This is a genomic window from Aeromonas sp. 600276 (assembly GCF_049175815.1).
GTDB lineage: Bacteria > Pseudomonadota > Gammaproteobacteria > Enterobacterales > Aeromonadaceae > Aeromonas > Aeromonas dhakensis.
The window spans coordinates 1-56,409 of record NZ_JAAKVU010000023.1 but is presented as its reverse complement, the minus strand read 5'-3'; the positions used below and the strand labels follow the sequence as shown (position 1 = coordinate 56,409).

Sequence of the window (56,409 nt, the reverse complement as noted above, 5' to 3'; positions counted from 1 at the left end):
TCGATGGCCGGCAGGTTGAAGGCATAGTCTTCACAGGCCAGGCTGATGGAGTGACCGCTCTTGCCGGCACGACCGGTACGACCGATACGGTGTACGTAGTCCTCGGCGTCGTCGGGCAGGTCGTAGTTGAAGACGTGGGTCACGTCAGGGATGTGCAGACCGCGGGCGGCCACGTCGGTGGCAACCAGAATGTCTACCGCACCCTTGGTGAAGTCTTCCAGGATCTTCATCCGCTTCTTCTGTGGCACGTCGCCGGTCAGCAGACCGACCCGGTGGCCGTCATTCTCCAGCCAGGCGTGAACGTCTTCACAGACGTGCTTGGTGTTGGCGAAGACGATGGCTTTCTCCGGCCACTCCTCTTCCATCAGGGAGAGCAGCAGCAACATCTTGTCTTCGTTGGAAGGGTAGAAGAGCTCTTCTTTGATTCGTACGCCGGTCATCTGCTCCGGCTCGACCTGCACATGTTCCGGGTGGTTCATGTGTTCGTAGGCCAGCTCCTGCACCCGCAGGGAGAGGGTGGCGGAGAACAGCATGCTCAGACGCTCGGTGGCGGGCGGCATACGGCGGAACAGGAAACGGATGTCCTTGATGAAGCCGAGATCGAACATGCGATCCGCTTCGTCCAGCACCACGACCTGGATGTTGCTCAGATCGATGACCTTGGACTTGAAGTAGTCGATGATGCGGCCTGTGGTGCCGATCAGGATGTCGACACCCTGCTCCAGCACGGCCAGCTGCTTGTCGTACCCTTCACCGCCGTAGGCGAGGCCGAGCTTGAGGCCGGTCGAGGCGGCCATGCTGTCGGCATCGTTGTAAATCTGTACTGCCAGTTCCCGGGTCGGGGCCATGATGATGGCGCGCGGCTGATTGATGAGGCGCGGCTTGGTCAGCGGGTGGGTCAGCAGATAGTTGAAGGTGGCAGCCAGGAAGGCGATGGTTTTGCCGGTACCCGTCTGGGCCTGACCGGCGAGGTCATGGCCTTCTACCAGCAGCGGCAGAGAGAGTGCCTGGATGGGGGTGCAATAGTGAAATCCCTTTGATTCCAGGCCAGCCAGAACTTCGGGTTCGAGGCCCATTTGGGCGAATTTGTCGGTCGTTAAGTGTGTTTTGCTCATGGCGGTAGGTTATCAGGTTAGGCTTGCAATAATAAACAGGATCATTTCAAATAGGGCAACTATTGCCTTTGTTGATACGTCAATAAAGCCTTAATTACTGACTGGAGTTGGAGATGAGTGACAAGATTGTTCAGCTGAGCGATGCCAGCTTCGAGGCAGATGTAATCAAAGCCGATGGCGCCGTTCTGGTCGACTTCTGGGCCGAATGGTGTGGTCCGTGCAAGATGATTGCCCCGATCCTGAACGAAGTCGCCCAAGAGTATGCCGGTCGTGTGACCGTGGCGAAATTGAACATCGACCATAACGCCGACACTCCGCCCAAATATGGCATTCGTGGTATTCCGACCCTCTTGCTGTTCAAGAATGGCGAAGTGGCAGCGACCAAGGTCGGTGCCCTGTCCAAGACTCAGCTGAAAGAGTTCCTGGACGGCAACCTGTAATAATCATCGAGGAGCGCATTGCAATAATGCGCTCCTTCTGTTTTATCACCTAGACGCTCACCCCGATTGGTGCTAATTTATCGCTCGTTTGCTAACCTTTTTGCCTGACTCTTTGCTCACACATCAGCCCGGCAAATCAAATCCGATCAGCATCAATCCAGCAGACTGTCTCCTCATTTCAATCCTTGCTTACAGACTTTCACCACTATGAATCTGACTGAATTAAAGAACACTCCTGTGTCCGAGCTGGTACAGCTTGGCGAATCCATGGGGTTGGAAAATCTGGCTCGGGCGCACAAGAAAGACATTATTTTCGCGATCCTCAAGGCGCACGCCAAGGGTGGCGAGGATATCTTCGGCGACGGTGTGCTGGAAATCCTGACCGATGGTTTCGGCTTCCTGCGTAGTGCAGACGGCTCCTACCTGGCCGGCCCGGACGACATCTACGTCTCCCCGAGCCAGATCCGCCGCTTCAACCTGCGCACCGGCGATACCATCTCCGGCAAGATCCGGCCGCCGAAAGAGGGCGAACGCTACTTCGCGCTGCTCAAGGTCAACGAGGTCAACTACGACCGTCCGGAAAACTCCCGCAACAAGATCCTGTTTGAAAACCTCACTCCGCTGCACGCCAACGAGCGTCTGCGCATGGAGCGTGGCAACGGTTCCACCGAAGACATCACCGCCCGCGTACTGGATCTGGCATCCCCGATCGGTAAAGGCCAGCGCGGCCTCATCGTCGCACCGCCCAAGGCCGGTAAGACCATGCTGCTGCAGAACATCGCCCAGAGCATCGCCTACAACCACCCCGACTGCGAACTGATCGTCCTGCTGATCGACGAGCGTCCGGAAGAAGTGACCGAGATGCAGCGGATGGTGAAGGGCGAAGTGATCGCCTCCACCTTCGACGAGCCGGCTTCCCGTCACGTCCAGGTCGCCGAAATGGTGATCGAGAAGGCCAAGCGTCTGGTCGAGCACAAGAAGGACGTGGTGATCCTGCTGGACTCCATCACCCGTCTGGCCCGTGCCTACAACACTGTCATCCCGTCATCCGGCAAGGTACTGACCGGTGGTGTGGACGCCAACGCCCTGCACCGTCCGAAGCGCTTCTTCGGTGCCGCGCGCAATGTAGAAGAGGGCGGCAGCCTGACCATCATCGCCACCGCGCTGATCGATACCGGCTCCAAGATGGATGAAGTCATCTACGAAGAGTTCAAGGGCACCGGCAACATGGAACTGCACCTCTCGCGCAAGATCGCCGAGAAGCGCGTCTACCCGGCCATCGACATCACCCGTTCCGGTACCCGCAAGGAAGAGCTGCTGACCACCGGCGACGAGCTGCAGAAGATGTGGATCCTGCGCAAGATTGTCCACCCGATGGGCGAGATCGACGGCATCGAGTTCCTCATCGACAAGCTGGCGATGACCAAGACCAACGACGAGTTCTTCGACGCCATGCGGCGCCAGCAGAAGTAACCGACTCGAAAAATGATGAAACCGCGGCCCAGGTCGCGGTTTTTGTTTATCTATTTTGCGGTCGCCTGAGTAGTATGAAACCTCGATGTCACAAGGATAGGGACGTCATGAAGCATGTACTCCTGATAATGCTGAGCTGGCTGCTGGTGCCGCCGGCTTTGGCGGGCCAGACTCCGTCCACCGGCACGGCGCCCCGCATCGCGCTGGTGGCCGACGAGGGGCTGCAGGGCCACCTCGACTACCTGACCGGCCGCTTGCAGCAGGGACAGTTTGCCGCCATCGATTCCCTGCTGGACTCCCTGGCCGTGGGGCAGCGGGAGTATCTGCTGTGCCAGCTGCTTGCCACCCTCGATAGTCAGCCCAGGGCTGACAGCCCGCAACTGCTGGTCTGGGTGCGCGCCCAGTCGTTCAAGGCCCCCAGCTGGCTGGTGGAAAAAGAGGTGGACGGCTTTCTGGTGCAGCAACCCGCCTACGACTTTGCCGCTGCGGCGCGGCAGGTGCTGAGCCGCTGGCAGCAGCAGGCCTGGCAGGACAACTACCGCCAGCTGCTGGAGGCGAACCGCTTCGAGTTCAAGCAGATTTACAACAGCCGCAACCCGGATCTGGCCCAGCAACAGCAGGCGCTGCTGAACGTACTCGCCGGGCAGCCTGTCGCCGTGCTGCAGCGCGAGGCGCACAAGCTGGCCGGCCTGAACATCTTCCTGCCCGACAACCGCTTGCTGCGGCTGCTGGCCGAGCGTACCGGCGACAGCGCCCTCTATCAGAAGCTGTGGCGCCAACCGGCGGATCACGACAGCGTGGCGGCCCTGGCCAGCGTGGGGCGCTTTCATCAGGGTCAGACGGCGAGCGATCTGCTGATCGCCGCCAGCCGCAACGCCTCCCTCAAACAGACCGCCCTGCACCAGCTCAGTCAGCTTTCGCCGCTGCCCGACACGGCCCAGCAGTTCCTGCTGGCGGAGCTGGGCAACCGCCAGTACAGCGGTCAGGTGGCCAGCCTGCTGTTGCAGGTGGACGAGCCGAGGCTGCTGGCCCAGCTTGCCGATCGGCTGACCCGGCAGGAAAAGCGTCATGCAAGTCCGATGGTGCAACCCGAACCGGGTACACCCGCCGGCTCCCCGGAGTTATAATGCGGCATCGCCTGCACACAGGGTACCTGCATGAAATACAAGGATTTGCGTGATTTCATCGCGCAGCTGGAACAAAGCGGACAACTCAAGCGCATCACGAGCGAGATAGACCCCTATCTGGAGATGACCGAGATCAGCGACCGCACCCTGCGTGCGGGTGGGCCGGCCCTGCTGTTCGAAAATCCCAAGGGTTACGCCATGCCGGTGCTGACCAACCTGTTCGGCACCCCGGATCGGGTCGCCATGGGCATGGGCCAGCCCAACGTGGCCGCCTTGCGCCAGGTGGGGACCTGGCTCTCCTACCTGAAAGAGCCTGAGCCGCCCCGTGGCTTCAAGGAGCTGATGGAGAAGCTGCCGATCTTCAAGCAGGTACTCAACATGCCGACCAAGCGTCTCTCGTCCGCCCCCTGCCAGCAGCGGGTGCTGGAGGGAGAGGCGGTCGATCTGGACCAGATCCCGATCCAGCACTGCTGGCCTGGCGACGTGGCGCCGCTGGTCACCTGGGGGCTCACCATCACCCGCGGCCCCTACAAGAAACGGCAGAACCTCGGCATCTATCGTCAGCAGAAGATCGGCAAGAACAAGCTGATCATGCGCTGGCTGGATCACCGCGGCGGTGCCATCGATTTTCGCGAGTGGCAGGAGGCCCATCCGGGTGAGCGCTTCCCGGTGGCGGTGGCGCTGGGCGCCGATCCGGCGACCATCCTCGGCGCGGTGACACCGGTGCCGGATACCCTCTCCGAATACGCCTTCGCTGGTTTGCTGCGCGGCAGCCGTACCGAGGTGGTGAAGGCCATCAGCTGCGATCTGGAGGTGCCCGCCAGCGCCGAGATCGTGCTGGAAGGCTATCTGGAGCCGGGCGAGCTGGCCCCCGAGGGGCCCTATGGCGATCACACCGGCTACTACAACGAGGTGGACGAGTTCCCGGTCTTCACCATCACCCACATGACGATGCGCAAGGATGCCATCTACCACAGCACCTACACCGGCCGTCCGCCCGATGAGCCGGCGGTGCTGGGGGTGGCGCTCAACGAGGTGTTCGTGCCGCTGTTGCAGAAGCAGTTCCCCGAGATCGTGGACTTCTACCTGCCGCCGGAGGGGTGCTCCTACCGGATGGCGGTGGTGACCATCAAGAAGCGCTATCCGGGCCATGCCAAGCGGGTGATGCTGGGGGTCTGGTCCTTCCTGCGCCAGTTCATGTACACCAAGTTCGTGATCGTCTGCGACGACGACATCAATGCCCGCGACTGGAAGGACGTGATCTGGGCCATCACCACCCGGATGGACCCGGCCCGCGACACCACCCTGATCGAGCACACCCCGATCGACTACCTGGACTTCGCCTCGCCGGTCTCCGGCCTCGGCTCCAAAATGGGGCTGGACGCCACCAACAAGTGGCCGGGAGAGACCAACCGCGAGTGGGGCCAGCCCATCGTCCAGGACGAGGCGGTGAAGCAGAAGATCGATGCCCTCTGGGACGAGCTGAACATTCTCGGTTGATGAGCGGCGGCCGGCCCGGCGGGCCGTGCCGCCTGGCCGGGATGCAAAAGATTGATGCCATTTGAGCTGAATTGGGTATGCTCGACTGACCTGACCACTCTGCTGGTCGCCAGTCCACAGTGAATCAAGAGCGAAAGCGGGCCGAACGAACCCGTCACAAGGATAAGAATGCAACGTATCAAGTGCCGCGTAGAGGAACTGCGCGAATATGTCGACACCATCTGGCACGTGGCCCTGACGCCGCTGCAAGAGGTCAGCTTCAAGCCGGGCCAGTATCTGCTGGTGGTGATGAGTGATTCGGACAAGCGTCCCTTCTCTATCGCCAACTCGCCGACCCGCCCCGGCGTGCTGGAGCTGCAGATCGGCGCCACCCCGGAGAACGCCTATGCCGGCCAGGTGCTGGCCCGCATGCGCGAGCAGGGGGAGATCGAGATTGAGCTGGCGGCGGGCAAGGCCTTCCTGCGGGAAGAGTCACCCCGGCCGCTGATCCTGATGGCAGGCGGCACCGGTTTCTCCTACGCCCGCGCCATTCTGGAATACCTGATCGACAGCGGCAGCAAGCGCCCAGTGTTCTTCTACTGGGGCGTGCGCCAGGCGCACTGGCTCTACGAGCAGGAGCAGATGCAGCAGTGGGAGCGCGACTACGCCCCGCTTACCTACATCCCTGTGGTGCAGGAGCCGGAGAGCGACTGGGCCGGCAAGACCGGGTTGGTGCACAAGGCCATCATGGATGACTTCGTCAGCCTGCACGACTACGACATCTATGTGGCCGGCCGCTTCGAGATGGCGGGTGCGGCGCGGGAAGAGTTCAAGATCCTGGGGGCCGAGCCGGAGCGTATCTTCGGCGACGCCTACGAATTCATCTGAGTTCGGCATGAGCCCGGGCCCCATGGATTGGCCGGGAGTGCCTCGCTAGATCTGCCTGCCGCCGTTTGCTTTGCGGCAGGCCAGAAACAACAAACCCCAGCCTGGCTGGGGTTTGCTTTATGGGGGCGGTGTTATTCGCCCTTGGCGCCGAGCTGCTGCTCGAGCTGGGCCAGCTTGGCCTCGAGGGCGGTCAGCTTCTCGCGGGTGCGCAGCAGCACCTTGGTCTGCACGTCAAACTCTTCGCGACTGACCAGATCCAGCTTGCCGAGCTGGGACTGCAGCACCTGACGGATCTTCTTCTCCACCTCTTCGCCCATGCTGCGAATGCCGGGCGGCAGGGAGTTGTGCACCTGTTTGGCGATCTCTTCCAGTTTCTTCGGGTCGATCATGTGGTTCTCCTTAAGCAATGCGCCATTCTACCGGCAATTGATCCGCTTTGCCGAGATCGGGGGTCGCTTTTTGCCATCTGGCGTACAAGTGACCGCTGGTCGGGTCTGGTATCCGGGATGAAGCTGTTAACCTATCGAGTCCCGTTTCTATTCCAATTCCTTGATGCTGTACACAAAAAAAGCAGATCAGATGACCGACCAGCTACTTAATAATTGTTGCGTTGCTGTTAAGATGTACCGGTCGGGTTTTTACCCAACGCCGTCAGCATTTCATGGATAACAACTAAAAAGAGATAAGGATATGAAAAAGAAGCTAATTTATGCCGCAGTCGTCAGTGCTATGCTGGCCGGCTGTGGTGGCAGTGACGATAACAAAGGCGACACCTCCAGCTATCTCGACTATCTGTTGACCGGTTCCAACGCAGTGCGCCCCAGTGCCCTGGCGGCCCGCGCCAGCGATGGCACCCTGAAATTCTCCACCGAAACGGCGGATCTCTCCAACCCGGTGTCGGCCATGTCGACCCTGGATGGCTGGTCCACGACCCAGGCCATCCAAATCGTGCCCGTCACCTCGTCCGGCATCACTGTCCAGGCACCGGCGGCCGCCGAGTTTGCCGCCTCGGTGGCCCCGCTCTACCTGCTGGAGCTGAGTTTTGACAGCACAGCCCTGCGTCCGAGCGGCGTGAAGAAGGTGCTGACCTACGGGACGGACTTCGTGGTGGCCGCCTCGGCTGGCAAGCTGAATCTGGTGCCGATGAAACCGCTGAACCCCTCCTCCTACTACATGATCGTGGCCACCGACTCCCTCAAGGACAGCAACGGCAACGCGGTCAAGGCCGGCAGCGACTACGGCAACTACAAGAACAACGTCGGCAGCAATGCCCAGGAGCAGACCATCAACGGCCTGATCGCCCTGCAGGAGGGCCTGTTCAAGGCCGCCACCGGCGTCTCCACCGATCACGTCATCTTCTCCGATTGGTTCGGTACCCAGTCCGGTGCCGATGTGCTGGTGGCGGTGAAAGGGGCGGCGGCATCCGTGCTGAAGAGCCCGACCCTGGACGCGGCCGCCCTGTGGAAGCAGGATGCCAAGGGCAACACCAGCCTGCCGGGTACCTATACCCTGGCCGTGACCGGCAGCAACCCCTTCCTGACCCAGCTGGACGCCGAGGCGTTCCTGCCGCAGGAGCAGAAAGATGCGCTGGCCACCGCCTTCGGCCCTGGCGCCCCGCTCAACGGGCTGGCCCAGCTGACCACTGTCTATACCGGTACCGTCAAGCTGCCTTACTTCCTCTCCTCGCCGGCCACCGCCGGTTCCTGGGACAAGGCCAAGACCCAGTCCTGGCACGGCGCCATCCCCAGCCTTTACGCCATCGCCAATGCCCTGAAAGCGTCCGACAGCGAAGTGATCGCCGGGCTGGTGGGCGCGGGCGTGGACCCGGCCCTGCTGGCGACGCTGATTGCCGATCCGACCCGCCAGAGCGAGCTGCTGGCCGAGGCGAGCAAGCTGATCGGGGTGACTCTCACCTCCGGCGGCAAGCCGCTGGATGCCGAGCAGAACATCGGCCGCTTCAACCCGCTGCCCATGCTGGAAGAGGTGCAGTCGGTGCCGATGCGCGTCTTCGCCAAGGATGCCCTCAACACCATCACCGACGTGATCATCTATCAGCACGGCGTCACCTCGGTGAAAGAGAACGCCTATGCGCTGGCGCTGGGCCAGATCTATGCAGGCATGCAGGCAGGCAAGAAGGTGGCGCTGGTGGTGATCGATCACCCGCTGCACGGCGAGCGCGGCTTTGCCCTGAGCGGCAGCATGGACACAGTCACCACCTCCGACAACCCGACCCCGTATCTGAACCTGAGTTACCTGACCGTGGCCCGCGACAACCTGAAACAGAGCGTGGCGGATCTGCTGGGCCTGCGTCTGGCGGTCGGTCTGGCCAATGCCAAGGGTGCCATCGGCAGCGCCGGCAGCCTCAAGGTGCACTTCCTCGGCCACTCCCTGGGTGCCATCTCCGGCACCAACCTGCTGGCGGTCGCCAACCAGTCCATCGGCAATGCCCAGGCGGATGCCCTGTTCAGGTTCGATACCGGTGGCCTGGCCATGCCGGGTGGCGGCATAGCGCCGCTGTTGTTGAACTCGCCGACCTTCGGTCCGACCATCAAGATGGGCGTGCTGACCAGCGGCAGTGCCGAGCTGAAAGCGGGCTTTACCGCCTACGCCCCCAGCTGCAAGACCGAGGTGCCGACCTGCTTCGTCAACGAGTTCTTGCCGAGCCTGAGCGCCACCCAGCAGGCCGCTGCGGCCAGCACGCTGCAGAGCTACAGCTTCGCGGCCCAGTCGGTACTGGATTCGGCTGACCCGATCAACCTCGGCAGCGGCATCAAGAGCGACTTCCCGCTGTTCGCCACCGAGATCGTCGGTGATGGCGCGCTGAGCCTGTCGGATCAGGTGATCCCGAACAGCATCGCCTCCGCTCCGCTGGGCGGCACCGAGCCGTTGTTCAAGGTGCTGGCGCTGCAACCGCTGACCGCCACCGGTGCGGCCAGCCACAACGCGGCCCGCTTCGTGGCTGGTGGCCACAGCTCGCTGCTGGCACCGGACGAGAACTTCGATCCGAGCGGCGACGTGACCACCGAGATGCAGTCCGAGTTCGCCAGCTTCTTCATGAGCGGCGGCACTGCGGTCAAGGTGACCGATCCCACCCTGCTCAAGCAGTAAGCCAGTCGGCCAATAAAAACGCCGCCCCTCGGGGCGGCGTTTTTTTTCGTGTATAGCACTCGTAGCCGGGTGGGCCAGATCAGCAGACGTATTGGCTGCCGAGCCGATTGCAGCAACTCAGGCAGGCTGGTGGTGTCTGTCCAGCCAGCCCTGCAGCAGGCCGACCAGCAGGCCGGCCAGGTGGGCCATGTTGGCGGTACGGGTGCCGAGCAGATCGAAGAAACCGAGTGCCAGCCAGAACAGCATGAAGCCCATCAGCGCCGGTGGCAGGGTGAGGCCGCAGGCCGGCTGCAACTTGCTGCGCAGCCAGCAGTAGCCGAGCAGGGCATAGACCACCCCGGAGAGGCCGCCAAACAGCGGGCCGCTGGCGAAAAACTCGGTCAGGTTGGGCAGGGCGGCGCCTACCAGCAGCAGGATCAGCAGCTTGCCGCTGCCGAGTCGCTGTTCGATCTGGCCCCCCAGATACCACCACCACAGCAGGTTGAACACCAGGTGCAGCACCGAGAAGTGGATGAAGGCCGGGGTGAAGTAGCGCCACGCCTGCCAGTCGGTGAACTGGGCCAGGGTCGGGTGAAAGGCCAGCTCGTCGAAGATCGGCAGGCCGATGGCGTCGAGCCCGTAGATGGCCAGACAGGCGATGATCACCACCAGGGTCAGCGGCCCCGCCTGATGGAGGAAGTCGGTGACCGGGTCGCTCATCCCCTTGCTGTAGTCGATGCGGGCATCGGCCCGGCCGGACTGCCAGGAGGCCTCCATGTAGCGGGGGTGGCTCGGCTCGGCCAGGAAGCGCTTCACCTCCTGCTGGGCCTGGGCGAGGCGCTGCTCGTCCGCCAGCCAGATGGTGACCCCCAACTCCGACTGGGTCAGCTCGCACGAGATGCCGAGGGTGGAGAGATAGTCCACCAGCGCCTGGGCCATGCGGGCATTGTCGAGCACCAGCAGCTGGATCATGCGTCGCCCGCCTGGATCGGGAACTCCCTGCGCCACGCCTCGAAGCCGCCGTCCAGGCTGTAGACCTCATCGTACCCCTGTTGCAGCAGGTACTGGGCGGCGCCCTGGCTGCTGTTGCCGTGGTAGCACATCACGATCACCGGTGTGTCGAAGTCCACCTCGTTCATGAAACGCACCAGGGTGCCGTTGGTGAGGTGGAAGGCGCCGACCGCGTGGGCCGTCTCGAACGACTGGGGGTCGCGAATATCCACCAGGCGGGCTTCACCGGCGCTGAGCTTCTGGTGGGCATCATGGGCACTGATATGGGCAAACTGGTCCATTAACATGTCCTGCGAATAGGTGATTGAGGGCCAGTTTACCGCAAGCGGGTGCCGGCGCTAAGCCCGCAATGTGTCTGGTTATTGCCGGGGCCGATCGCAATTTCCTTCAATACCCGGGGCGGGGTGCCGGCTAGGCTGGGGGCTCCTTTTACCGATACGAGCGTTATTCATGGAGACGAGTCTGCTGTTATCCATGGCCGGGTTTGCCCTGGCCATGTCCATCACCCCGGGGCCGGTCAACCTGGTCGCCCTCGGCAGCGGTGCCAGGCACGGCTTTGCGGCCAGCCTGCGCCACGTGGTCGGGGCCACCCTGGGGTTTATCCTGCTGTTGTTGCTGATGGGATTGGGGCTGGGCGCCACCCTGTTGCAATGGCCGGCGGCGGCCGAGCTGCTGCGCTGGGGCGGGGTAATCTTCCTCGGCTGGATGGCCTGGCAATTGCTGGTGGACAGCGGCCGGGTGGAAGGGGTCGACGGGGTGGCGCCCTTCTTCTGGTACGGGGCGCTGATGCAGTGGCTCAACCCCAAGGCCTGGCTCGCCGCCAGCATGGGGATGGGGGCCTATGGCAGTGCGGGCGGGGTGGGGCAGGTGGCCCTGTTCAGCGGCCTCTACCTGGTCATCTGTCTGTGCTCCATCGCCTGCTGGGCCTATGCTGGCAGCCGATTGCAGGGGGTGCTGCTGGTACCGCAGCGGCTGTGCTGGTTCAACCGGGCGATGGCGTTGTTGCTGCTGCTCTGCGCCGTCTATCTGGTGCGCTAACTCGGCCGGGTCAGCTGGTTGCGGTAGTGGCCCGGGGTGGCGGCCACCCGCCGTTTGAACTGGTGCTGGAAGTGGGCCTGATCGGCAAAACCGCTGGCCAGCGCCACCTCTGCCAGCGGCTCTCCCCGCCTGAGCAGGGTGCGGGCGTGGCGGATGCGCTGATCGAGCAGGTAGGCGTGGGGCGTCATGCCGTAGTGGCGGCTGAAGCTGCGTACGAAGTGGGAGGGGGTGAGCCCGGCCACCGCGCTCAATTGCGCGAGGGTGAGGGCGCTGCTGCAGTCGTCCTGCATCAGCTCGGCGGCCCGCTGCAGGTGCTGCGGCGGCCGATCGTCCCAGCTGGCCGGGGTGAGTCTGGCCAGCAGCTGACGGCTGAACTGGTGGCAGGCCACCTCGCGCGCGAGCGGCTCCGGCTCCTGCCACAGCTGCCGGTGGAGCCGGCACAGCCCCTGATAGAGCAGGGGGTCCCGGCTGGCGGTCATGTCGAAGGGGCGAAATTCGTGGCCCAGCCCCGCCTCTTCCTGCTGGCGCTGCAGCCAGCCGGTGTCGAGGTAGAACATCAGATAGGACCAGGGTTCATCCGCAATCGGATTGCAGGCGTGCACCTCTTCCGGGTTCATCAGCACCAGGTGGCCGCGGCCGACCTCCTGCCGGCTGCGCTGGTTGAGGTAGTGGCTGTGGCCGCCGGTGATGGCGCCGATGGAGAAGTGGGGGTGGCTGTGCTTGTCGTAGCAGACGCGGCGGCCATCCTGCACTGCCCGCGCCTCGATGAAGGGCAGGGCCGGATCGTGCCAGAAACTGTGGTGATCCGGCGCCGTGTCGGCCCTGCTCATGGGTCAGCCGCCGAGATAGGCCTGGCGGACGGCCGGGTTGGCCAAGAGGGCGGCCCCCGTGTCCTGCAGTACCACGTGGCCGTTCTCCAGCACATAGCCGCGATCGGCCAGCTTGAGCGCCTGGTTGGCGTTCTGCTCCACCAGGAAGATGGTCATGCCGTCGCGGCGCAGCTGCTCTATGGTGTCGAAGATCTGCTGGATGACGATGGGGGCCAGCCCCAGCGAGGGTTCATCCAGCAGCAACAGGCGCGGTTTGCTCATCAGGGCCCGGCCGATGGCCAGCATCTGCTGCTCACCGCCGGACATGGTGCCGGCCCGCTGCTCCAGTCGCTCGTGCAACCGCGGGAACAGGGTGAAAATCTGATCCAGCAGGCCGCGCTGCTCGGCCTTGTCGACGAAGAAGGCCCCCATCAGCAGGTTCTCCTCCACCGTCAGGCGGGCGAAGATGCGGCGCCCCTCCGGCACCACGGCGATGTCCTTGCGCATGATGCGGGCGGTGGAGAGCGAGTCTATCTGCTCCCCCTCGAACCAGATGGAGCCGCTGCTGGGCTTGGGCTCGCCGCACAGGGTCATCAGCAGGGTGGTCTTGCCGGCGCCGTTGGCGCCGATCAGGGTGACGATTTCCCCCTCTTTCACCTCGACGCTGACGTCGTGCAGCGCCTGAATTTTGCCGTAGTGGGTCGATACGTTGCGAAGTTCTAACATCTTTTTGTCCTTACGACTCGCCCAGATAGGCCTTGATCACTGCCGGATTGCTGCGGATTTCATCTGGCTTGCCGTGGGCCAGCGGGGTACCTTGGTTGACCACGAAGATGCGGTTGGAGATCTCCATCACCAGCTTCATGTCGTGCTCGATCAGCAGCACCGAGACCCCGAACTCGTCCCGCAGGTTGGAGATGAGCTCGTTCAGCTCGTCGGTCTCGTGGGGGTTGAGGCCGGCGGCCGGCTCGTCCAGCATCAGCAGCTCGGGCCGGGTCGCCATGCAGCGGGCGATCTCGAGCCGGCGCTGCTGACCATAGGCCAGGTTGCCGGCAGCGCGGTTGGCGAGATCCTTGAGCCCCACCTTCTCCAGCCAGAAGGCGGACTGCTCCAGCCCCTCCCGCTCGGCGCGGCGAAAGGCCGGGGTCTTGAACAGCCCGGCGAGAAAGCCGGTGTTGAGGTGCCTGTGCTGGGCCACCAGCAGGTTTTCCACCGCCGTCATGTCCTTGAACAGTCGCACGTGCTGAAAGGTGCGCACGATTCCCTTGCGGGCGATGAGGTGGCCGGGCAGCCCCTGGATCTCCTCGCCCTTGTAGCGAATGATGCCGCCGCTCGGGCGGTAGAAGCCGGTCAGGCAGTTGAAGATGGTGGTCTTGCCGGCCCCGTTGGGACCTATGATGGAGATCACCTCCCCCTTGTCCACGTCCAGCTTGACCCCGTTGACGGCCAGCAGGCCGCCAAAACGCATCGACAAATCAGAGACTTCCATTAACTTCTGATGAGTACTCATTTTTTCAGCTCCCAGTCCAGGGTGGAGCAAGTCACCGCCAGCAATCCGGCCAGATAGCGCATCGACAGCTCAGAGACGTCCAACAACTTCTGATGCGTACTCATTTCTTCAACTCCAGATGCGGGCGGGTCATCGGCAGCAATCCCTGTGGCCGCCAGATCATCATGAACACCATCAAGAGGCCGAACATCAGCATGCGGTACTCGTTGAACTCGCGCGCCAGCTCCGGCAGCACCGTCATCACGATGGCGGCCAGCACCACCCCGATCTGGGAGCCCATGCCGCCCAGCACCACAATCGCCAGCACGATGGCCGATTCGATAAAGACGAAGGACTCCGGGCTGATGAAGCCTTGGCGCGAGGCAAAGAAGCTGCCGGCAAAGCCCGCGAAGCAGGCGCCTATGGTGAAGGCGGTCAGCTTGATGATGGTGGGGTTGAGCCCCAGCGACTTGCAGGCGATCTCGTCTTCCCGCAGCGCCTCCCAGGCGCGGCCGAGCGGCATGCGCAGCAGGCGGTTGATGACGAACAGGGTCGCCACCACCAGCACCAGCGCCATCAGGTAGAGGAAGATCACCTTGTGGTTGGCGTTGTAGGCGATGCCGAAGAATTCGTGGAAGGTTTCGAAGCCGCCATCCTTGACGGTGCGGTTGAACTCCAGCCCTCCCAGGGTCGGTTTGGGAATGCCGGAGATGCCGTTCGGGCCGCCGGTCAGGCTGGTCATGTTGTTGAGCAGGATGCGGATGATCTCGCCAAAGCCCAGGGTGACGATGGCAAGGTAATCCCCCCGCAGCCGCAGCACCGGGAAGCCGAGCAGGAAGCCGAAGGTGGCCGCCATCAGGCCGGCGATGGGCAGGCACTCCCAGAAGCTGAGGCCGAAGTAGCTGTTGAGCAGGGCATAGCTGTAGGCGCCGACCGCGTAAAAGCCGACGTAGCCGAGATCGAGCAGGCCAGCGAGGCCCACCACCACGTTCAGACCCAGCCCCAGCATGATGTAGATCAGGGTGAGGGTGGCCAGATCGATGGCGCCGCGGGAGGCCATGAAGGGCCAGCTCACCGCAAACAGCAGCACCAGCACGGCGGTCAGGTTATAGAGCTTGGGCGCCTCTTCCGGGCTTGGCAGCACCAGCTTGGTGAAGCCGACCGAGAAGCCGCTGATGGAGGCCTGGAACAGCCGGCTTATCTGGCCGCGCAGCATCTGGAACCAGAACACCAGGGTGGCACCGCCCAGCAGCCAGGCCAGCGACACGTCGAGCCGGCTCACCACCAGCAGGCGGGTGCCGTCGGTCTCCAGCTTGAAGCCGAGCAGCCAGAAGGAGAGCACCAGCAGCACCAGGCTGGCGATGCAGGCATGAATGAATTGGCGTTTCATCATACTTTCTCCACTTCCGGGCGGCCCAGGATGCCGGTCGGCATAAAGAGCAGTACGAAGATGAGCAGGGCGAACGCCATCACATCCTTGTATTCGGTGCTGAGGTAGCCGGCGGTCAGCGCCTCCACCACACCGAGCAGCAGGCCGCCCAGCACGGCGCCGGGAATGCTGCCGATACCGCCCAATACTGCGGCTGTGAATGCCTTCAGACCGGCCATAAAGCCGAGGTAGGGGTTGATGACTCCGTAATACATGCCGAGCAGCACGCCGGCGACGGCGGCCAGGGTGGCCCCCAGCACGAAGGTGATGGAGATGACCACGTGGGTGTCGATCCCCAGCAGGTTGGCCATCTTGATGTCTTCCGAGCAGGCGCGGCAGGCGCGGCCCATGCGGGAGCGGCCGATGAACTGGGTCAGCGCCAGCATGGTGATGAAGGTCACCACGAAGATGATGAGCTGCATCCAGGAGAGGCTGGCCTGGAAGCCGTCGGCCTCACCCAGGGTCCAGCCGCCGGAGATCAGGGTGGGCATGGCGATGTCGCGCGAGCCCTGGGCCATCCGCATCATGTTCTGCAGGAAGATCGACATGCCGATGGCGGAGATGAGGGGGATCAGCCGGTTGCCGCCCCGCAGCGGGCGATAGGCGACCCGCTCTATGGTCCAGCCATAGCTGCCGGTGATGATGATGCTGACCAGGAAGGCGCCCCCCAGCAGCAGAAAGGTGCTGTCGATGCCCATCATCATGAGCCCCGCCATCACCATGAAAGCGACATAGGAGCCGATCATGTAGACCTCGCCGTGGGCGAAGTTGATCATGCCGATGATGCCATAGACCATGGTGTAACCGATGGCGATCAACGCATAGGTGCTGCCTATGGTTAACCCGTTCAGCAACTGCTGAACCAGGTAAAGGAAGTGTTCGGACATACTGCGTTCCCTGTACTTGCCCGCAAAGAAAGGAGGGGTGACTCACGTCACCCCGACCGGCAGATTACTTGAGTTGGGTAGAGGTACCGTCGGCATGCCACTGGAACACACCGAATTCAAACCCTTTCAGGTCGCCGTTGGGAGCCCAGCTGAGGGGGCCCATCACGGTATCGACCGGCGCGGCCTTGATGGCAGCGGCAACGGCAGCCGGGTCATCCTCACCCGCCTTGGCGATACCGGCAGCCAGGGTTTGCACCGCGGCATAGGTGGTCCACACGAACGGACCGGAGGAGTCCTGACCCTTGGCCTTGAACGCGGCAACCAGCGGGGCGTTGGCCGGCACCAGGTCGTACTTGTTCGGCAGGGTGACCAGCAGGCCTTCGGAAGCCGGGCCGCCGATGGCGGAGATGTCCTTGTTACCCACCCCTTCCGGACCCATGAACTTGGCCTTGAGGCCCTTCTCGCCGGCCTGACGCAGGATCAGACCCAGCTCCGGGTGGTAGCCGCCGTAGTAGACGAAATCGACGTTCTCTTTCTGCAGCTTGGCGATCAGGGCGGAGAAGTCCTTGTCGCCGGCGGTGATGCCTTCAAACGCCACCACCTTGACGCCGGCCTTGTCCAGCGCCGCTTTCACGCTGGAGGCGATGCCTTCACCGTACTGTTTCTTGTCGTGGATGACGGCCACGCGCTGGGGTTTGACCTGCTCGATGATGTATTTGGCGGCAGTCGGACCCTGGTCGCTGTCCAGGCCGATGGTACGCAGCACCAGCTGATAGCCGCGCTCGGTGATCTTGGGGTTGGTGGAGGCGGGGGTGACCATCAGCACGCCTTCATCTTCATAGATGTCGGAGGCGGGCAGGGTGTTGTCGGAGCAGAGATGGCCGACCACGAACTTGACGCCGTCGTTGATCACCTTGTTGGCGACCGCCACGGCCTGTTTCGGATCGCAGGCATCGTCATAGATGACGGCTTCGATCTGCTTGCCCTTGATGCCGCCGGCCTTGTTGATCTGCTCGACCGCCATCTTGCCGCCGGTGAACTGCATGTCGCCGTACTGGGCGACCGGGCCTGTGACCGGACCGGCGATGCCGATCTTGATGGTATCCGCCGCGTGGACCAGTGAGACCGATCCGAACAGGGCCATAGAAACCGCTGCCCTGACTGCCATTTTGCTCAACTTATTCATCGATTCGTCCCTTAATCAGTGGATTGTTTCATTTTCCGTGTGCCATTCCGAACCGTGATCCCGCCAGTCCGGCAATAGGTATGGTTCTATCATTCCTCGCTGGGCAATAACAAGCTGTTAAAGATACTAACCAGAGAGGGGGTAATAGTGCTTTTTTGAAACAAATATCTAATTACAGTTATCTATTTAGAGGTTGATGCTGATGATGGCAATTAACATCTTATCAACAAGGCGCACTTTCGATAAATGATAGATGAAAAAACTGACGATATTTTACTCTGACGCTGCTCCCATTTTGACCAAAATCCGTTTGCGCAAATAGAAATGACCGCCTAGATTAGCCAGCATTGACAATTCATTGGCAGCACTCGTTAAAACCAAGCCTTTATTCGGGAAATCTGCTAATGTTCCGCCTTTGATCTTCAGGAGACAGAGATGGCCACTATCAAGGATGTCGCCTCCCGCGCAGGCGTATCCATCTCCACCGTCTCACATGTACTCAATCACACCCGTCGGGTCAGCGAAGACGCAACCCAAAAAGTGCTTGAGGCGGTGGCAGAACTCAACTACGCGCCCAACTCGGTAGCGCGCAGCCTCAAGATAAACTCGACCAAGACCATCGGCATGCTGGTGACCACCAGTGCCAACCCCTTCTTTGCGGAAGTGGTGCAGGGGGTGGAGGCGTACTGCTTCGAGCAGGGCTACAGCCTGATCCTCTGCAACACCGAGAACCAGCCGCCCCGTCAGCAGCACTACCTGCGCATGCTGATGGAGAAGCGGGTCGACGGTCTGCTGGTGTTGGGAACCGACATCGATACCCCGCTGCGCGACATGCTGCGCATCCACAAAAATGTGCCGCAAGTGGTGCTGGACTGGGGTACCGAGTGCGACTTTGCCAACGTCATCAATGACAACGCCCGCATCGGGGCACGCCTAGCCGTACGTCACCTGCTGGAGCAGGGTCACCGCGACATCGTCTGCATCACCGGTCAGCTGGCCAAGCCGACCACCCAGCAGCGGCTGGACGGGGTGCGCGATGCCCTGGCCGAACAGGGGCTGACCCTGAAAGACGAGCAGATCTTCGAAGGGGATTACGAGAGCCAGAGCGGCTTCGATGCCATGCAGCGGATCCTGGCCCTCACCCCGCGGCCGACCGCGGTGTTTGCCTTCGACGATCCCATGGCGATCGGCGCCATCTGCGCCGCCTGGGAAGCCGGGGTCAAGGTGCCGGACGACATCTCCATGATCGGTTATGACGACGTGGAGATGGCGCGCTTCTCCAGCCCGCCGCTCACCACCATTCGCCACCCCAAGGCCGAACTCGGCCTGCTGGCGGTGCAGCAGCTGGTGAGCCGGATCCGCAACAAGGAGCTGGAAGTCGAGTCGATGACAGTCCAGCCGGAGCTGATCGTTCGCCGCTCGGTCAAGTCCCTGCGCTGATCGCGCCACGGCAGAGCCAGCAACAAGAAAACCCCCTCGCCAGCGAGGGGGTTTTTGTTTGGCCCGCGTTTATTGCAGGGGCGGCCAGTACTCCTGGTTGGCGGCGATCAGGTCGTCCAGGATGGCTTTGGCCACCGAGGCGCTCGGCACCGTCCTGGAGAGGGTGATCGCCTGCCACAGCTTCTGATAGGAGCGCTCGATCCACGCCTCCACCACCAGCTTCTCGACAGCCACCTGCTGACCCATCATGCCCTGCTGGAACAGCGGGATGTTGCCCACCTGCAGTGGCTCGGGGCCGCTGCTGCCCACCAGACAGGGGATCTCGACCATGGCCTCCGGGTCGAAGTTGGGGATGGCGCCCCGGTTCGGCACGATCAGCAGCATCCGCTCCTGGGTGTTGAAGGCGATGGCGGTGGCCAGATCCACTATGTAGGAGGCGTGCTCGTCGATCTCCAGCTCGCCGGCGTCGGCGTTGCCGGCCGCCACTATGGCGCGGCAGGCACTGAACACCTGCGTCTCGCGGTGCTCCATCACCTCGTTGGCGCGGGTGTGCTCCGGATTGGAGTGGGCCACCACATAGTCCGGGTAGAGGTAGTACTTCAGATAGGTGTTGGGCAGGGTATCCGGATCAAGAGCCCACACGTCCCTGGCCTTGGCGAAGGTGTCGTTCCAGCTGGCCTCGGCGTGGCTGGCCTGCTTGGGCACATAGCCGTGTTTGGCCACGTGGGCCTTGATGGCCGGCATCAGGTCGTTGCCCGCCAGATCCTCGATGCGGGTCCACCAGCCGAAGTGGTTGAGGCCGTAGTAGCGTACCCGCATCTCCTTGCGTGACGGCAGGCCGGCGATCTGGGCCATCCGTCCCTCGATGCCGATGGGCATGTCGCAGATGTTGAGGATCCTGGCGTGGGGACGCAGGCGACGGGTCGCCTCGGCCACGATGGCGGCCGGGTTGGAGTAGTTCAGCATCCAGGCATCCGGCGAGTACTGCTCCATGTAGTCGACCAGCTCCAGCACGCCGCCGATGGAACGCATGCCGTAGGCGATGCCGCCGGGGCCGCACGTCTCCTGGCCGACCACGCCATGGCGCAAGGGGATCTTCTCGTCCAGCTCGCGCATGGGGTACTTGCCGACCCGGATGTGGGCCATCACGAAGTCCACCCCGCTGAAGGCCGCCTTGGGGTCGGTGCCGTAGCTGAAGGCAATGTCCGGGGCTCTCTCTTTGAGCAGGACGCGGCAGGCCTCGGCGATCACCTCCTGGCGGGCACCATCGTTGTCGTAGAACTTGATCTCGTGCAGCGGGAAGCGGTGCTGGTTCTCCAGCAGCATGAGAACGATGCCCGGGGTAAAGGTGCTGCCACCGCCGGCAATGACGACAGAGAATTTTTTCATGATCATGACTCCGTTACGAAAGAAGAGGAGGAGGGGTTGTTCATCAGGCTCTCCATGTTTTCCCTCAGCTGGGGCACATGCAGACCGATAATGATCTGGATGCTGTCACCGTGGCGGACCACGCCGTGGGCACCCAATTGTTTGAAAGCATCATCTGGTGCCACCAGGTCCGCATCGCGTAGCGATATGCGCAGCCGGGTGGCGCAGTTGTTCAGACTGTTGATATTTTCAGCGCCACCGAGCGCCGCCAGGATATGGCCGGCAATATCATGGCCACGCTGTTTTTTGGCGGCCTGATAATCGGCCTTGGAATACAGTTTTATTTCGCTTTCATCCCGCCCCGGGGTTTTCAAATTGAATTTCAGAATGAGCGTGCGGAATATCAGGAACCAGATCCCGGTAAAGGTCAGCCCGATGGCAATCTGGGTAAACATCATGCCGGCGTGATTGTGGAACATGGGGATCCAGTTCTGCGGCAGGAACTGGTCGAGCAGACCGCCGCCCATGTTGCCGACGACCCCGAACAGGTACATCACGGTCGCCATGGTGGCAGCCAGCAGGGCATGGATGGCGAACAGCAGGGGCGAGATGAAGAGGAAGGTGAACTCGAGCGGCTCGGTGATCCCCACCAGCATGGCGGTCAGGGTGGCCGGGATCAGCAAGCCGGCCACCTTGGCCTTGTTCTCCCTGGCGGCGGTGGCGTAGATGGCGAGTGCAATCCCCATGGCCCCGAAGATCTTGGAGTTGCCGTGCAGGGCGAAGCCGCCCTGGGGGAACAGCTCGATCAGCGGCCGGGTGCTCTGGCTGAACTCCAGCATGTGCTGGGCCCAGTAGAGCTGGATGCCGCCTTCCACCGCGGCCGGGCCGAAGATGAAGGGGCCGTAGATGAAGTGGTGCAGGCCGGTCGGGATCAGGATCCGCTCAAGGAAGGTGTAAACCCAGACGCCGAGCGGGCCGGAGACCAGCATGAACTCCTGCAGGGAGGCGATGCCCATCTGCACCTTGGGCCAGCCCTGCAGGGTCAGCCAGGCGCAGGGGATCATCACGAAGAAGGCGACTATGGTGACGAACGAGCTGCCCTGGAAGATGCCGAGAAAGACCGGCAGTTGCCGGTCGAACAACCGGTTGTGCAGGGCGGTGACGATGCCGGAGATGGCGATGGCACCTATGATGCTGGTATCCAGGGTCTTGATGCCGGCCACCATGGCCAGCCCGCTCTCGCCACCGACCGCCTGGTTGAAGTCGACCCCGAAATAGTCGCCCCAGGTCATCCCCATGGCATTGATGAAGTAGTTCCAGGTCATGAAGCTGACCAGCACGGAGAGGCAGGCGCGGGCCTGAGCCTTGTTTGCCAGACCGATCGGCAGGCCGATGGCAAATATCAGCGGCATATTTCGAAATACTGTCCAGCCACCCTCTTCAATAATATGAACTATTTGAAAAAACAGTCCCTGAGGATTGGCTAGCGTTTCTCCCACGAACATGGGATTTTTCAGCATGATTGCAATGCCTACCACCATACCTGCGAATGGAAACAGTAATACAGGCGTAAACATTGCTCCGCCAAAACGTTGAATTTGACTGAGCATATAGCGTCCCTTTTTATTAGAGAATTGTCTGACTGCTGTTGTCGTGTTGCTGAATTGAACCTAACAACAAGCGATAACCCCCTCATGAAATATGTGGTGGTTATGTGATCCGGCGCATGCACTTATTTAGACAAAGAGATCTAAATTTTGCGATATTGTTGTACGTCTTGTTTTTGTGACGTTTTTATCGGGTTATTTGAATTTAAAATTGTTTATTTTCAGCTGGTTTAAATAAAGGCGAGCAAATGGGCCGCCACCCCGGCTGGGTAAAGAGAGGTCTAGCAGTGATCTACAAATCGGTGGCGGATCGATTGCGTATCCGGGTCAACGGGGCGGATTGCCGGGTGGGGGATGTCCTGCCGAGCGAGAAAACCCTGGCGAGTCAGTTCGGGGTATCGCGGATGACGGTGCGCAAGGCGGTGGACATGCTGATCGAGTGGGGGCTGGTGGAGCGGCGCCACGGCAGCGGCACCTACGTGACCAAGAAGGACGTGCAGCACGAGACCAAGGGGCTGAGCGGTTTCACCGAGCTGATGCGTGAACAGGGCCGCAGCCTGACCAGCGAGGTGCTGGAGTTTCGCACCATGCCGGCCCCACCCGCCATCGCCAGCCAGCTCAGGATCAAGGTGAACGAGCCGGTCTACTTCTCCAACCGGGTGCGCTCGGTGGACGGCCGGGCCCTGCTGGTGGAGGAGAGCTACATGCCGGTGCGGCTGTTTCGCACCCTCTCGGTGGCCCATCTGGAGGGATCCAAGTTCGCCTACATCGAGAACGAGTGCCAGCTTCCCATCGCCGGCAACTACGAGAGCTTCAGCGCCGTGCTGGCCGACCGGCGCATGGCCGAGCTGTTGCATATCGAGCAGGGGGCGCCCATCCTGCGGCTCACCTCGCTCTCCTACGGTGAGAACGGCGAGTTTCTCAACTACTCCATCATGTTCCGCAATGCCAACGACTATCACGTCGACTACCACCTGCGCCGCGCCCGCGGCTAGCCTGCCCCCCATCTTGCTGCATATGCCAACCCCCTCGCCAGCGAGGGGGTTTTTGTTTGATGGCCCTGAATGGGCGCCTCAGGCCTTGAGGCCGAGCCGCTTGGCGAGCCGGTGCAGGTTGCCGCTGTCGAGCTCCAGCGCGCGGGCGGTGGCGGCCCAGTTGCCGTCATGGGCGGCCAGGGTCTGCTCGATCAGCGCGAGCTGAAAGGCGTCGGTGGCGGCGCGCAGGCCGAGGCCGCCGGGCAAGGGGGTCATTGGCGCCATGGCGGGGCTGGTGGAGGGGGGCAGGGGGGCGGCCGCCAGGTTGAAGTGATGGCTGGCGAGGGTCGGGGCCTGGCTGCCCTGTTCGGCCCGCGCCAGCACGGCGGCGCGGTGGATGGCATGCTCGAGTTCCCGCACGTTGCCGGGCCAGTCGTGGCGCTCAAGCAGCTGCAGCGCCTGTGGCTGGATGCGCAGCCGCTCCAGCCCCAGGCTGAGCCGGCAGCGCTCGCAAAAATAACCGGCCAGCAGGGGAATGTCGCCGGGGCGCTCGCGCAGCGCCGGGGCGTGGATCGGAAACACGCTCAGCCGGTGGTAGAGGTCGGCCCGGAACTGCCCCTCGACCACCGCCTGCTTCAGATCCCGGTTGGTGGCCGCCAGGATGCGCACGTTCACCTTGAGCGGGGTGTCGTCGCCGATCCGCTGCAGATCGCCGTATTGCAGCACCCGCAGCAGCTTGGCCTGCAGCGGCAGGGAGAGCTCGCCGATCTCGTCGAGGAACAGGGTGCCCTGATCCGCCAGCTCGAACTTGCCCGCCCGGTTGTGGATGGCGCCGGTGAAGGCCCCCTTCACGTGGCCGAACAGCTCGCTTTCGGCCACCGACTCCGGCAGGGCGGCGCAGTTGAGGTAGACCAGCGGGGCCTTGGCGCGCTGGGAACCGCGATGCACCGCCTTGGCGATCAGCTCCTTGCCGACCCCGGTCTCCCCCAGGATCAGCACGTTCAGCTCCGAGTTCGCCACCACCTCGATCTCATGGCGCAGCCGGGCCATGGCGGGGGACTGGCCGATCATCTCCGGCTGCTCAGGGCCGGGCCGGGTGCCGGGGACCAGCGGCTCGCTACTCTGGCGGGCGAGCCGCTCCAGCAGCAGGGCGTTGTTGAGGGCGGCGGCGGCTAGGGCGCCCACCAGCCTCAGCTCCTCGTCGCTGATGGCGTCGAACTGGGCCGGGTTCATGCCGTCTATGGTCAGGGCGCCGATCAGTGCCTGATCCGAGAACAGCGGCAGGCCGATGCAGGCGTGCACCTTGAAGTCGTCGTGATCCGGCAGCAGGCCGTCATAGGGGTCGGGCAGGCTGCTGTCGGCAGGGAAGCGCACCACGTCGCCGGCGCGGGCGATGGCCTCCATGCGCGGGTGATCCTTGAGGGCGAAGCGGCGCCCCAGCACGTCCTGCATCAGGCCGTCGATAGCCAGCGGGATGAACTGGCCCCCCTCGTAGCGCAGCAGGGCCGAGGCATCCGAGTTCAGCAGGCTGCGCACGCTCTGGATCAGGCGGTGGAAGCGGTCCTGATGGGAGATGCCGAGTTGCAGGTCGAGGGCGATGCGCGCCAGGCTGTCGGTTGAGATCACGATGATTGTCCAAATGACAGTGTGTTTGTGATTTTGACTATAAAGAGAGGCTGTCTAAATGACAATGATAGATGTGTGTATCTATTAAAAACAACAAGTTACATATTGGCACGTCCGCTGCAATAGCTGGTTCAGTCGAACATACACTATTGCATTCGAGGAACTGCCTGATGAGCATTCACGTCAAGAACAACATCCACTGGGTCGGCCAACGGGACTGGGAGGTACGCGACTTCCACGGTACCGAGTACAAGACCCACAAGGGCACCAGCTACAACAGCTATCTCATCCGCGAAGGGAAGAACGTGCTGATCGATACCGTCGATCACAAGTTCAGCCGCGAGTTCGTGCAGAACCTGGCGGCGGAGATCGATCTCGCCGCCATCGACTATGTGGTGATCAACCACGCCGAGGAGGATCACGCCGGCGCCCTGACCGAGCTGATGGCCCGCATCCCCGGCACCCCCATCTACTGTACCCACAACGCCATCGACTCCATCACTGGCCATCATCACCACCCGGAGTGGAACTTCCACCCGGTCAAGACAGGGGACAGCCTGGACATCGGCAACGGCAAGCAGCTGGTATTTATCGAGACCCCCATGCTGCACTGGCCCGACAGCATGATGACCTACATGACAGAGGATGCGGTGCTCTTCTCCAACGACGCCTTCGGCCAGCACTACTGCGACGAGCACCTGTTCAACGACGAAGTGGATCAGACCGAGCTGATGGAGCAGTGCCAGCGCTATTACGCCAACATCCTCACCCCCTTCAGCCCGCTGGTGACCGCCAAGATCAAGGAAGTGCTGGGCTTCAACCTGCCGGTGAGCATGGTGGCCACCTCCCACGGCATCGTCTGGCGTGAGGACCCCACCCAGATCATCCTGAAATACCTGGAGTGGGCCGACCACTATCAGGAAGACCGCATCACCTTGTTCTACGACTCCATGTCCAACAACACCCGCATGATGGCCGATGCCATCGCCCAGGGCATCCACGAGGTGGACCCGGGTGTGGCGGTGAAGATCTACAACGTGGCCCGCCACGATAAGAACGAGATCCTGACCCAGGTGTTCCGCTCCAAGGGGATACTGGTGGGCTCTTCCACCATGAACAACGTCATGATGCCCAAGGTGGCGGGCATGCTCGAAGAGATCACCGGCCTGCGTTTTCGCAACAAGCGGGCCTCGGCCTTCGGCAGCTACGGCTGGACCGGCGGCGCGGTGGACCGGATCCAGACCCGGCTGATGGATGCGGGCTTTGACATCAGCATCTCCCTCAAGGCCAAGTGGCGCCCGGATGGTTCCGCCTTGGCGGAATGCCGCGAGCACGGCCGCCAGCTCGCCCGTCAGTGGGCGCTGCATCCGCTGGACGCGCCCCGCCCGATCACCACAACTCAGACAGCCGTGACGCCTGCCCCCCTGATGCCCGCTGCTGAGCCGAAAGCCGCAGCGGCTGTCGCCGAGTGGGATGACGACCAGGCCATGCTCTGCACCGTCTGCCAGTGGGTCTACGACCCGGCCCAGGGCGAGCCGGATCAGCTGGTTGCGCCGGGCACCCCCTGGGCCCAGGTGCCGGACAGCTTCCTCTGCCCGGGTTGCGGCATCGGCAAGGAGGTATTTGAACCCTGTGCCGTGGAGGCCTGTGTATGAACGCAGCAACGCAGAGTGACGTCGGCATCAGCCGGGAAATAGTGGTGATCGGCAGCGGTTTCGCCGCCCAGCAGCTGGTCAAGAGCCTGCGCAAGCTGGACACCGAGCAGCCCATCCGCCTCATCACCGCCGACAGCGGCGACGAGTACAACAAGCCGGACTTGAGCCACGTGGTGAGCCGGGGCTGCGCCGCCGCAGCCATGACCCGCCAGAGCGGCCGCGACTTTGCCGAGCAGCAGCGCATCGCGCTGCTACCCCACTGCCCGGTGCTCGGCATCGACCCAGCCCGGCGGTTGGTGCTGACCGAGCAGGGGGAATTCCCCTATGGCCGGCTGGTGCTGGCCACCGGCGCCAGTGCGGTACGCCCCGAGCTGCCGGGCAGCGAACATCTGGTCACCCTCAACAGCCAGCAGGAGTATGCCGCCGCCGAGGGGGCAATCCAGCAGGCCCGCCGCATCCTGGTGCTGGGGGCCGGCCTCATCGGCTGCGAGCTGGCGATGGACATGGCGAGCGATGGCCGCGAGGTCACCCTGCTGGATCTGGCTGACAGCCCGCTCAGCGCCCTGCTGCCCGCCACCCTGACCCAGCCACTGCAACAGGCGCTGCGCAGCCAGGGGGTCAGCCTGCAGTTCGGGACAGGTCTCGCCAGGATAGATGCCCAGCCGGGCGATGGCTGGCGCGTCACCCTGAGTGACGGGCGCGTCAGCGAGCAGGATCTGGTGATCGCCGCGATCGGCCTGCGGCCGAATCTGGCCCTGGCCCGTGGGGCCGGGCTGGCAGTGGCGCGCGGCATCCTGGTCGACGATCGGCTGCAGACCAGCGACCCCCATATCTTCGCGCTGGGGGACTGCGTGCAGTGGCAAGGTCAGCTGCTCCCCTTCCTGCAACCCATAGTGCTGGGAGCCAATGCGCTGGCGCGCACCCTGCTCGGCACGCCGACCCCGCTGACCCTGCCGCCCATGCTGGTGAAGGTGAAGACGCCGCGCTACCCGCTGCAACTGGCCGGCCGCACCAAGGGCGAGGATCTCGTCTGGCAGTGCCGCTGGAACAGCCACGGCATGGTGGCCGAGGCGCGTGATGAAGCCGGCGAGCTGTACGGTTTCGTGGTGGGGGGCGACCAGATGAGTGCCGCCTTCCCGCTGCTGCGTCAGCTGCCCCGTTAACCCTTTTCATTGCACCGGCCGGGTCGACCCGGCCACTCGAGGAGAACCGATATGGCCATGCAACTGATACCGTCTCACTGGGTGGTGCGTCGCTCTACCCCCTTCTTCACCCGCCAGAATGTGCCCCAGGCCCTGCTCACCCACCACAACACCGCGGCCGGGGTGTTCGGCCAGCTCTGCGTGATGGAGGGCACCGTCACCTATCACGGTTTTGCGGACGAACAGGCCGAGGAGCCCGAGATAAGCCTGGTGATCCGGGCCGGGGAGTTTGCTACCAGCCCGCCCCAGTATTGGCACAGGGTCGAGCTGTCGGAGGATGCCCGCTTCAACATCCACTTCTGGGCCGAGCAGGCCGAATCCGACCAGCCGCTGTTCAACAGCCGCAAGGCATAAGGGCCAAACATGGGGAGGGGCATTGGGCGCAAATGTCCCTCTCTGCCCATGCAGATCAAAATAGTCAACTCAGATGTCCGTTATCCTTGCCGCCAGTGGTGGATGAGGCAGTGAGGGAAACATGAGCGTGATCGAAGCCGTGACCATGGCCGCCGGCCTGGCCTATCTGGTGCTGCTGGCGTGGCAGGCGCGATCGGGCTGGCAGTGGCGTCTTGCCCTCGGCCTGCTGTTCATGCTCTGGTTGCTGGCGGCGGACAGCCTGCTCTGGCTCGGCGTGGGGCTGGTGGCCGCCGCGCTTGCCCTCTGGCACCAGCGGCGGCCGCTGCCCGCCATCGAGGCGCTCGACAGCCAGTGGCTGAGGGCACGCACGCGCCAGCTGCTGCTGCTCTGCTGGGGGCTGGTGACGCTGCAGTACGGCCTGCATGTCTGGCAGCTGGGGCAGGGGATGAGCCCCTGGCTGGTGCGCCCTGACGTGGTGGACGGCTTCCTGCCCATCGCCGGCGGGCTCGGGCTGCGGGCCTGGCTCGGGCAGGGGCTGGTGGATCCGCACCATCCGGCGGCTACCGTGACTGTGCTGGTGCTCTCGTTGTCGGCCCTGCTGCTGGGACGGGCATTCTGTGCCTGGTTCTGCCCGCTCGGGCTGGTGGGGGAGTGGCTGCACGGCCTGCGCAGTCGCCTGTTGCCGGGGGAGTGGACCCCGCCGCGCTGGCTCGATGTCGTGTTGCGCGGCCAGAAGTTCATGGTGCTCGCTTTCCTGCTGTTCATCGTGCTGATCGCGGTGCCAGGCGCCGCCCTGCCCGGCTACTTCACCAGCCCCTACCATCAGGCGGCGGACATGAAGATGGGGGCCTTCTTCTTCAACCTGACTCTGATCTCGGGTCTGTGCCTTTGCTGGGTGCTGCTGCTCACCGCCACCTTCCGGCAAGGGTTTTGCCGCTACCTCTGCCCCTATGGCGCCTGGCTCGCCCTGCTCGGTCTATTGACGGTGCTGCGCATCCGCCGCGACCCGGCCCGCTGCCTGCGCAGTGCAGGCCACGACTGTGACAAGTGCAGCCGGGCCTGCCCGTCGCGCATCCAGGTGCACCAGCTCATCGCGGTGCGCAGCCTCGAGTGCACCAGCTGCCTGAGCTGCGTGGCCGCCTGCCCCAAGCGGGCCGATGCGCTGCATTTGGGCACGCCACGGCGTCGGCTCAGCCCTCCACGTTTGCTGGGGCTGCTCTGCCTGTTGCTGCTGGTGCTGCCGCTGCTCGCTTACGGCCTGTTGGGTATCTGGGTCAGCCAGACGCCACTCGAGGTGCGGGCTCAGCTGCTGCAACTGTTGCCGCAGCTGACCCATTGAGTACCGACACGCCGGTCAAAGGCGGTCTGCCCAAAGGGGCCGGGCTGCCTGAAAATGCACCCAAATTTGATACCTGAGGGGGAGCAGGGTAAAGTCCCTTCCCCGACATGGCGGCTCTGCAGCCGTGCCGGGCCGGCAGTCAGCCCTGAGCGCACCTCGCTTCCCCTTCGAAGCAGCCAGCGCCGGGCGCCGGCACCTAGATGAGCGCGATCTACCATGACAACCGGCGTAGCAAATGCAACGGTCCGCGGTCGCGATCAGATCCACAATCGTCTTTGGAGAAGTAAATGGGACAGAAACCATCGTTGGTAGGCGGGGCATGCATCATTGCCGGCGTCTGTGTCGGGGCTGGCATGCTGGGTTTGCCGAGTGCGGGGGCAGGTGCCTGGACCCTCTGGTCGGTACTGGCCATCACCCTGACCATGATAGTGATGACAGTCTCCGGCTGGATGCTGCTGGAGTCCTATCAGGGTTATCCGCTGCGCGTGTCGTTCGATACCGTCACCCGTGAGCTGCTGGGGGAGAAGGTCAACGCCTTCAACAACCTCACCGTCTATTTCGTCGGCGGCATCCTGCTCTACGCCTACATCACCTCGGCCGGCCTCATCATAGACGGCATGACCGGCATCGGCAGCCAGTGGGCTTCCATCCTGTTTACCCTGGGCTTTTCCGGCCTGGTGTGGCATTCCACCCGGGCGGTGGATCGCATCTCCGTGGTGCTGGTCATCGCCATGGGGCTGAGCTTCGTGTTCGGCATCTCCGGGCTCTCCATCAACATCAAGCCGACCCTGCTGTTCGACACCCTGAGCCAGCACGCCAGCTATGCCCCCTATGCGCTGGCCATGTTGCCGGTGGCGCTCACCTCGTTCGGCTATCACCACTCGGTGTCGTCCATGCGCGCCTACTACGGTGAAGAGCGCCGCGCCCGCTACGCCATCCTCGGCGGCACTGCCATCGCGCTGCTGTTCTACCTCATCTGGCTGGTGAGCGTGTTCGGCAACCTGCCGCGCAGCGAGTTCGGGCCCGTGGTGGCGCAGGGCGGCAACGTCGACGTGCTGCTCAAGGCGCTGGCCTCGGTGATCGAATCCGAGGCGGTCGCCAGCGCCCTCAACGCCTTCTCGATGGCGGCGATCCTCTCCTCCTTCATCGGGGTGGGGCTGGGGGTGTTCGACTATCTGGCGGATCTGTTCAAGTTCGACAACAGCCGCCAGGGCCGCGCCAAGTCGTGGGCCGCCACCTTCCTGCCGCCGCTGCTGCTCTCCCTGCTGTTCCCGTTCGGCTTCCTGATGGCCATCGGCTACGCGGGCGCCGTGGCCACCCTGTGGACCTGCATCATCCCGGCGCTGCTGGCCTGGAAGGTGCGGGCCGGCAAGCAGGAGGGCAAGGACGAGGGTTTCCGCGCACCGGGCGGCATGCCGATGATCGTCGGCGTCTTCCTGTTCGGGGTGCTGACCGCCGCCTTCCACCTGCTCAACATGGCGGGCCTGCTGCCGGTCTATACCGGCTGAAGGGGTTGAATCTCCCCGGTCTGCCGCGGCAGGCTGCGACAAAAAACGGCGCCTGATGGCGCCGTTTTGCATGCCAGATTGTGACTTAGACAGACAGGTTGGGGTTGGGCGGGCTGGCCGGCTGGCGGGTGTGCACTATAGTTTGGTTCTTTTTGGAGCCAAAAATAGGAGCTGGCTATGGCATGGACTATCGATGATTCGCAACCTCGCATCCTCTACAACAAGGACAAGCACGTAGCCGTGACGGCGTCGGCCATGAGCAAATACCACGAGTGGCGGCGGGAGATAGTGCGAGGCACGGACCCCAAGAACGCCGCCGACAAGGTGGGTGACATGCACTACGAACAGCTGGGTGGCAAGCACAAGGGGATCTACACGATCCGCCTCAGTCAGGAGCACAGGGTCGCCTTTACCATCAACAGCACCCTGCAGCAGGTCAGCGTAATCAGCATTGGCGGCCATTTTCCGCCGGGCTGATGCAGCAGACAGAGACGAAATGGCGCCTTGCGGCGCCGTTTTTTTATGGGGGTCGGCAACCGACCGCATGGCTAGCGGTAGCGGGCGGCGGTGATGAACTGGCCGAAGGTCTCGCACCAGATGATCACGCTGTCGTAGTCGGCCGGGTTTACGTCGGCAGGCAGGGGGACGATAAAGTTGTCGAAAGTCTTCACCGGCCCGATCTTCACCATCTTCTCCTTCTGGCGGGCAAAGTCGGCCTCGGTCTCGACGAAGGTGGGCGACAGGTAGAGCTGGTAGTCGGGGCCAGGCGCCAGCCTGCCCATCAGGCTGATGGCATCGGGCCCTATGCTGACCTGCCCCTCACCCCAGTGCAGCCGGTCGCTGTCTTGCAGATCCCGGCGAAAGGTGCCGTGAAAGCTGGCCTGAGCCTGCCGGGCGGCAACCTGCTCGTTGGCGGGGGCGGGCGGGGCGATCAGGATCGGCAGGGCATAGATGCCGGCCGCAAAGCCGGCGGCGCCCACCAGCAGATGGCTGGCCAGCAGCAGGGTCAGGGTCTTGCGTTGCATAGTGTCTCGGTCGTTGATTAATTGATGGCTCCACCCTACCAGCAGGCCGCCGTCATGCCCAGCCCAGGAGGGGCATGACGGTGGTTGCTCGGGCATCGCGTTGGTGGGGCTTACTGGATGCTGACCGACAGGGTGTGGGGCACCTGCTCGCCGCGACGGGCGGAGGCGCGCATCTGATAGACCTGGATCAGGTACTTGCCGGAGGCGGGCAGGGCGCCTTGCCACTGGCCATCGCCATCGTTGCGGCCCAGCGCCTCGGCCTGACCGGGTTGGGCACCGGGGGCGAAGACATTGAAGTTGGCGTTGCTGCTGCCGCCGATCTTGACCGTCATGGTCTGGCCCGCCTTGGCCACCAGGGTGTAATGGATGGTGTCGTAGCCCGCGAAGCTGCCCTTGAGCTGGGCGCTGTGGGCCCCCTTGGCAAACTGCACCGGGACCGTGGTGATCTTGTCGGCGGCCTGCGCACCGGCGGCGGCCATGGTGACGGCCAGCAGGGCGGCCTGAATTGCTCGTTTCATCGTTGCACCTCGTGAAGGGGCCCTGTCACCCTGGCAGAGCCGCCCTGACAAGATATGACTAAATCGGCGGACTGGCTATCCGGGTGGTGGTCGGGTCAGATGTGTCGATGGGGCAGATGTGACGCGAACGGGTGAGATACCTGGCGACCCTATCCTCGCATGTTGCAGCGCAAGGCAAGCGACGGTCGCGCGGGTTGTTAAAGCCGGGCGCAGCTGACTGGCCCGGCTTGGTGTTCACTTCATTTATTGCACCAGCCTGTAGGCCGGTAGGCCGGCAGGATTAGGGGTTGAAGCTGCGGGTGATCTTCAGCTGATGAATCCCGCCGGAGCACTGGGCATCATTGCCCCAGGCGCTGACCGGCAGGCCGCGTTCCAGCGCCAGCAAGGCCATCTCGAACATGCCCCTGCCGGGGTAATCATTCAGGTTCTTGAAGACATGGAAGCTCGTGCTGCCCTGCTCATAATTCTTTTCCCATGAGATGACCACCGCATTGCCCGCGTCGGGGCCGCCACTGGCCGATTTGATATAACCGGCATGCACATCGGTCAACATGACCTGGTCAAGACACTGCACGTCGACCCGGTAAGTGGCCAAGGCACTGGTAGAGCACATCAGGGTGGACAAGGCGGCCAACATAACGAACTGCTTTTTTATGATCATTCTACACATCTCCATCTGTGTGTTTCAGGTGAATGGCGGAAATTAAAATGGAGAGGTGGAAAAGGCCATGGCTATTTAATTCAGATAAGTCTGATATTGATGCTATATATCTTTTTTCAATTTAATTATTTGGGTTGCTTATTTTGATTTGGCAATAACTTATTGATTTTCAATGGTTTGTTTTTGAATGTGGGTGTCACTATTTTTCATTGTCGCGATGGCATTAAAGATGGCTGGACATATAAAACAATCCGTTTTTAATGCTTTGTTATTTATATTTAGCCATGTTTTGGCAGAAATCACGGCTTGATTGATGAGGTACAATAACGAGAAATGGGGCGCACAAAATATTTTTGTGGCTATTGCTATCCATCGGCAGCAGCCAGCCTGCATATGCATTTGGATGATCGGTAGAGAGGCAGACTTATATTCGCGCGTATTCGATAACGGCTATCGCTCAAGGAAGTCCGCTGACGGGCATATCCCGTGCAGCCTTGAACAAGACGCTGTGGGCGCGATGGCAATCCGGTACCCTATGGCTCGGATTCTTCTTTTATCACGGGAATGGGACATGCTGATCATCTTCAGTGGTTTGCCGGGCAGCGGAAAAAGCACCATAGCACGGGCTCTGGCCCAGCGGTTGAGGGCCGTCTACCTGCGCATCGATACCATAGAGCAGGCAATTCGTGCCGCTGAGCAGGCGGATAACGAGATGGGGCCGGCCGGTTATTTCGTTGCCTATGGGCTGGCCAGAGAGAACCTGGCACTTGGCTCGATCGTCATCACGGATTCTGTTAACCCCATCCAGCTCACCCGGGATGCTTACCACGAGATCGCCCGCTCGGTCGGGGTGCCCTGTCTCGATGTCGAGGTGGTCTGCTCCAACCCTAAGTTGCACCGCGAGCGGGTCGAGAACCGGACGGTGGATATCGAGGGGCTGGCATTGCCGGATTGGCAGGCGGTGATCACACGCGATTATGAACCCTGGGACAGTGAGCGTCTGGTACTGGATAGCGCCACTCTGTCGGTCACCCAGAGCGTGGAAAAGATTATCGCCGCGTTGGCAAAGCCGTTGTAGGTTCGATTAGCGCAGCGTAATTGAACGATTGAGAGGCTTTGACTGCAACTGTTGTCGTGAAACCGGGGTGGCCAGCCAGAGGTAGAATTTCGGCAGGCCGTGATGGCGGGGGAATCCATTGACGCGAATGTCCGATTACGCCTGACGGCTAATCGAACCTACGGGTTGCCCCCTTCTCCCCTTGTGGGAGAAGGGTTGGGGATGAGGGGGGTGTTTTGCCAACCCAAGGTCAATGTTGGGCTTCTCGATGTTCGGCACCGACCGGCATGCCCCGCAAGCCACCGCTTTCTGTAGGTTCGATTAGCGCAGCCTAATTGGACGAACGAGAGGCTTTGATTACGGTTGTTGCCGTGCAACAGAGGCGGCCAGCCGGAGGGGAAAATTCGGCTGGCCGTTATGGCGGAAGAATCTATTTACGCGAACATCAGATTACGCCTGCGGTTAATCGCACCTACGGGCAGAGTTGAAGGAGGTATTATATGATAGGCTCAACGGTATAACATATGTAAGATAAAAACGTAAAGTTTAATTTTTGGGAAATTATATATGGAACAGTTGTTTTATTTAGGGAAACGATTTGAGCGTCAGTTGTACTCGAGTGTTTTTGTTATTGTGGTATGTATATTTTTTTACTATCTATGCCTCGCCATTAATACGGATAAAAACCAGCAGGATTACAAGGCGTTAATATCGTTGAATGACTTTATTATCGAGAAAAAAGAATACATACAATTAGCGAAAAGAATTCAGTCTACCTACTCTGATTTCTTGATGAGAAAGGATAGTAATAGAGATGCTGATTTTAATAAATCCAAAGAAGATAAAAAAGAAATAGAGTTGAGGAAAAAACTAGGGCTAAAACCATTGGTCAAAAAAGCTCCTCAGCCAGAAGCACCTGGCCTTGAACTCAGTTATGTAAACAATGTTCGCAGCAAGCTAGCTTTACCTCAAAAAGGGGATCTAGATTCTGCTGCTGAAGGTATATACAGGTCTATGTATATAGGTATTATTATTGATTTATTTTACGTTGATAGTGCATTAAGTGATAAGTATATGGAGTTGTTCAGGACCAAAGAAGTTGAGGAAATCCTGAAGGCTATAAACCAAGACTTGTTATCCTATGACAATAGAAGCTTGAAAATAGTTGGTGTTGATACACCATTACAGCTACCTTTTTCAGTTGGTGATGTTAAATCGAAAGTGTCTTTATATAGCATCCATAACATCATGATGATTTCTATGCCAATATTCCTACTTATATGGTTTGGCTCATTGAGTATGACTCGCACTAGAGAGCTATTCTTTTTGAGAAAAACCAAGTCACTTATGTCAACATATCCTCATATTCTCAACTTGTTCTGCTTTGTGGACATGATGGCGATAGATAAGAAAAATAGGAAGTTGATTGATATGGCACTACTTGGTAGTGAAAAAGAAGTTAACGGCATCGAGAGCTCTGCAATAATTATTTCACTTATGAGAGTACTTATGTCATTAGCTATATTTTTATTTATGATGACCCCATTTTATTACGGAGCGCTACTTTTTTTAATGTCATCTCCGGGTTTTATTCAAATATTTTTGCTTATGTGTTTTTTCATTAACTTAATACAAGCCATGCTTTTTGTTTATAATGAATTTGGTTTTTATAAGAATATTTTCATTCATAAATCTGGAGAGGTTTGAATATTTATGAAGATGATTTTTGTTGGATTATGCTGTTTGATATCAACTATGGCTATTTCTGCTGACAGCAAATTTAGTGTGTATGGCTATTATAACTGTAAATCATGGGCTGAGTCATATAGTGATAAAGATGTCCAAGATTTTAACGTGTACACTGGAGGTTGGCTTGCTGGGTTTGTTAGTGCTTATAATTACTCTACAGGTAGGGACAATTTTCGAGGGGTTAATATTAGTATTTTAGCCGAATATATCGCACAATATTGTATATCAAATCCTGATAAGGACGTTGTGGATGGTTTGAATGAAATAAAAAAGAAGTTAAAAAATTAAAATACGGATTGGATTATATGGATATTTATTTACTCGTTCGTAAAAACGACCCCACTAGGGGCCGTTTTCATTCAGACTAACAACATCACTGCAGCAGCGAGATATCCGCGACTTGCAGGAACAGGTTGCGCAGGTTATTCAGCAGGGCCAGACGGTTGGCCTTGAGGGCCTCGTCGTCGGCCATCACCATGACTTCGTTGAAGAAGGTATCGACCGGCTCGCGCAGGGCGGCCAGACGGGTAAGGGCAGCCTGATAGTCACCGGCAGCGAACAGCGGGGCCAGTTCGGCTTGCAGTTCGGCAACCTGGGTGGCCAGCGCCTTCTCGGCGGCATCGACCAGCAGTTCCGGTTTGACGGCAGTCGGCAGTTCGCCTTCGACCTTGGCCAGAATGTTGCTCACGCGCTTGTTGGCGGCAGCCAGTGCCAGTGCGGCATCCAGCGTGCGGAAGTGGCTGACGGCCTTGACGCGACGATCGAAGTCGAGCGGACGGGTCGGGCGGCGGGCCAGTACGGCCAGCACCACGTCGGCACCGATGCCTTCGTCCTGATAGGCGGCACGGAAGCGACCCAGCATAAAGTCGACCACGTCGGTGACGACGGTTTGGTTGGTCAGCTTGTTGCCGTAGACGCGTACCGCCTCTTCAACCAGTTCAACCAGATCCAGATCCAGCTGCTTCTCGGTCATGATGCGCAGGGCACCGATGGCGGCGCGACGCAGGGCGAACGGGTCCTTGTCACCCTTCGGCAGCATGCCGATGCCGAAGATACCGGCCAGGGTGTCGAACTTGTCGGCCAGCGCGACGGCGCAGGCAACCAGACCGGACGGCAGGGCATCGCCGGCAAAGCGCGGCATGTACTGCTCGTTGAGGGCGACGGCGACCGCTTCGTCTTCGCCATCATGACGGGCGTAGTGCATCCCCATAACACCCTGGGTGTCGGTGAACTCGCCGACCATGTTGGTCATCAGATCACACTTGGAGAGCAGACCGGCACGCTTGGCCTGAGCCACATCGGCGCCGATACGCTCGGCGATAAAGCCGGCGACGGTCTCGATGCGCTCGACCTTGGCCTTGACGGTGCCCAGCTGTTGCTGGAACAGCACGGTTTCAAGGCGCGGCAGGCGGGAGGCCAGGGTCTGCTTGAGGTCGGTCTTGAAGAAGAACTCGGCGTCAGAGAGACGGGGGCGCACCACCTTCTCGTTGCCGCTGATGATCTGGCTCGGGTCTTTGGACTCGATGTTGGTGACGAAGATGAACTTCGGCAGCAGCTTGCCGTTCTTGTCGTAGACCGGGAAGTACTTCTGGTCACCCTTCATGGTGTGAACCAGCGCTTCGGCCGGCACGGCCAGGAACTTCTCTTCGAAGTTGGCGGTCAGCACCACAGGCCACTCGACCAGGGCGGTCACTTCTTCCAGCAGGTCGTCATCCAGATCGGCCACGCCACCGAAGGCGGCAGCGGCCGCTTCGGCGTCAGCCTTGATCTTGGCCTTGCGCGCCATGAAGTCGGCAATCACCATGCCGCGCTCCTGCAGGATCTGCGGGTACTGGCTGGCGTTGTCGATGGTGAACTCGCTCTCGCCCATGAAGCGGTGACCGCGGATGGTGCGGGCAGAGTCGATACCCAGAATGTGAGCGGGCACCAGATCCCCATCCAGCAGCAGGGTCACGGTGAAGACCGGACGCACGAACTGGATGGTTTTGTCGCCCCAGCGCATCATTTTCGGGATCGGCAGCTTGGCCAGAGCAGAGGCAACCAGTTCGCCCAACAACTCTTTGGCCGGACGGCCTTCGACCCTGGCGGTGTGAACCAGCCACTCGCCCTTGTCGGTGACCAGACGCTCGGCCTGCTCAACGGTGATGCCGTTGCCACGGGCCCAGCCTTCGGCGGCCTTGGTCGGCTTGCCTTCGGCATCGAACGCCTGAGCTACGGCCGGGCCGCGCTTCTCGACGCTCTTGCTCGGCTGCTCGCCGGCCAGCGCGTGTACCTTCAGCGCCAGACGGCGCGGGGAGGCAAACCACTCGACGTCGCCGAAGGCCAGATCGGCCTTGGTCAGTTCGGCTTTGAAGTTGTCGGCAAAGGCTTCGGCCAGGGAGCGCAGGGCTTTGGGCGGCAGCTCAGCAGTACCGATCTCTACCAGAAATGTATGTTGTGCCATGTCCGTTCCTTAACCTTGCTTGTTCTCGTTGCTGCCACGTTGGCACATCGGGAAGCCCAGCGCTTCGCGGGAGGCGTAGTATGCCTCTGCCACGGCCTTGGTCAGGGTGCGAATGCGCAGGATGTAGCGCTGACGCTCGGTGACCGAGATGGCCTTGCGGGCATCCAGCAGGTTGAAGGAGTGAGCGGCTTTGAGGATGCGCTCGTAGGCAGGCAGCGGCAGCGGTTTTTCCAGCGCCAGCAGATTCTGGGCTTCCTTCTCGTACTGCTCGAAGCAGTGGAACAGGAACTCCACATCGGCGTGTTCGAAGTTGTAGGTGGATTGCTCCACTTCGTTCTGGTGGAACACGTCGCCGTAGGTGGTCTTGCCCAGCGGGCCGTCAGACCAGACCAGGTCGTAGACGCTGTCGACGCCCTGAATGTACATTGCCAGACGCTCGAGACCGTAGGTGATCTCGCCGGTGACCGGCTTGCACTCGAGGCCGCCAACTTGCTGGAAGTAGGTGAACTGGGTCACTTCCATGCCGTTCAGCCACACTTCCCAACCCAGACCCCAGGCACCCAGAGTCGGGTTTTCCCAGTTGTCTTCCACGAAGCGGATATCGTGGATCTCGGGATCCATTCCCAGCTCTTTCAGGGAGCCCAGATAGAGTTCCTGAATGTTGTCGGGGGAAGGCTTGATGATCACCTGGAACTGGTAGTAGTGCTGCAGGCGGTTCGGGTTTTCACCGTAGCGGCCGTCAGTCGGACGGCGGGACGGTTGCACGTAGGCGCAGGCGATGGGCTCGGGGCCCAGGGCGCGCAGGCAGGTCATGGGGTGAGAAGTACCGGCACCCACTTCCATATCCAGCGGCTGAATGATGGTACAGCCCTGGCGGGACCAATAGTCCTGCAGCTGCAGGATCAGGCCCTGAAAGGTTTTGACATCGAATTTTTGCATAATTTTTTTCGCGCGAAATGAAATCAGAGCAAGATTTGCTGAATGTGAACCGAAGGAGTATACCGTCTGGCATGGTCGGATAATAGGCGAAATTACAGCGGATTAATGTGATGGCGCTGCGCCGGGCCTGGGCGGGAGGGGTTGTCGGCACTCCCGCGCCCGGGTTGGCATCGACCTCGGGGATTGGATGAAATGACAGGAGAGAGGGAATGGAGTTGCGTTGCGCCTGGGTGACCAAAGACCCGGAATACATTGAATACCATGACAAACAGTGGGGAAGGCCGGTCCATGACTCGCGCGAGCTGTTTGCCAAGCTCTGCCTCGACGGCCAGCAGGCGGGGCTGTCGTGGATCACCATCCTCAAGCGCACCGAGAGCTACCATCGCGCCTATGCGGATTTTGATCCGGTGCGCATCGTGCAGTTCGACGAGCAGGATGTGGAGCGGCTGATGCAGGATAGCGGCATCATCCGCAACCGGCTCAAGGTGCAGTCGATCATCAAAAATGCCCGCGCCTATCTGGCGCTGGAAGCCGAAGGCATCGACTTTGTCGATTATCTGTGGGGCTTCGTGGGCGGCGCCCCCATCGTCAACCAGCGCCAGGGCAACGGTGACATTCCGGCGACCTCGCCGGAGTCGGATGCCATGTCCAAGGCGCTCAAGAAGCGTGGCTTCACCTTCGTCGGCAGCACCATCTGCTACGCCTTCATGCAGGCGGTGGGGATGGTGAACGATCATCTGGTGACCTGCCCCTGCCACGCCGAATGCCAGCAGCCGGGGTAGATCTGGCGCACGTCAACGAAGAAGGGAGGCCTGGGCCTCCCTTCTTCGTTGTGGGGTCGCCTCAACCAGGCTGACGGGTGTGGCTCAGTGCCTCGCACACCTCATCGCTGCTCATCAGCCGCACGAAGGGGCCGGCCAGGGTGGCGTTGTGATGGGCGATGATCTGGGGGGCGGCCAGCTGCGGGGTATCCATGCAGGTGTGGGCATCGCTCACCAGCACCACGGCGTAGCCGAGATCCGCCGCCGCCCGGCAGGTGGTATCGATGCAGTACTGGGTCTTCATGCCGGTGACGAGCAGGGTTTGTACCCCGCGCTGCTGCAGCCAACTATCGAGGGCTGTGCCGTGAAAGGCACTTGGTCGCTGTTTGTCGAACACGAGGTCGGCTGCGGTCACGGCCAGCTCGGGCACCAGTTGCCAGAGGGGGCTGCCCGCAGCGATGGGGCTGCCGGTCGGGCCCGTGTGACGTACCGCCAGTACTGGGATGCCGGCGCTATGGGCGGCATCGGCAAGCCGGTTGATGTTGGCCAGTAGCTGTGGGCCGGCATGGGGCGCCTCCGGGCCATGCAGCAGGCCGACCTGCATGTCGATGATGAGCAGGGCGGAATGGGCGAGTGAAGACATGGGCTGGCTCCGTTGTGGGGGAGCCCCACTCTGGCGGTAATGTCACCTGGTCGGCAACCCGCATCTGGGGGGCGTGGGCCTATGTGTTGTTCGCGCTGACCGTGAAACGTCAGCGAGGTTCGGGGCGCATTCCTCTGCCCGAGCGGCAGCCATGCGTGGCAGATGGGGGATCTGCATCGACAGCGTCACACCTTGGCACACCTCTGGGGTAGAATGCGCCCTCTTTGGATTTGAGTCGGTTTTTTTAGAGGTTTTTCATGCATTTCAAGACAATCGTTCCCGCCGTTGCTCTGGCCATCGCCCTGAGCGGCTGTACCACCAACCCCTATACCGGCGAGTCCCAAACTTCCAAGGGCGCCTGGGGCGCACTGGCGGGCGCCGCTGCGGGTGCCGCCGTGGGGGCGCTCTCCTCCAGCAAGGGTGACCGCAAGAAGGGGATCCTGACCGGTGTGGCCGCCGGCGCTGCGCTGGGTGGCGGTATCGGCTACTACATGGACGTGCAGGAAGCCAAGCTGCGCGAGAAGCTGCAAGGCACCGGCGTCAGCGTGACCCGCAACGGTGATCAGCTGATCCTCAACATGCCGAACAACGTCACCTTCGACAGCTCCAGCGCCCAGCTGAAGGCCGCCGGTGCCAACACCCTGTCCGGCGTGGCCATGGTGGTCGCCGAGTTCGACAAGACCCGCCTGAACGTGGTTGGTCACACCGACAGCACCGGCTCCCGCGAGCTGAACATGAAGCTCTCCGCCCAGCGCGCCGATGCCGTCGCCGCCCAGCTGATCGGCCAGGGTGTGACCGGCAGCCGCATCGCTACCAGCGGCGTGGGCCCGGATCAGCCGGTCGCCACCAACAGCACAGCCGAAGGCAAGGCCCAAAACCGTCGGGTGACCATCACCCTGACCCCGACCGCCTAAGCGGCCCGGTTCGCAGCCATGAAAAAGGCCCCGCCAGCGATGGCGGGGCCTTTTTATTGGGGCCGTTGCGAGCAATGGCGCCTTGTTTTTTGCCCCCTTCTCCCCTTGCGGGAGAAGGGACGGGGATGAGAGGGAGAACCGCCTCTTAGACTGCCGCAGTCAGCTGCACTTCTACCTTGTAGCCTTCGTGGGCGAGACGGGCCTGCACGCAGGCGCGCATGGGGCTGTGTCGGCATCAGGGGAGCCAGGCATCCCACCCGGCTTAGACGGCTGCTGTCAGCTGCACTTCCACCTTGTAGCCTTCGTGGGCCAGGCGGGCCTGAACACAGGCGCGCACGGGGGCTGTGTCGGCATCAGGGGAGCCAGGCATCCCACCCGGCTTAGACGGCTGCTGTCAGCTGCACTTCTACCTTGTAGCCTTCGTGGGCCAGACGGGCCTGAACGCAGGCTCTCACCGGTGCGGTGCCCGCCGGAATCCAGGCATCCCACTGCTCGTTGAAGGCGGCGATGTCTGCAATGTCCTTGAGATAGATGTTGGCCATCAGGATCTTGTCGACGCCGGAGCCGTTGGCTTCCAGCAGACGCTGCAGGCTGGTCAGCACTTCGCGGGTCTGCTGGTGAATATCGGCGGTGTCGGTGGCGGGCACTTCCACCACGTAGAGGGTACCGTTGTGAATGACCACGTCAGACCAACGCTGGGTGGTGCCGATTCGGGTAATAGCTGGCATGGATTGCTCCGGTAGTGTGGCTCATTGACCCTTGCGGATCAGATAGCGGTAAGGGGCCTGCTCTGTCTCGCTGGCGACCAGGGTGTGATCCATGAAGCGGCAGAAACTGGGAATGTCGCGGGTGGTTGAGGGATCGTCGGCACTGACCAGCAGGGTCTCCCCGTCAGCCATCAGCCGCACTTTTTTACGCACCATCATGACAGGTTCGGGACAACGAAGCCCGATTGCGTCCAACTCGTGAGTCGCGTCGCAGAATAAAGCACTCATCAATAATCAACCTTCAACCAAATCAGCTGCCAATGATACTCACGGCGAAAAAATAATCAAACGACCTGGGCTGTCAACAGCATATGTAACCAAAGTGTTATCCGGCCCTACCCACACCCCGCCGTATGAGTAATATAAAAATTGAACCATATTCAACAAGGAGGTGTGAATATGCAGGTCTCCTACGGCAGATTACAAGCCTACGCAGGCATGGGGTTCTTGTCTTTCGCCATGATAGTGATGGGCAGCCCGATCGGTAATACTGGCACCTGGTTCGGTTCCATGGTGATGATCGGACTGGGGCTCTGGATCGAGCTCAGCGATTACTACGACGAGGATGAGGACGAAAACGATCAATCCTGACCCCGAGACTCTCACGATGACAAAGGCGGATATCTCATCCGCCTTTGTCGTTTCTGGCCGCAGCGAAAAGCGTCAGCGGGTCGAGCGCATGGCCCGCTCCAGATGCAGGGCGGTCAGCTGCGGGTTGGCTCTGGGGTCGTTGAAGAAGTTGCTCAGCACATCCATGATCGCCTGGCGCATGTTGGTCGGCGTCGCCATCCCCTCGGCCATGCTGGGCAGCAGGTTGCCCTCTCGCTCCGCCTGCAGGAAATCCTGGTAGGAGCGCACGGCGCAGCGGTCGAACTTGCTCATGTCCGGTTTGACCAGCGCCGGGATCGAGCCCTTCACCCGGTTGAACTCCTGCTGGAAGCGCGGCGTCATCAGCAGCTGGGCCAGCTCGCCCTGGGCCTGCAGCTGGGCCGGATCCCGCTGCTTGAACATGGCGATGGAGTCGAGGTTGTAGCTGAACAGGTTGGCACTGCCGGGGCTTGGCAGGCACTCGATATCCTCGCCTGGCCGATAGTTGCCGGCGCTCAGCTCGCCCTTTACCCAGTCCCCCATCACCTGCATGGCGGCGCCGCCGCTCTCCAGCAGGTTGGTGGCCTGGTGCCACTTCAGGCCGGCGTATTTCTCCGGCACATAGCCGCGCAGCTGCTGGAAGCGGGTCAGCACCCGCACCATGTCGGGACCGGTCAGAGTGGCGCTGTCCTGCTCCACGAACGCCTTGCGGTAGAACGCTTTGCCGCCTTCGCCGAGCGCCACCGTTTCGAACAGCACCGCCAGCTGCCAGGGTTCGTTGCCGATGGCGAGCGGGGTGATCCCTTTCTCCTTGAGCCGGTCGGCCACGGTCACGAACTGGGCCCAGCTGGTGGGCGGGGTCAACTTGTTGCGCTCGAAGATCTTGCGGTTGAGCCACAGCCAGTTGACCCTGTGGATGCCGGTGGGTACCGCCATCAGGGCGCCGTTCTGGCTGAGAGTCTCCCGCACCATGGGCGGCAGCTGGGGATACCAGCCGAGGTGTTCGGCCATGGGGCTGAGATCGCGCAGGAAGCCGAGTCCGGCCCACTCCCGCAACTCGAACCCCTTGAGATGGGCTGCCTCCGGCGGGTTGGCCGCCAGTGCCCGGCTTTTCAGCACCGTCATGGCGCTCTTGCCGCCGCCCCCTTGCACCGCGAAGTCGTTCCACTGGTTGCCCTGCTCGGTCCATTCTGACTTGAGCACCTCCACCGCCTTGGCCTCGCCGCCAGACGTCCACCAGTGCAGCACCTCCACCTGGGAGGCGCTTACAGGCAGGGAGAGCAGGGTGACAATTGCAAACGGGAACAACTTCATAAGGTTACTGCCTTGGTAGGGATAGGGTGGCCTGCAAGCCGCCCTGCGGACGATTTTCCAGCACCAGATCGCCGCCGTGGGCGTGGGCTATGTTGCGGGCAATGCCCAGACCCAGGCCGGTGCCGGCCAGATCCGTGCTGAGCCGGTAGTAGGGCTCGAAGATGCGTTCGAACTGATCTTCCGGCAGGCCGGGCCCCTCGTCCATGATGAACAGGATCAGCATCTCTTCGTCGTCCATGATGATGATGCGCACCTTCTGGCCGTACTTGATGCCGTTGTCCACCAGGTTGCCGATGCAGCGCTTGAGGGCCAGCGGTTTGCCACGGTAGGGCTGCTTGCAGTGGCCCTCGATGGTCAGCCGCTCGTCGTGCAGGTTCATGGCCTCCGCCATCTGTTCCAGCATGGCGTCGATGTCGAGCTGCTCGATGTTCTCGTGGATGTCGGTGTCCTTCACCGTCTGCAGCGCCCCCTTCACCATCAGCTCCAGCTCGTCCAGATCTTTGTTGAACTTGGCGATCTGCTGCTCGTCGTCGAGCAGCTCGACCCGCAGCCGCAGCCGGGTGATGGGAGTCTTGAGGTCGTGGGAAATGGAGCTGAACAGCCGCTCTCTATCGTCGATATAGCGGCGGATGCGGTGCTGCATGATGTTGAAGGCGCGGGTGGCCGCCACTATCTCGGAGGCTCCCTCTTCCTTGAGCGAGGGCTGGTCGATGTCCTTGCCGAGGTTGACTGCCGCCTTGGCCAGCCGGCGCAGTGGCCGCGTCTGCCAGCGCACCAGCAGGAAGGTGAAGAAGCAGAGGAACACTGTCATCAGGGCGATGAAGCGCACCTGGTTGCTGGGCATGACGGTGTCATCCAGCGTCATGTAGGGGGCGGGCAACAGGGCCGCCAGATAGAGCCACTCCCCCGGCTCTATCTCGATCTGGGTCACCAGTACCGGCGGGTTGAGCGGCTCTAGCGACAGGGTATAACGGGCCCAGGAGGAGGGTAGATCCGCCAGCAGGGTGTCGTTGTTGAAGACATGCAGATCCTCTGGCCGCGAGAAGTCCACCTTGATCGCCATGGCGTCAGAGAGCTTGCGGGTCAGCACCCCCTGCACCTCCTTGAGCACCAGCGTCTTGCGCTCGCTGTCGGGGATGGCGCTGATGTGGATCTCCTCTTCGTTCAGGGAGACGAAGAAGCGGCTGCCGCCCATGTTGCGCAGCTGGTCCAGCGCGATGTGGCGATACTGCAGCGGCAAGGATTTGAAGAAGTTGACGGTGGAGGCGGCCGACAGCGCCAGGTTGCGGGTGGTGCTGAGCATGCCCTCCAGCTCCCGCTTCTGGATCTGCTGCATCCAGATGCCGGTGAGAATGGTCTGGGAGAGCAGGATCGCCAGCAGCAACAGCAGCAGCATCCGCGACAGCAGGGAGCGGGGTACCAGGACCCGCCAGAACCACCTGCTATTCATGGGATCTCTCGCCTTGTGTCGATCAGCATGCCGTCGCTACCTTGCCGGGCCATCATGGGATCTCGTGCACCTCTGCAATCAGCATGTAGCCGCTGCCGCGAATGGTCTTGATGATGCGCGGGCTCTTGCCGTTGTCACCCAGCTTCTGGCGCAGTCGGCTGATCTGTACGTCGATGCCGCGCTCCATCGGCAGGCTCTCGCGACCGCGAGTGGCGTCCGAGATGGTATCCCGGTCCAGCACCACGCCGGGCTGTTGCAGGAACATGCCGAGCAGCATGGCATCGCTGCCGGAGAGATCCAGCAGGCTGCCATCTTCGTGAGTCAGCTGGTGGCTCAGGGTATCCAGGGTCCACTCGGCGAAGCGCAGCCGACGGCTCGGTTCCTTCTCTTTCTCCGGCTGGCGGAATTCGGCGCGGCGCAGCAGCGCCTTGATGCGGGCCTGCAGTTCGCGCGGGCTGAACGGCTTGGCGATGTAATCATCGGCGCCGAGTTCCAGCCCGATCACCCGATCCGCTTCGTCGGAGGCGGCGGTCAGCATGATGATGGGAACCTGAGAGTCGCGACGGATCTGCTGGCAGAGGGTAAAACCGTCGTCGCCAGGCATCATGATATCGAGAATGATGAGGTCCGGGCTGTGCTGGGCGAGCTGCTGGCGCATCTCGTTGCCCTCCGCTGCGGTCAATACCTCGAAGCCAGCCCTGGTCAGGTATTCATTGAGCAGCTCGCGGATCTCTTGGTCGTCGTCGACGATCAGCAGTTGTTTGCTCGTTGACATATGTATGTGCATCCACCCATTTTTTTGTGCAGATTGAACCTGTCGGGGGAGCAAAAAGCAAGCAAGCCCCCCATCTAATGTGAGGTTATGGGCAATATCCTCCCATATCCTGCCGTGCAAATAAAAAAGGCCGACCCAAACGGGCCGGCCAAGACGCAGATGCTGACGACAGAAGTGCACCCCGTGTGGCGCACTCCACAGACTTGATGACGGGGCAGTCTGACCGGCCCCAAAACCTGCGATACGGGCCGCTTCGCCGGGAAGCAGAAGCGGGCCCATATTGTAAAATTCGGCCCCTGGCGGGGCACTGCCCGGATCGGCGTACCGGTCCGGGGATACAGTTACACTCGCTCAAACACGGTGGCGATGCCCTGACCCAGGCCGATGCACATGGTGGCCACACCCAGGGTCGCGTCCTTCTCCTCCATCAGATTGATCAGGGTGGTGGAGATGCGGGCACCGGAGCAGCCGAGCGGGTGACCCAGGGCAATGGCGCCGCCGTTCAGGTTCACCTTCTCGTCCACCAGGTCTTGCAGACCCAGATCCTTCACGCAGGGGAGGGACTGGGCGGCAAACGCCTCGTTCAGCTCGAACAGATCGATGTCGCCGACGGTCAGACCGGCCCGCTTGAGTGCCTTCTGGGTGGCCGGCACCGGGCCGTAACCCATGATGGCGGCATCGCAACCGGCGATGGCCATGGCACGTACCTTGGCGCGCGGGGTGAGGCCGAGGGCCTTGGCGCGATCCGCACTCATCACCAGCATAGCGGCGGCGCCATCGGACAGAGCCGAGGAGGTGCCGGCGGTGACGGTACCGTTGACCGGGTCGAACACCGGGCGCAGCTGGCTCAGGGTGTCGACCGTGGTCTCGGGGCGGATCACCTCGTCATAGTCGTAGAAGAAGCGGGCGCCGCTGGCGTCATGGCCTTCCAGCCCGACGATCTCCTTGGCGAAACGGCCTTCCACGGTGGCGGCGTGAGCGCGGCGATGGGAGCGGGCGGCAAACTCGTCCTGCTGCTGACGGCTGATGCCGTGCAGCTTGCCGAGCATCTCGGCGGTCAGCCCCATCATGCCGGAGGCTTTGGCCACCGACTTGGCCATGCCGGGGTGGAAGTCCACCCCGTGGCTCATGGGCACGTGACCCATGTGCTCGACGCCGCCGATGATGAAGATATCCCCATCACCCACCTGGATGGCGCGGGAGGCATCGTGCAGCGCCTGCATGGAGGATCCGCACAGGCGGTTGACGGTGACAGCCCCCACCTGTTTCGGGATGCCAGCCAGCAGGGCGGCGTTGCGGGCGATGTTGAAGCCCTGCTCCAGGGTCTGCTGCACGCAGCCCCAGTAGATATCCTCGATCTCGTTCGGGTCGAGGTTGGGGTTGCGCAGCAGGATGGATTTCATCAGGTGCGCGGACAAGTCTTCTGCACGCACGTTGCGGAAGGCGCCGCCCTTGGACCGGCCCATCGGGGTCCGGATACAGTCGACAATGACTACGTCTTTCATGAATGGATCTCCTTTCCGCAATCAGTAGAAGGTTTTGCCCTGGGCGGCCATCTCACGCAGCTTGTCGCTGACGCGGTAGAGCGGGCCAAGGTCGGCATACTGGTCGGCCATGGCCACGTAGCGATCCAGACCGATAGTGTCCAGATAGCGGAACACGCCACCGCGGAAGGGAGGGAAGCCCAGACCGTAGACCAGCGCGATGTCGGCTTCGGCTGGGGTGGCAACTATGCCCTCTTCCAGACAGAGCACCACCTCGTTGATCATGGGGATCATCATGCGGGCGATGATGGCGTCCTTGTCGAAATCCTGTTTCGGCTTGGCAATCGGGGCCAGCAGCTCGTAGCTGGCGGCATCGGCCACCTTCTTCGGCTTGCCCTTCTTGTCGGCCTCGTAGGCGTAGAAGCCCTTGCCATTCTTCTGACCGAAGCGGCTCGCCTCGTACATCACGTCGATGGCGGTACGGCCTTCCTTGCTCATGCGCGCCGGGAAGCCCTGTGCCATCACATCACCGGCATGGTGGCCGGTGTCGATGCCGACCACGTCCAGCAGGTAGGCGGGGCCCATGGGCCAGCCGAACTCCTTCTCCATCACCTTGTCGACGGCGGCGAAGTCGGCGCCGTCGGCGACCAGCTTGTTGAAGCCGAAGAAGTAGGGGAACAGCACACGGTTGACGAAGAAGCCCGGGCAGTCGTTGACCACCACAGGGGACTTGCCCATGGCGGCGGCGTAGGCCACCACGCGGTTGATGGTGTCGTCCGAGGTTTGCTCGCCGCGGATGATCTCCACCAGCGGCATGCGGTGCACCGGGTTGAAGAAGTGCATGCCGCAGAAGTTCTGCGGGCGCTTCAGGCTCTTGGCCAGCAGGGAGATGGGGATGGTGGAGGTGTTGCTGGCAAGCACGGCGTCTTCGCCGATCACGCCTTCCACTTCACTCAGCACGGCCGCCTTCACTTTCGGGTTCTCGACCACGGCTTCGACCACCACGTCCACATGCTTGACGTTGTCATAGCTGAGGGTCGGGGTGATGGCGGAGAGCACCTGGCCCATCTTGATGCCGTCGATGCGACTGCGCTCGAGCTGGCCGTTTAGCAGCTTGGTGGCTTCACCCATGCCAAGTGCCAGCGCCTTCTCGTTGATGTCTTTCATCACCGCCGGGATGCCCTTGCTGGCGGACTGGTAGGCGATGCCGCCCCCCATGATGCCGGCACCCAGTACGGCGGCATGGCCGGTGGCCTTGTTTGCCTGCTTGGCGGCCTTCTTGGCCAGTGCCTTGATGTGCTGATCGTTGAGGAAGATGCCGACCAGCGCCTTGGCCACGTCGGTTTTCGCCAGCTTGATGAAGGTGGCGGCTTCGGCGGCCAGCGCTTCGTCCCGACCCATGCCGGCGGCGGCTTCCACCGTCTTCACGGCGGCCATGGGGGCCGGATAGTGTTTGCCCGCCACGGCGGCAACCATGCCGGCGGCGGTGGAGAAGCTCATCATGGCTTCCAGTTTGGAGAGGCGCAGCGGGGCCTTCTTGGCGGCGCGGCGGCCTTGCCAGTCCAGCTTGCCCTTGATCGCGTCCTTGATCATCTGCACGGCGGCGCCCTGCAGCGCATCCGGGGCGACCACGGCATCGATGGCACCCACCTTGAGGGCGTCATCGGCACGGTAATCCTTGCCGGTGGTGATCCACTCCAGCGCGTTGTCGGCGCCGATCACTCGCGGCAGACGGACGGTGCCGCCAAAGCCGGGCATGATGCCGAGCTTGGTCTCGGGCAGGCCGATCTTGGCCGTGGTATCGGCCAGCCGGAAGTCGGTGGAGAGAATGGTCTCGCAGCCGCCGCCCAGGGCGTGACCCTTGATGGCGCTGAGGGTCGGCACCGGCAGATCTTCGATGGCGTTGAAGATGTCGTTGGCCTTTTTCAGCCAGCCGAGCAGATCTTCCTGCGGCAGATCGAACAGTTCCAGGAATTCGGTGATGTCGGCGCCGACGATGAAGGCGTCTTTGCCGGAGGTGAGGATCAGACCTTTTAGTTCACGTTCTTGTTGTAATGCGGCGATCGCTTCGCTCAGGGAGAGCAGGGTAGCGCGATCCAGCTTGTTGACTGAACCCGGAGCATCGAACCTCAGCTCGGCAATGCCGTCTTCGAGGTAGCTGACCGTCAGGGTTTCGCCTTGGTAGATCATGAGAGTGTCTCCTTGTTCCCACATGGTGGGGGGTGGTGCTCCTTTATCCCCAGCAGGGGGCGAGGCTCACTATTGATCCAAAAGAAGACAATTTCAACACCTATTTAAAACATTCGTTTAACAGATCTCGAGTAAAAGCTCGCCTCAGATTAACAATCAAAATAAAGGCGTCTGATGACGCCTTTATTAACCTTGTGTGGCCTCAGCTGGCCAGCTCGGGCCGGTCGCGATACTGGCTCAGCACCTCGGGATCGGCGAGAGCGTGGGTGTTGTTGACGGGCCGGTTGTGCACCACTTCCCGCACCGCCAGCTCCACTATCTTGCCGGACTTGGTGCGCGGAATGGCGTCTACCTGCAGGATGCGGGCCGGCACGTGGCGGGCGGTGCAGTGCTGGCGCACCTGCTGGCGGATACGCTCGCGCAGCGGCTCGTCCAGCTTGAGACCAGGCTTGAGCTTGACGAACAGCACCACCCGCTCGTCTTGCTGCCACTGCTGGCCGATGACGATGCTCTCTTCTACTTCCTCCAGCTGTTCGACGTAGCGGTAGATCTCGCTGGTGCCGATGCGCACGCCGCCCGGGTTGAGGGTGGCGTCGGAGCGGCCGTAGAACAGGATGCCGCCGGTCGGGGTCAGCTCTATCCAGTCGCCGTGGCACCAGATGTTGTCGAACCGCTCGAAATAGGCGGCGTGGTACTTGTCGCCGCCGTCATCTCCCCAGAAGCCGATGGGCTGGGCCGGAAACGGCTTGGTGCAGACCAGCTCGCCCTTTTCACCCTGCACCGGTTGGCCCGCTTCGTTGAATACCTGCACCGCGAGACCGAGGCCGCGCCCCTGGCTCTCGCCGCGGTAGACGGGGCTGAGCGGGTTGCCGATGACGAAGCAGGAGCAGATGTCGGTGCCACCTGAGATGGAGCTGAGCTGCACATCCTGCTTGATCTGCTGATAGACGTAGTCGAACCCTTCGGGAGAGAGCACGGAGCCGGTGCTGCAGATGAGCCGCAGGTGTGGCAAGTCGTGGGTCTTGATAGGGGCATAACCCTGCTTGTGCAGCGCATCTAGGTATTTGGCCGAGGTGCCGAACAGGGCGACTTCTTCGTCGCGGGCGAGATCCCACAACACGTTGCCGTCCGGGTAGAAGGGGGAGCCGTCGTAGAGCACCAGGGTGGCGCCGGAGGCGAGCGCGCTCACCAGCCAGTTCCACATCATCCAGCCGCAGGTGGTGAAGTAGAAAATACGCTCCCCCGGCTTGATGTCGCAGTGCAGCTGGTGCTCTTTCAGATGCTGCAGCAAGGTGCCGCCGATGCCGTGCACGATGCACTTGGGCTTGCCGGTGGTGCCGGACGAATAGAGGATGTAGAGCGGGTCATTGAAGGCCATGGGCTCGAACTGCAGGCTGGCATCCGGCTGGTCGGCCAGGATCTGGCGCCAGTCGTGACCCAACTGCAGGGGGTGGTCCAGCAGGGGGATCATGACCGTCTGCTCTATGCTGTCGATCTGGCCGACGACCCCCGCCACCTTGTCCTGAATGTCGATGGCCTTGCCGTTGTAGCGATAGCCATCCACCGCAAACAGCACCCGCGGCCGGGTCTGGCCGAAGCGCTCCACCACGCTGGCTTCGCCAAAATCCGGGCTGGTGGAGGTCCAGATTGCTCCCAGACTGGTGGTCGCCAGCATGGCCACCACGGTTTCCGGGATATTGGGCAGATAGGCTGCCACCACATCGCCCCGGCCGATGCCCTGGCTGCGCAACCACTGGGCCAGCCTTGCGACCTGATCCGCCAGTTCGCGCCAGCTCAGGGTCTGGCTGGGGTTCCCTTCAATGCGGGAGATGATGGCCGGCGTGTCATCCTGGCGGCGCAGCAGGTTTTCGGCGAAGTTGAGCCGGCTGTCCGGGAACCAGCGGGTGCGCTGCATCTCCTGGCGGTTCTCCGCCACTATGTTGCCGAGCTCGCCCTTGACGCCGCAGTGCTGCCACACCAGCGGCCAGAAACGGGTTGTCTTCTCCACCGACCACTGGTAGAGCTGGGCGTAGCTGTGCAGCTGCAGGCCGTGGAAGCGGTTGACCTCGGCCATGAAGTGCTGGAGGTTGGATTGCTGAATCCGCTCCTGATCCGGTTGCCACAGGCAAAGGTTGTGCATGAGTAGTCCCTGACTGCATGTATCTACCGGCAGTGTATTGAATTGTTTTTTATTTGTTAATGGTTGGTTTTTGTTTCATAACAAAAGCCTTGTAACGTATGCGTTACCTCACGAAGCGATTGCTTGACGGTTCGAGCCTTGATTCGCTTGATGTTATGCTGAAACCACATTTCTCCCGGAGCAGGACGCCATGAGCAGCTACAGCCAACTTTTTGCCCAGCACCTCGACACCTTGCAGCAGCGCACCCGCGACATACTGCAACAGCAGGGACTGGGCGGTCTGGCCATCCACTCCGGCCAGACCCACCGCATCTTCCTCGATGATCAGGATTACCCCTTCAAGGTGAACCCCCAGTTCAAGGCCTGGTTGCCGGTGCTGGACAATCCCCACTGCTGGTTGCTGGTAGATGGGGTGAACAAGCCGGTGCTGCTGTTCTACCGGCCGGTGGATTTCTGGCACAAGGTAGCGGACCTGCCCAACGCCTTCTGGGTCGACTTCTTCGATATCCGCTTCCTGACCCGCCCGGAGCAGGTTGCCGATCATCTGCCGGCCAACAGGCAGGAGTGGGCCTATCTGGGTGGCCATCTGGAGGTGGCCGAGCTGCTGGGGCTGGGCCAGCCCAACCCGGAGGCGGTCCTCAACTATCTGCACTACCACCGCGCCTACAAGACTCCCTATGAGCTGGAGTGTCTGCGCGATGCCAACCGCATCGGGGTACGCGGCCACATTGCGGCCAAGGACTCCTTCATGGCGGGGGCGAGCGAGTTCGAGATCAACCTGGCCTACATGAAGGCGGTCGGGCAGGGGGCCAATGAGGCGCCCTACGGCAATATCGTTGCCATCAACCGCAATGCGGCCATCCTGCACTACACCCACCTCTCCGCTCAGCGGGTGCCCGATGCGGAGCGCTACTCCTTCCTCATCGACGCCGGCGTGGACGTGCACGGCTATGCCTCCGACATCACCCGGACCTGGGCCTGGCGGCGCGGCGAGTTTGCCGATCTGATCGCGGCGCTGGATGCCCAGCAGCAGGAGATCATCGAGGAGATCAAGCCGGGCCGCCGTTACAGCGAGCTGCATCTGCAGATGCACCACAGGCTGGCGCGCCTGCTGCAAGCCACCGAGCTGGTGGACATGTCGGTGGACGAGATGATCCACACCGGGGTGACCAACGTCTTCTTCCCCCACGGCCTCGGCCATTTCCTCGGCCTGCAGGTACACGATGCCGGCGGCTTCATGCAGGATGAGCGCGGCACCCACCTGTCGGCTCCCGAACAGTTCCCCTATCTGCGTTGCACCCGGGTGATGGAGGTGGGTCAGGTGTTCACCATAGAGCCGGGCCTCTACTTCATCGACAGCCTGCTGGAGCCGTTGCGTCAGGGTGATCAGGGCAAGCGGGTCAACTGGAACAAGGTCGAGGCGCTGCGCCCCTATGGCGGCATCCGCATCGAAGACAACGTGGTGCTGCATGCCAACGGGGTGGAGAACCTGACCAGACAAGCAGGGCTCTGATGGCGGCGGACTATTCCATACCGGCCGCATCGCTGGAGGTGAGTGAAGAGATCAAGAAGAGCCGTTTCATCACTTATCTTGCCCACACGCCGACCGTCGAGGCCGCCAAGGCCTGGATTGGCGAGATAAAACAACAACACCCCGGGGCCCGGCATCACTGCTGGGCCTTCGTCGCAGGTGCCCCGCAGGACAGCCAGGTCTATGGCTTCAGCGATGATGGTGAGCCTTCTGGCACCGCCGGCAAGCCCATGCTGGCCCAGCTGATGGGGTCGGGTCTCGGCGAGATCGCCGCCGTGGTGGTGCGCTATTACGGTGGCGTGCTGCTGGGCACCGGCGGTCTGGTCAAGGCCTATGGCGGTGGCGTGGGGGCGGCACTCAAGCAGCTCGAGACCCACATCAAGCGCCAACAGACCACCTCTCTCATCCAGTGCGACTATGTCGACATGGGGGCCGTAGAGGCCCTGATCCAGGCTTATCAGGGCCAGTTGCTGACGGCCGACTATGGCGCCAGCGTCACCCTGCAGGTGGCGTGGGAGTCCGCGCTCTGGGCCCGAATCGCACAGGAATTGACCGACCGAACCCAGGGTCGGGTATCCCTTCGTCCCTTAGATGGCTAGAATCCATCGCTCTTTTGGTCTGAAGAGGGAGCCGGAATGCAGATTCTGAGCATCATTCGTATCGTTGGCCTGCTGGTCGCACTGTTCAGTTCGACCATGCTGCTGCCTGCGATGGTTGCATTTGGCTATCGTGATGGTGGTGGTGCCGAGTTCGTCAACTCCTTCTTCATCGCTCTGCTGCTCGGTGCCGCACTCTGGTTTCCCAACCGTCATCAGAAGAAGGACCTCAGGTCCAAGGAGGGCTTCCTCATCGTCGTGCTGTTCTGGGTGGTACTGGGCAGCGTCGGGGCCTTGCCGTTCCTGCTGGGAGAGGTGCCCGGCATGACGGTGTCCGAGGCCTTCTTCGAGTCGTTTTCCGGCCTGACCACCACGGGGGCGACCGTGCTCACCGGGCTGGACAACCTGCCCAAGGCGTTTCTGTTCTATCGTCAGCTGCTGCAGTGGTTGGGGGGCATGGGGATCATAGTGCTGGCGGTGGCCATACTGCCGCTGCTCGGCATCGGGGGCATGCAGCTCTATCGCGCCGAAATTCCGGGGCCGGTCAAGGACAACAAGGTCACCCCGCGCATCGCCGAGACGGCCAAGGCGCTCTGGTTCATCTATCTGCTGCTCACCTCCCTCTGCGCCCTGGCGTACTGGATGGCGGGCATGACCCTGTTCGATGCCATTTGCCACTCCTTCTCCACCATGTCTGTGGGGGGCTTCTCGACTCACGATGCCAGCATAGGTTTCTTCAACAGCCCGGCCATCAACCTGATCACAGTGCTGTTTCTGCTGCTGGCGAGCGTCAACTTTGCCCTGCACTTCATGGTGTTCGCCCACAAGCCGGTCCGCCTGAGCAGTTATCTGCGGGACTCCGAGCTCAAGGTGTTCCTGAGCATCCAGTGTGTACTGGTACTGATCTGCTTCGTTTCCCTGTTGTTCCACGGCCACTACGATACCTGGCAGGATGCGCTCAACCACGGCCTGTTCCAGGCGGTGTCGCTGGGCACGACTACCGGTTACAGCACCACCAGTTATGCGGATTGGCCCTCTTTCCTGCCCATGCTGCTGATGTTCTCCGCCTTCATTGGCTGCTGCGCCGGCAGTACCGGGGGCGGCATCAAGGTGATGCGTTTCATGATCCTGTTCCTGCAGGGGATGCGCGAGCTGAAGCGACTGGTGCATCCACGCGCCATCTATACCCTCAAGCTGGGCCGTCGCGCCGTACCAGAGCGGATCGTGGAAGCGGTGTGGGGCTACTTTGCCACCTATATCATTCTGTTCTTCATCTTTATGCTGTTGTTGCTGATGACCGGCTTGAACGAGGTGACCGCCTTCTCTGCCGTGGCGGCCGCGTTTACCAACGTGGGGCCGGGGCTGGGGGAGGTGTCGGCCAACTTCGGCAATATCTCGGCAACGGCCCAATGGATACTGGTGGTCGCCATGTTGTTTGGTCGATTGGAAATCTTTACGCTTCTGGTACTGTTTACCCCTGCATTCTGGCGTAGTTGAGGTTGGTATGGATAAGATTCTGGTGCTTTATTCTTCCCGTGACGGGCAAACGCGAAAAATCGTCGATGCCATGCTGGCTGAGATCGAGGGATGCGAGGTGGTGATGCAGGATCTGCACAGCCTGCCCATGTGCAATCTCAGCAAGTTCAAGAAGGTGCTTATCGGCGCTTCCATTCGCTATGGCAATTTCCACCCCAGCCTGTTCAGCTTCATTCATGCTCATCACGAACAGCTGGAAGTGGCCAACGCTGCCTTTTTCTGCGTCAACCTGACGGCCCGCAAGCCCGAGAAGCAGACCCCGCAGACCAATGCTTACATGAAGAAGTTTTTGCGTCTCTCCCCCTGGAAGCCAAAAACCCTGGGGGTGTTTGCCGGTGCGCTGCAGTACTCCCGCTATAACTGGTGGCAGACCCGCATCATCCAGCTGATCATGAAGATCACCGGCGGTAGCACGGATACCAGCAAGGACCTCGAGTTTACCGACTGGGGCAAAGTGCGCAGTTTTGCCCGTGATTTTTGGGCAAAAAAATAGCCATGGCAGTATGAAAGCGGCTTGAGCCCTGCGGATGCAGGGCTTTTTGTTTGATAAATAGACGCTTGATCGGCCAAAACACGAAAAATGCCAATTTTTGCAAAATTCCCCTTGTCATCGCGGCGCGGCTCCCTATAATGCGCCTCCATCGACACGGCAAGCGGCAACGCAAGCAACCGAGTCGATAGCCTCGAAAAGCCTTTGAAAATAAGGCTTGACTCGAGAAAGCGGTTGAGTAGAATGCCACTCCCGCAGCAGCTAAAAGCTGCGTCGCTCTTTAACAATTTGAATCAAGCAATCTGTG

At 61.5% G+C, this 56,409-nt stretch carries 52 protein-coding genes (1 of these 52 only partly in view); 25 read left to right on the top strand and 27 right to left on the bottom strand.

What is annotated here, in order from left to right; translation table 11 throughout:
* On the bottom strand, positions 1-1,115 hold the 5' portion of the coding sequence (rhlB, locus tag G5134_RS19030) for an ATP-dependent RNA helicase RhlB (protein ID WP_005307299.1). It extends 175 nt beyond the left edge of the window; 1,115 of the gene's 1,290 nt are visible here — the first part of the coding sequence; the start codon lies at positions 1,113-1,115; its stop codon lies off the left edge, out of view.
* Between the two features lie 113 nt (positions 1,116-1,228).
* On the opposite strand from rhlB, the gene trxA reads away from it, so the two are divergent.
* The 5 genes from trxA (at position 1,229) to fre (ending at position 6,522) form a co-directional block, all read left to right on the top strand.
* Entirely contained in the window at positions 1,229-1,555 is a 327-nt protein-coding gene (gene trxA / locus G5134_RS19025; protein ID WP_005307306.1) for a thioredoxin TrxA, read from the top strand.
* 207 nt (positions 1,556-1,762) lie between these two features.
* The gene (gene rho, locus G5134_RS19020) at positions 1,763-3,028 is read left to right on the top strand and encodes a transcription termination factor Rho (protein WP_005307308.1); all 1,266 of its coding nucleotides are present in this window, start codon (positions 1,763-1,765) and stop codon (positions 3,026-3,028) included.
* 107 nt (positions 3,029-3,135) lie between these two features.
* The gene (locus tag G5134_RS19015; RefSeq protein ID WP_065017805.1) at positions 3,136-4,155 is read left to right on the top strand and encodes a hypothetical protein; all 1,020 of its coding nucleotides are present in this window, start codon (positions 3,136-3,138) and stop codon (positions 4,153-4,155) included.
* A gap of 30 nt (positions 4,156-4,185) precedes the next feature.
* Positions 4,186-5,655, top strand: coding sequence for a 4-hydroxy-3-polyprenylbenzoate decarboxylase (ubiD, locus tag G5134_RS19010; protein ID WP_065017804.1), 1,470 nt, complete (start codon positions 4,186-4,188; stop codon positions 5,653-5,655).
* 168 nt (positions 5,656-5,823) lie between these two features.
* On the top strand, positions 5,824-6,522 hold the full coding sequence (gene fre, locus G5134_RS19005) for an NAD(P)H-flavin reductase (protein WP_005307313.1): 699 nt from the start codon (positions 5,824-5,826) through the stop codon (positions 6,520-6,522).
* A gap of 131 nt (positions 6,523-6,653) precedes the next feature.
* Here fre and ubiK read toward each other — a convergent pair whose 3' ends face one another.
* Positions 6,654-6,911 carry a ubiquinone biosynthesis accessory factor UbiK gene (gene ubiK / locus G5134_RS19000; RefSeq protein ID WP_005307315.1) on the bottom strand — a complete coding sequence of 86 codons (258 nt, stop codon included), beginning with the start codon at positions 6,909-6,911 and terminating at the stop codon, positions 6,654-6,656.
* A 301-nt stretch (positions 6,912-7,212) separates the two neighbouring features.
* Between ubiK and G5134_RS18995 the strand changes: the two genes are divergently transcribed.
* Positions 7,213-9,630 carry a VolA/Pla-1 family phospholipase gene (locus G5134_RS18995; protein WP_065017803.1) on the top strand — a complete coding sequence of 806 codons (2,418 nt, stop codon included), beginning with the start codon at positions 7,213-7,215 and terminating at the stop codon, positions 9,628-9,630.
* Between the two features lie 117 nt (positions 9,631-9,747).
* Here G5134_RS18995 and glpG read toward each other — a convergent pair whose 3' ends face one another.
* Together glpG and glpE are read right to left on the bottom strand one after the other, a co-directional pair.
* Positions 9,748-10,581 carry a rhomboid family intramembrane serine protease GlpG gene (gene glpG / locus G5134_RS18990; RefSeq protein WP_065017802.1) on the bottom strand — a complete coding sequence of 278 codons (834 nt, stop codon included), beginning with the start codon at positions 10,579-10,581 and terminating at the stop codon, positions 9,748-9,750.
* The gene (gene glpE / locus G5134_RS18985) at positions 10,578-10,901 is read right to left on the bottom strand and encodes a thiosulfate sulfurtransferase GlpE (RefSeq protein ID WP_005307320.1); all 324 of its coding nucleotides are present in this window, start codon (positions 10,899-10,901) and stop codon (positions 10,578-10,580) included. The genes glpG and glpE overlap by 4 nt, the downstream gene beginning before the upstream one ends.
* Positions 10,902-10,971: 70 nt before the next feature.
* Between glpE and G5134_RS18980 the strand changes: the two genes are divergently transcribed.
* Positions 10,972-11,658: a LysE family translocator gene (locus G5134_RS18980; RefSeq protein WP_082970049.1), complete on the top strand. Its 687-nt coding sequence runs from the start codon at positions 10,972-10,974 to the stop codon at positions 11,656-11,658.
* On the opposite strand, the gene G5134_RS18975 is transcribed toward G5134_RS18980, so the two are convergent.
* The 6 genes from G5134_RS18975 to G5134_RS18950 form a co-directional block, all read right to left on the bottom strand.
* On the bottom strand, positions 11,655-12,488 hold the full coding sequence (locus tag G5134_RS18975) for an AraC family transcriptional regulator (RefSeq protein ID WP_065017800.1): 834 nt from the start codon (positions 12,486-12,488) through the stop codon (positions 11,655-11,657). The two genes, G5134_RS18980 and G5134_RS18975, sit on opposite strands and share 4 nt — an antisense overlap.
* Before the next feature lie 3 nt (positions 12,489-12,491).
* A complete protein-coding gene (locus G5134_RS18970) occupies positions 12,492-13,193 on the bottom strand; it encodes an ABC transporter ATP-binding protein (protein ID WP_005307325.1) in 702 nt (233 codons plus the stop codon).
* 10 nt (positions 13,194-13,203) lie between these two features.
* The gene (livG, locus tag G5134_RS18965; protein ID WP_017784663.1) at positions 13,204-13,977 is read right to left on the bottom strand and encodes a high-affinity branched-chain amino acid ABC transporter ATP-binding protein LivG; all 774 of its coding nucleotides are present in this window, start codon (positions 13,975-13,977) and stop codon (positions 13,204-13,206) included.
* A 100-nt stretch (positions 13,978-14,077) separates the two neighbouring features.
* Positions 14,078-15,346, bottom strand: a complete 1,269-nt coding sequence (locus tag G5134_RS18960; protein WP_019841062.1) for a high-affinity branched-chain amino acid ABC transporter permease LivM — start codon at positions 15,344-15,346, stop codon at positions 14,078-14,080.
* Entirely contained in the window at positions 15,346-16,272 is a 927-nt protein-coding gene (gene livH, locus G5134_RS18955; RefSeq protein ID WP_005307331.1) for a high-affinity branched-chain amino acid ABC transporter permease LivH, read from the bottom strand. Before livH ends, G5134_RS18960 begins: the two co-directional genes overlap by 1 nt.
* A gap of 64 nt (positions 16,273-16,336) precedes the next feature.
* Positions 16,337-17,458, bottom strand: a complete 1,122-nt coding sequence (locus G5134_RS18950) for a branched-chain amino acid ABC transporter substrate-binding protein (protein ID WP_005307334.1) — start codon at positions 17,456-17,458, stop codon at positions 16,337-16,339.
* 435 nt (positions 17,459-17,893) lie between these two features.
* Here G5134_RS18950 and G5134_RS18945 point away from each other — a divergent pair, with 435 nt between their 5' ends.
* Positions 17,894-18,898, top strand: a complete 1,005-nt coding sequence (locus tag G5134_RS18945; RefSeq protein ID WP_017780582.1) for a substrate-binding domain-containing protein — start codon at positions 17,894-17,896, stop codon at positions 18,896-18,898.
* Positions 18,899-18,967: 69 nt separating this feature from the next.
* Here the strand turns inward: G5134_RS18945 and G5134_RS18940 are convergent, their stop codons facing one another.
* Together G5134_RS18940 and G5134_RS18935 are read right to left on the bottom strand one after the other, a co-directional pair.
* Positions 18,968-20,287 (bottom strand): 6-phospho-alpha-glucosidase, encoded by a 1,320-nt coding sequence (locus G5134_RS18940; protein ID WP_065017799.1) that lies wholly within the window; start codon positions 20,285-20,287, stop codon positions 18,968-18,970.
* A 2-nt stretch (positions 20,288-20,289) separates the two neighbouring features.
* Positions 20,290-21,876, bottom strand: a complete 1,587-nt coding sequence (locus G5134_RS18935; RefSeq protein WP_065017798.1) for an alpha-glucoside-specific PTS transporter subunit IIBC — start codon at positions 21,874-21,876, stop codon at positions 20,290-20,292.
* Positions 21,877-22,160: 284 nt separating this feature from the next.
* On the opposite strand from G5134_RS18935, the gene G5134_RS18930 reads away from it, so the two are divergent.
* On the top strand, positions 22,161-22,868 hold the full coding sequence (locus G5134_RS18930; RefSeq protein WP_010635556.1) for a GntR family transcriptional regulator: 708 nt from the start codon (positions 22,161-22,163) through the stop codon (positions 22,866-22,868).
* 78 nt (positions 22,869-22,946) lie between these two features.
* On the opposite strand, the gene norR is transcribed toward G5134_RS18930, so the two are convergent.
* Entirely contained in the window at positions 22,947-24,473 is a 1,527-nt protein-coding gene (gene norR / locus G5134_RS18925) for a nitric oxide reductase transcriptional regulator NorR (protein ID WP_065017797.1), read from the bottom strand.
* A gap of 170 nt (positions 24,474-24,643) precedes the next feature.
* On the opposite strand from norR, the gene norV reads away from it, so the two are divergent.
* From norV to G5134_RS18895, 6 genes are all read left to right on the top strand, one after another.
* Entirely contained in the window at positions 24,644-26,128 is a 1,485-nt protein-coding gene (gene norV / locus G5134_RS18920; RefSeq protein WP_421232131.1) for an anaerobic nitric oxide reductase flavorubredoxin, read from the top strand.
* Positions 26,125-27,291 (top strand): NADH:flavorubredoxin reductase NorW, encoded by a 1,167-nt coding sequence (gene norW, locus G5134_RS18915; protein ID WP_019840748.1) that lies wholly within the window; start codon positions 26,125-26,127, stop codon positions 27,289-27,291. Before norV ends, norW begins: the two co-directional genes overlap by 4 nt.
* Before the next feature lie 51 nt (positions 27,292-27,342).
* On the top strand, positions 27,343-27,684 hold the full coding sequence (locus tag G5134_RS18910) for a DUF1971 domain-containing protein (protein ID WP_011704149.1): 342 nt from the start codon (positions 27,343-27,345) through the stop codon (positions 27,682-27,684).
* Between the two features lie 121 nt (positions 27,685-27,805).
* Positions 27,806-29,023 (top strand): 4Fe-4S binding protein, encoded by a 1,218-nt coding sequence (locus tag G5134_RS18905; protein ID WP_421232130.1) that lies wholly within the window; start codon positions 27,806-27,808, stop codon positions 29,021-29,023.
* A 287-nt stretch (positions 29,024-29,310) separates the two neighbouring features.
* Positions 29,311-30,531 carry an aromatic amino acid transporter gene (locus tag G5134_RS18900; protein ID WP_005307366.1) on the top strand — a complete coding sequence of 407 codons (1,221 nt, stop codon included), beginning with the start codon at positions 29,311-29,313 and terminating at the stop codon, positions 30,529-30,531.
* A 177-nt stretch (positions 30,532-30,708) separates the two neighbouring features.
* Positions 30,709-31,008 (top strand): hypothetical protein, encoded by a 300-nt coding sequence (locus G5134_RS18895; RefSeq protein ID WP_005307369.1) that lies wholly within the window; start codon positions 30,709-30,711, stop codon positions 31,006-31,008.
* Between the two features lie 71 nt (positions 31,009-31,079).
* Here G5134_RS18895 and G5134_RS18890 read toward each other — a convergent pair whose 3' ends face one another.
* The 3 genes from G5134_RS18890 to G5134_RS18880 all read right to left on the bottom strand — a co-directional run bounded on the left by G5134_RS18890 (position 31,080) and on the right by G5134_RS18880 (position 32,735).
* Positions 31,080-31,556, bottom strand: a complete 477-nt coding sequence (locus tag G5134_RS18890) for a DM13 domain-containing protein (RefSeq protein WP_017788494.1) — start codon at positions 31,554-31,556, stop codon at positions 31,080-31,082.
* Between the two features lie 110 nt (positions 31,557-31,666).
* Positions 31,667-32,074 (bottom strand): hypothetical protein, encoded by a 408-nt coding sequence (locus tag G5134_RS18885; RefSeq protein ID WP_005307387.1) that lies wholly within the window; start codon positions 32,072-32,074, stop codon positions 31,667-31,669.
* Between the two features lie 280 nt (positions 32,075-32,354).
* Entirely contained in the window at positions 32,355-32,735 is a 381-nt protein-coding gene (locus tag G5134_RS18880) for a hypothetical protein (RefSeq protein WP_005307389.1), read from the bottom strand.
* Between the two features lie 571 nt (positions 32,736-33,306).
* On the opposite strand from G5134_RS18880, the gene G5134_RS18875 reads away from it, so the two are divergent.
* From G5134_RS18875 to G5134_RS18865, 3 genes are all read left to right on the top strand, one after another.
* Positions 33,307-33,813: an AAA family ATPase gene (locus tag G5134_RS18875; RefSeq protein WP_024942228.1), complete on the top strand. Its 507-nt coding sequence runs from the start codon at positions 33,307-33,309 to the stop codon at positions 33,811-33,813.
* A 546-nt stretch (positions 33,814-34,359) separates the two neighbouring features.
* Positions 34,360-35,499, top strand: coding sequence for a hypothetical protein (locus G5134_RS18870; RefSeq protein WP_065017792.1), 1,140 nt, complete (start codon positions 34,360-34,362; stop codon positions 35,497-35,499).
* A 6-nt stretch (positions 35,500-35,505) separates the two neighbouring features.
* Complete coding sequence (locus tag G5134_RS18865; protein WP_156559833.1) at positions 35,506-35,829, top strand: hypothetical protein; 324 nt, start codon at positions 35,506-35,508, stop codon at positions 35,827-35,829.
* Between the two features lie 85 nt (positions 35,830-35,914).
* Here G5134_RS18865 and glyS read toward each other — a convergent pair whose 3' ends face one another.
* Together glyS and glyQ are read right to left on the bottom strand one after the other, a co-directional pair.
* Positions 35,915-37,984 carry a glycine--tRNA ligase subunit beta gene (gene glyS, locus G5134_RS18860; protein ID WP_024943027.1) on the bottom strand — a complete coding sequence of 690 codons (2,070 nt, stop codon included), beginning with the start codon at positions 37,982-37,984 and terminating at the stop codon, positions 35,915-35,917.
* Between the two features lie 9 nt (positions 37,985-37,993).
* A complete protein-coding gene (gene glyQ / locus G5134_RS18855) occupies positions 37,994-38,923 on the bottom strand; it encodes a glycine--tRNA ligase subunit alpha (RefSeq protein WP_010672400.1) in 930 nt (309 codons plus the stop codon).
* 209 nt (positions 38,924-39,132) lie between these two features.
* Between glyQ and G5134_RS18850 the strand changes: the two genes are divergently transcribed.
* Positions 39,133-39,705, top strand: a complete 573-nt coding sequence (locus G5134_RS18850; protein ID WP_065017791.1) for a DNA-3-methyladenine glycosylase I — start codon at positions 39,133-39,135, stop codon at positions 39,703-39,705.
* Positions 39,706-39,766: 61 nt separating this feature from the next.
* Here G5134_RS18850 and G5134_RS18845 read toward each other — a convergent pair whose 3' ends face one another.
* A complete protein-coding gene (locus G5134_RS18845) occupies positions 39,767-40,327 on the bottom strand; it encodes a cysteine hydrolase family protein (protein WP_065017790.1) in 561 nt (186 codons plus the stop codon).
* A 257-nt stretch (positions 40,328-40,584) separates the two neighbouring features.
* On the opposite strand from G5134_RS18845, the gene G5134_RS18840 reads away from it, so the two are divergent.
* Complete coding sequence (locus G5134_RS18840) at positions 40,585-41,241, top strand: OmpA family lipoprotein (RefSeq protein WP_065017789.1); 657 nt, start codon at positions 40,585-40,587, stop codon at positions 41,239-41,241.
* Between the two features lie 380 nt (positions 41,242-41,621).
* Here G5134_RS18840 and G5134_RS18835 read toward each other — a convergent pair whose 3' ends face one another.
* Entirely contained in the window at positions 41,622-41,969 is a 348-nt protein-coding gene (locus tag G5134_RS18835) for a RidA family protein (protein ID WP_005307413.1), read from the bottom strand.
* Positions 41,970-41,990: 21 nt separating this feature from the next.
* Complete coding sequence (tusA, locus tag G5134_RS18830) at positions 41,991-42,236, bottom strand: sulfurtransferase TusA (protein ID WP_005307416.1); 246 nt, start codon at positions 42,234-42,236, stop codon at positions 41,991-41,993.
* A 171-nt stretch (positions 42,237-42,407) separates the two neighbouring features.
* Between tusA and G5134_RS18825 the strand changes: the two genes are divergently transcribed.
* Positions 42,408-42,599, top strand: coding sequence for a hypothetical protein (locus G5134_RS18825; RefSeq protein WP_005307420.1), 192 nt, complete (start codon positions 42,408-42,410; stop codon positions 42,597-42,599).
* Positions 42,600-42,671: 72 nt separating this feature from the next.
* On the opposite strand, the gene G5134_RS18820 is transcribed toward G5134_RS18825, so the two are convergent.
* The 6 genes from G5134_RS18820 to G5134_RS18795 form a co-directional block, all read right to left on the bottom strand.
* Positions 42,672-43,910: an ABC transporter substrate-binding protein gene (locus tag G5134_RS18820; RefSeq protein ID WP_421232129.1), complete on the bottom strand. Its 1,239-nt coding sequence runs from the start codon at positions 43,908-43,910 to the stop codon at positions 42,672-42,674.
* 4 nt (positions 43,911-43,914) lie between these two features.
* The gene (locus G5134_RS18815) at positions 43,915-45,360 is read right to left on the bottom strand and encodes an ATP-binding protein (protein ID WP_005307426.1); all 1,446 of its coding nucleotides are present in this window, start codon (positions 45,358-45,360) and stop codon (positions 43,915-43,917) included.
* A 52-nt stretch (positions 45,361-45,412) separates the two neighbouring features.
* On the bottom strand, positions 45,413-46,135 hold the full coding sequence (locus G5134_RS18810; protein WP_010635539.1) for a response regulator: 723 nt from the start codon (positions 46,133-46,135) through the stop codon (positions 45,413-45,415).
* Between the two features lie 341 nt (positions 46,136-46,476).
* Positions 46,477-47,640, bottom strand: a complete 1,164-nt coding sequence (gene fadA / locus G5134_RS18805) for an acetyl-CoA C-acyltransferase FadA (protein ID WP_005307433.1) — start codon at positions 47,638-47,640, stop codon at positions 46,477-46,479.
* A gap of 21 nt (positions 47,641-47,661) precedes the next feature.
* The gene (gene fadB / locus G5134_RS18800; protein ID WP_065017787.1) at positions 47,662-49,809 is read right to left on the bottom strand and encodes a fatty acid oxidation complex subunit alpha FadB; all 2,148 of its coding nucleotides are present in this window, start codon (positions 49,807-49,809) and stop codon (positions 47,662-47,664) included.
* Between the two features lie 202 nt (positions 49,810-50,011).
* A complete protein-coding gene (locus tag G5134_RS18795; RefSeq protein WP_065017786.1) occupies positions 50,012-51,949 on the bottom strand; it encodes an acetoacetate--CoA ligase in 1,938 nt (645 codons plus the stop codon).
* Positions 51,950-52,139: 190 nt separating this feature from the next.
* Here G5134_RS18795 and pepQ point away from each other — a divergent pair, with 190 nt between their 5' ends.
* The 4 genes from pepQ to hemG are packed head-to-tail and all read left to right on the top strand — an operon-like array spanning position 52,140 to position 56,105.
* A complete protein-coding gene (pepQ, locus tag G5134_RS18790) occupies positions 52,140-53,462 on the top strand; it encodes a Xaa-Pro dipeptidase (protein WP_065017785.1) in 1,323 nt (440 codons plus the stop codon).
* Positions 53,462-54,079 (top strand): YigZ family protein, encoded by a 618-nt coding sequence (locus G5134_RS18785; protein WP_065017784.1) that lies wholly within the window; start codon positions 53,462-53,464, stop codon positions 54,077-54,079. Before pepQ ends, G5134_RS18785 begins: the two co-directional genes overlap by 1 nt.
* Positions 54,080-54,115: 36 nt before the next feature.
* On the top strand, positions 54,116-55,573 hold the full coding sequence (locus G5134_RS18780; protein ID WP_010635534.1) for a TrkH family potassium uptake protein: 1,458 nt from the start codon (positions 54,116-54,118) through the stop codon (positions 55,571-55,573).
* 7 nt (positions 55,574-55,580) lie between these two features.
* A complete protein-coding gene (gene hemG, locus G5134_RS18775; protein ID WP_024943017.1) occupies positions 55,581-56,105 on the top strand; it encodes a menaquinone-dependent protoporphyrinogen IX dehydrogenase in 525 nt (174 codons plus the stop codon).
* Positions 56,106-56,409: the final 304 nt, after the last annotated feature.

Excerpts from the sequence above, each read along its gene's own strand:
- trxA (WP_005307306.1), top strand. The coding sequence starts at position 1,229 with ATGAGTGACAAGATTGTTCAGCTGAGCGATGCCAGCTTCGAGGCAGAT.
- rho (WP_005307308.1), top strand. The coding sequence starts at position 1,763 with ATGAATCTGACTGAATTAAAGAACACTCCTGTGTCCGAGCTGGTACAG.
- G5134_RS19015 (WP_065017805.1), top strand. The coding sequence starts at position 3,136 with ATGAAGCATGTACTCCTGATAATGCTGAGCTGGCTGCTGGTGCCGCCG.
- ubiD (WP_065017804.1), top strand. The coding sequence starts at position 4,186 with ATGAAATACAAGGATTTGCGTGATTTCATCGCGCAGCTGGAACAAAGC.
- fre (WP_005307313.1), top strand. The coding sequence starts at position 5,824 with ATGCAACGTATCAAGTGCCGCGTAGAGGAACTGCGCGAATATGTCGAC.
- ubiK (WP_005307315.1), bottom strand. The coding sequence starts at position 6,911 with ATGATCGACCCGAAGAAACTGGAAGAGATCGCCAAACAGGTGCACAAC.
- G5134_RS18995 (WP_065017803.1), top strand. The coding sequence starts at position 7,213 with ATGAAAAAGAAGCTAATTTATGCCGCAGTCGTCAGTGCTATGCTGGCC.
- glpG (WP_065017802.1), bottom strand. The coding sequence starts at position 10,581 with ATGATCCAGCTGCTGGTGCTCGACAATGCCCGCATGGCCCAGGCGCTG.
- glpE (WP_005307320.1), bottom strand. The coding sequence starts at position 10,901 with ATGGACCAGTTTGCCCATATCAGTGCCCATGATGCCCACCAGAAGCTC.
- G5134_RS18975 (WP_065017800.1), bottom strand. The coding sequence starts at position 12,488 with ATGAGCAGGGCCGACACGGCGCCGGATCACCACAGTTTCTGGCACGAT.
- G5134_RS18970 (WP_005307325.1), bottom strand. The coding sequence starts at position 13,193 with ATGTTAGAACTTCGCAACGTATCGACCCACTACGGCAAAATTCAGGCG.
- livG (WP_017784663.1), bottom strand. The coding sequence starts at position 13,977 with ATGAGTACTCATCAGAAGTTAATGGAAGTCTCTGATTTGTCGATGCGT.
- G5134_RS18960 (WP_019841062.1), bottom strand. The coding sequence starts at position 15,346 with ATGAAACGCCAATTCATTCATGCCTGCATCGCCAGCCTGGTGCTGCTG.
- livH (WP_005307331.1), bottom strand. The coding sequence starts at position 16,272 with ATGTCCGAACACTTCCTTTACCTGGTTCAGCAGTTGCTGAACGGGTTA.
- G5134_RS18950 (WP_005307334.1), bottom strand. The coding sequence starts at position 17,458 with ATGAATAAGTTGAGCAAAATGGCAGTCAGGGCAGCGGTTTCTATGGCC.
- G5134_RS18945 (WP_017780582.1), top strand. The coding sequence starts at position 17,894 with ATGGCCACTATCAAGGATGTCGCCTCCCGCGCAGGCGTATCCATCTCC.
- G5134_RS18940 (WP_065017799.1), bottom strand. The coding sequence starts at position 20,287 with ATGAAAAAATTCTCTGTCGTCATTGCCGGCGGTGGCAGCACCTTTACC.
- G5134_RS18935 (WP_065017798.1), bottom strand. The coding sequence starts at position 21,876 with ATGCTCAGTCAAATTCAACGTTTTGGCGGAGCAATGTTTACGCCTGTA.
- norV (WP_421232131.1), top strand. The coding sequence starts at position 24,644 with ATGAGCATTCACGTCAAGAACAACATCCACTGGGTCGGCCAACGGGAC.
- norW (WP_019840748.1), top strand. The coding sequence starts at position 26,125 with ATGAACGCAGCAACGCAGAGTGACGTCGGCATCAGCCGGGAAATAGTG.
- G5134_RS18910 (WP_011704149.1), top strand. The coding sequence starts at position 27,343 with ATGGCCATGCAACTGATACCGTCTCACTGGGTGGTGCGTCGCTCTACC.
- G5134_RS18905 (WP_421232130.1), top strand. The coding sequence starts at position 27,806 with ATGAGCGTGATCGAAGCCGTGACCATGGCCGCCGGCCTGGCCTATCTG.
- G5134_RS18900 (WP_005307366.1), top strand. The coding sequence starts at position 29,311 with ATGGGACAGAAACCATCGTTGGTAGGCGGGGCATGCATCATTGCCGGC.
- G5134_RS18895 (WP_005307369.1), top strand. The coding sequence starts at position 30,709 with ATGGCATGGACTATCGATGATTCGCAACCTCGCATCCTCTACAACAAG.
- G5134_RS18890 (WP_017788494.1), bottom strand. The coding sequence starts at position 31,556 with ATGCAACGCAAGACCCTGACCCTGCTGCTGGCCAGCCATCTGCTGGTG.
- G5134_RS18885 (WP_005307387.1), bottom strand. The coding sequence starts at position 32,074 with ATGAAACGAGCAATTCAGGCCGCCCTGCTGGCCGTCACCATGGCCGCC.
- G5134_RS18880 (WP_005307389.1), bottom strand. The coding sequence starts at position 32,735 with ATGATCATAAAAAAGCAGTTCGTTATGTTGGCCGCCTTGTCCACCCTG.
- G5134_RS18875 (WP_024942228.1), top strand. The coding sequence starts at position 33,307 with ATGCTGATCATCTTCAGTGGTTTGCCGGGCAGCGGAAAAAGCACCATA.
- G5134_RS18870 (WP_065017792.1), top strand. The coding sequence starts at position 34,360 with ATGGAACAGTTGTTTTATTTAGGGAAACGATTTGAGCGTCAGTTGTAC.
- G5134_RS18865 (WP_156559833.1), top strand. The coding sequence starts at position 35,506 with ATGAAGATGATTTTTGTTGGATTATGCTGTTTGATATCAACTATGGCT.
- glyS (WP_024943027.1), bottom strand. The coding sequence starts at position 37,984 with ATGGCACAACATACATTTCTGGTAGAGATCGGTACTGCTGAGCTGCCG.
- glyQ (WP_010672400.1), bottom strand. The coding sequence starts at position 38,923 with ATGCAAAAATTCGATGTCAAAACCTTTCAGGGCCTGATCCTGCAGCTG.
- G5134_RS18850 (WP_065017791.1), top strand. The coding sequence starts at position 39,133 with ATGGAGTTGCGTTGCGCCTGGGTGACCAAAGACCCGGAATACATTGAA.
- G5134_RS18845 (WP_065017790.1), bottom strand. The coding sequence starts at position 40,327 with ATGTCTTCACTCGCCCATTCCGCCCTGCTCATCATCGACATGCAGGTC.
- G5134_RS18840 (WP_065017789.1), top strand. The coding sequence starts at position 40,585 with ATGCATTTCAAGACAATCGTTCCCGCCGTTGCTCTGGCCATCGCCCTG.
- G5134_RS18835 (WP_005307413.1), bottom strand. The coding sequence starts at position 41,969 with ATGCCAGCTATTACCCGAATCGGCACCACCCAGCGTTGGTCTGACGTG.
- tusA (WP_005307416.1), bottom strand. The coding sequence starts at position 42,236 with ATGAGTGCTTTATTCTGCGACGCGACTCACGAGTTGGACGCAATCGGG.
- G5134_RS18825 (WP_005307420.1), top strand. The coding sequence starts at position 42,408 with ATGCAGGTCTCCTACGGCAGATTACAAGCCTACGCAGGCATGGGGTTC.
- G5134_RS18820 (WP_421232129.1), bottom strand. The coding sequence starts at position 43,910 with ATGAAGTTGTTCCCGTTTGCAATTGTCACCCTGCTCTCCCTGCCTGTA.
- G5134_RS18815 (WP_005307426.1), bottom strand. The coding sequence starts at position 45,360 with ATGAATAGCAGGTGGTTCTGGCGGGTCCTGGTACCCCGCTCCCTGCTG.
- G5134_RS18810 (WP_010635539.1), bottom strand. The coding sequence starts at position 46,135 with ATGTCAACGAGCAAACAACTGCTGATCGTCGACGACGACCAAGAGATC.
- fadA (WP_005307433.1), bottom strand. The coding sequence starts at position 47,640 with ATGAAAGACGTAGTCATTGTCGACTGTATCCGGACCCCGATGGGCCGG.
- fadB (WP_065017787.1), bottom strand. The coding sequence starts at position 49,809 with ATGATCTACCAAGGCGAAACCCTGACGGTCAGCTACCTCGAAGACGGC.
- G5134_RS18795 (WP_065017786.1), bottom strand. The coding sequence starts at position 51,949 with ATGCACAACCTTTGCCTGTGGCAACCGGATCAGGAGCGGATTCAGCAA.
- pepQ (WP_065017785.1), top strand. The coding sequence starts at position 52,140 with ATGAGCAGCTACAGCCAACTTTTTGCCCAGCACCTCGACACCTTGCAG.
- G5134_RS18785 (WP_065017784.1), top strand. The coding sequence starts at position 53,462 with ATGGCGGCGGACTATTCCATACCGGCCGCATCGCTGGAGGTGAGTGAA.
- G5134_RS18780 (WP_010635534.1), top strand. The coding sequence starts at position 54,116 with ATGCAGATTCTGAGCATCATTCGTATCGTTGGCCTGCTGGTCGCACTG.
- hemG (WP_024943017.1), top strand. The coding sequence starts at position 55,581 with ATGGATAAGATTCTGGTGCTTTATTCTTCCCGTGACGGGCAAACGCGA.